Source organism: Chitinophaga sp. Cy-1792 (assembly GCF_011752935.1).
Classification (GTDB): Bacteria; Bacteroidota; Bacteroidia; order Chitinophagales; family Chitinophagaceae; genus Chitinophaga.
This window is the reverse complement of the sequence record NZ_VWWO01000002.1, coordinates 2,652,122-2,709,792: the sequence shown is the minus strand read 5'-3', so window position 1 is coordinate 2,709,792 and position 57,671 is coordinate 2,652,122. Positions and strand designations below refer to the sequence as shown.

The 57,671-nt window shown below is 47.5% G+C and carries 36 protein-coding genes (2 of these 36 running past the window's edge); 14 read left to right on the top strand and 22 right to left on the bottom strand.

The window, feature by feature from the left end:
- From F3J22_RS25010 to F3J22_RS24965, 10 genes are all read right to left on the bottom strand, one after another.
- A protein-coding gene (locus F3J22_RS25010) for an IPT/TIG domain-containing protein (protein WP_167020648.1) crosses the window boundary here: on the bottom strand, positions 1–1,673 show its 5' portion. The gene continues 478 nt to the left of window position 1, outside the view; the window shows 1,673 of its 2,151 coding nt (coding positions 1–1,673); it begins with the start codon at positions 1,671–1,673; the stop codon falls past the left edge of the window.
- 11 nt (positions 1,674–1,684) lie between these two features.
- Positions 1,685–4,924 (bottom strand): carboxypeptidase regulatory-like domain-containing protein, encoded by a 3,240-nt coding sequence (locus tag F3J22_RS25005; protein ID WP_167020647.1) that lies wholly within the window; start codon positions 4,922–4,924, stop codon positions 1,685–1,687.
- A gap of 2 nt (positions 4,925–4,926) precedes the next feature.
- Positions 4,927–5,904 (bottom strand): fasciclin domain-containing protein, encoded by a 978-nt coding sequence (locus F3J22_RS25000; RefSeq protein ID WP_167020646.1) that lies wholly within the window; start codon positions 5,902–5,904, stop codon positions 4,927–4,929.
- 11 nt (positions 5,905–5,915) lie between these two features.
- The gene (locus F3J22_RS24995) at positions 5,916–7,103 is read right to left on the bottom strand and encodes a fasciclin domain-containing protein (RefSeq protein ID WP_167020645.1); all 1,188 of its coding nucleotides are present in this window, start codon (positions 7,101–7,103) and stop codon (positions 5,916–5,918) included.
- Positions 7,104–7,114: 11 nt separating this feature from the next.
- Positions 7,115–8,191: a fasciclin domain-containing protein gene (locus tag F3J22_RS24990; protein WP_167020644.1), complete on the bottom strand. Its 1,077-nt coding sequence runs from the start codon at positions 8,189–8,191 to the stop codon at positions 7,115–7,117.
- Between the two features lie 10 nt (positions 8,192–8,201).
- Positions 8,202–9,380 (bottom strand): hypothetical protein, encoded by a 1,179-nt coding sequence (locus F3J22_RS24985; RefSeq protein WP_167020643.1) that lies wholly within the window; start codon positions 9,378–9,380, stop codon positions 8,202–8,204.
- Between the two features lie 11 nt (positions 9,381–9,391).
- Positions 9,392–11,113, bottom strand: coding sequence for a DUF4397 domain-containing protein (locus F3J22_RS24980; RefSeq protein ID WP_167020642.1), 1,722 nt, complete (start codon positions 11,111–11,113; stop codon positions 9,392–9,394).
- A 4-nt stretch (positions 11,114–11,117) separates the two neighbouring features.
- Positions 11,118–14,570 carry a TonB-dependent receptor domain-containing protein gene (locus tag F3J22_RS24975; RefSeq protein WP_167020641.1) on the bottom strand — a complete coding sequence of 1,151 codons (3,453 nt, stop codon included), beginning with the start codon at positions 14,568–14,570 and terminating at the stop codon, positions 11,118–11,120.
- A 78-nt stretch (positions 14,571–14,648) separates the two neighbouring features.
- Positions 14,649–15,569: a FecR family protein gene (locus F3J22_RS24970; protein ID WP_167020640.1), complete on the bottom strand. Its 921-nt coding sequence runs from the start codon at positions 15,567–15,569 to the stop codon at positions 14,649–14,651.
- Positions 15,570–15,639: 70 nt separating this feature from the next.
- Positions 15,640–16,188, bottom strand: a complete 549-nt coding sequence (locus F3J22_RS24965; protein ID WP_167020639.1) for an RNA polymerase sigma factor — start codon at positions 16,186–16,188, stop codon at positions 15,640–15,642.
- Positions 16,189–16,375: 187 nt separating this feature from the next.
- On the opposite strand from F3J22_RS24965, the gene F3J22_RS24960 reads away from it, so the two are divergent.
- The 5 genes from F3J22_RS24960 to F3J22_RS24940 all read left to right on the top strand — a co-directional run bounded on the left by F3J22_RS24960 (position 16,376) and on the right by F3J22_RS24940 (position 24,225).
- A complete protein-coding gene (locus tag F3J22_RS24960) occupies positions 16,376–17,818 on the top strand; it encodes a hypothetical protein (RefSeq protein ID WP_167020638.1) in 1,443 nt (480 codons plus the stop codon).
- A 163-nt stretch (positions 17,819–17,981) separates the two neighbouring features.
- On the top strand, positions 17,982–19,220 hold the full coding sequence (locus tag F3J22_RS24955) for a VWA-like domain-containing protein (RefSeq protein ID WP_167020637.1): 1,239 nt from the start codon (positions 17,982–17,984) through the stop codon (positions 19,218–19,220).
- A gap of 79 nt (positions 19,221–19,299) precedes the next feature.
- Entirely contained in the window at positions 19,300–20,421 is a 1,122-nt protein-coding gene (locus F3J22_RS24950) for an AAA family ATPase (RefSeq protein WP_167020636.1), read from the top strand.
- 6 nt (positions 20,422–20,427) lie between these two features.
- A complete protein-coding gene (locus F3J22_RS24945) occupies positions 20,428–22,902 on the top strand; it encodes a leucine-rich repeat domain-containing protein (RefSeq protein WP_167020635.1) in 2,475 nt (824 codons plus the stop codon).
- Positions 22,903–23,091: 189 nt separating this feature from the next.
- Positions 23,092–24,225: a TlpA disulfide reductase family protein gene (locus tag F3J22_RS24940; protein ID WP_167020634.1), complete on the top strand. Its 1,134-nt coding sequence runs from the start codon at positions 23,092–23,094 to the stop codon at positions 24,223–24,225.
- Between the two features lie 161 nt (positions 24,226–24,386).
- Here F3J22_RS24940 and F3J22_RS24935 read toward each other — a convergent pair whose 3' ends face one another.
- The 5 genes from F3J22_RS24935 to recD form a co-directional block, all read right to left on the bottom strand.
- Positions 24,387–24,674, bottom strand: coding sequence for a DUF1330 domain-containing protein (locus tag F3J22_RS24935; RefSeq protein WP_167020633.1), 288 nt, complete (start codon positions 24,672–24,674; stop codon positions 24,387–24,389).
- A gap of 63 nt (positions 24,675–24,737) precedes the next feature.
- Positions 24,738–25,589 carry an AraC family transcriptional regulator gene (locus F3J22_RS24930; RefSeq protein WP_167020632.1) on the bottom strand — a complete coding sequence of 284 codons (852 nt, stop codon included), beginning with the start codon at positions 25,587–25,589 and terminating at the stop codon, positions 24,738–24,740.
- Between the two features lie 81 nt (positions 25,590–25,670).
- Entirely contained in the window at positions 25,671–29,090 is a 3,420-nt protein-coding gene (gene recB, locus F3J22_RS24925; protein WP_167020631.1) for an exodeoxyribonuclease V subunit beta, read from the bottom strand.
- 3 nt (positions 29,091–29,093) lie between these two features.
- Positions 29,094–32,291 (bottom strand): exodeoxyribonuclease V subunit gamma, encoded by a 3,198-nt coding sequence (gene recC, locus F3J22_RS24920; protein ID WP_167020630.1) that lies wholly within the window; start codon positions 32,289–32,291, stop codon positions 29,094–29,096.
- 9 nt (positions 32,292–32,300) lie between these two features.
- Entirely contained in the window at positions 32,301–34,106 is a 1,806-nt protein-coding gene (recD, locus tag F3J22_RS24915; RefSeq protein WP_205195553.1) for an exodeoxyribonuclease V subunit alpha, read from the bottom strand.
- Positions 34,107–34,580: 474 nt separating this feature from the next.
- Here recD and F3J22_RS24910 point away from each other — a divergent pair, with 474 nt between their 5' ends.
- Entirely contained in the window at positions 34,581–35,006 is a 426-nt protein-coding gene (locus tag F3J22_RS24910) for a hypothetical protein (RefSeq protein WP_167020629.1), read from the top strand.
- A 38-nt stretch (positions 35,007–35,044) separates the two neighbouring features.
- Here F3J22_RS24910 and F3J22_RS24905 read toward each other — a convergent pair whose 3' ends face one another.
- From F3J22_RS24905 to F3J22_RS24890, 4 genes are all read right to left on the bottom strand, one after another.
- Positions 35,045–35,467 (bottom strand): SRPBCC domain-containing protein, encoded by a 423-nt coding sequence (locus F3J22_RS24905; protein WP_167020628.1) that lies wholly within the window; start codon positions 35,465–35,467, stop codon positions 35,045–35,047.
- A gap of 95 nt (positions 35,468–35,562) precedes the next feature.
- Positions 35,563–36,729 (bottom strand): AGE family epimerase/isomerase, encoded by a 1,167-nt coding sequence (locus tag F3J22_RS24900; RefSeq protein WP_240155168.1) that lies wholly within the window; start codon positions 36,727–36,729, stop codon positions 35,563–35,565.
- The gene (locus F3J22_RS24895) at positions 36,695–38,113 is read right to left on the bottom strand and encodes an MFS transporter (RefSeq protein WP_167020626.1); all 1,419 of its coding nucleotides are present in this window, start codon (positions 38,111–38,113) and stop codon (positions 36,695–36,697) included. The genes F3J22_RS24900 and F3J22_RS24895 overlap by 35 nt, the downstream gene beginning before the upstream one ends.
- Positions 38,114–38,124: 11 nt before the next feature.
- Positions 38,125–39,300, bottom strand: a complete 1,176-nt coding sequence (locus tag F3J22_RS24890) for a glycosidase (RefSeq protein ID WP_167020625.1) — start codon at positions 39,298–39,300, stop codon at positions 38,125–38,127.
- A 286-nt stretch (positions 39,301–39,586) separates the two neighbouring features.
- Here F3J22_RS24890 and F3J22_RS24885 point away from each other — a divergent pair, with 286 nt between their 5' ends.
- Genes F3J22_RS24885 through F3J22_RS24865 form a run of 5 tightly spaced genes read left to right on the top strand, consistent with a single transcriptional unit; the run spans position 39,587 to position 47,083 of the window.
- Positions 39,587–42,658: a TonB-dependent receptor gene (locus F3J22_RS24885; protein ID WP_167020624.1), complete on the top strand. Its 3,072-nt coding sequence runs from the start codon at positions 39,587–39,589 to the stop codon at positions 42,656–42,658.
- An 18-nt stretch (positions 42,659–42,676) separates the two neighbouring features.
- A complete protein-coding gene (locus tag F3J22_RS24880) occupies positions 42,677–44,200 on the top strand; it encodes a RagB/SusD family nutrient uptake outer membrane protein (RefSeq protein ID WP_167020623.1) in 1,524 nt (507 codons plus the stop codon).
- Positions 44,201–44,208: 8 nt separating this feature from the next.
- Positions 44,209–45,129 (top strand): hypothetical protein, encoded by a 921-nt coding sequence (locus F3J22_RS24875; RefSeq protein ID WP_167020622.1) that lies wholly within the window; start codon positions 44,209–44,211, stop codon positions 45,127–45,129.
- Positions 45,130–45,140: 11 nt separating this feature from the next.
- Entirely contained in the window at positions 45,141–46,169 is a 1,029-nt protein-coding gene (locus tag F3J22_RS24870) for a glycoside hydrolase family 26 protein (RefSeq protein WP_167020621.1), read from the top strand.
- The gene (locus tag F3J22_RS24865; RefSeq protein WP_167020620.1) at positions 46,160–47,083 is read left to right on the top strand and encodes a hypothetical protein; all 924 of its coding nucleotides are present in this window, start codon (positions 46,160–46,162) and stop codon (positions 47,081–47,083) included. Before F3J22_RS24870 ends, F3J22_RS24865 begins: the two co-directional genes overlap by 10 nt.
- Positions 47,084–47,135: 52 nt before the next feature.
- Here F3J22_RS24865 and F3J22_RS24860 read toward each other — a convergent pair whose 3' ends face one another.
- The 3 genes from F3J22_RS24860 to F3J22_RS24850 all read right to left on the bottom strand — a co-directional run bounded on the left by F3J22_RS24860 (position 47,136) and on the right by F3J22_RS24850 (position 53,824).
- A complete protein-coding gene (locus F3J22_RS24860; RefSeq protein ID WP_167020619.1) occupies positions 47,136–47,801 on the bottom strand; it encodes a hypothetical protein in 666 nt (221 codons plus the stop codon).
- A gap of 56 nt (positions 47,802–47,857) precedes the next feature.
- Positions 47,858–49,531, bottom strand: a complete 1,674-nt coding sequence (locus F3J22_RS24855) for a DUF5060 domain-containing protein (protein ID WP_167020618.1) — start codon at positions 49,529–49,531, stop codon at positions 47,858–47,860.
- A gap of 66 nt (positions 49,532–49,597) precedes the next feature.
- Entirely contained in the window at positions 49,598–53,824 is a 4,227-nt protein-coding gene (locus tag F3J22_RS24850) for a two-component regulator propeller domain-containing protein (protein WP_167020617.1), read from the bottom strand.
- A 274-nt stretch (positions 53,825–54,098) separates the two neighbouring features.
- On the opposite strand from F3J22_RS24850, the gene F3J22_RS24845 reads away from it, so the two are divergent.
- The 3 genes from F3J22_RS24845 to F3J22_RS24835 form a co-directional block, all read left to right on the top strand.
- Complete coding sequence (locus F3J22_RS24845; protein WP_167020616.1) at positions 54,099–54,992, top strand: AraC family transcriptional regulator; 894 nt, start codon at positions 54,099–54,101, stop codon at positions 54,990–54,992.
- Between the two features lie 349 nt (positions 54,993–55,341).
- Positions 55,342–56,667 carry a patatin-like phospholipase family protein gene (locus F3J22_RS24840; protein ID WP_167020615.1) on the top strand — a complete coding sequence of 442 codons (1,326 nt, stop codon included), beginning with the start codon at positions 55,342–55,344 and terminating at the stop codon, positions 56,665–56,667.
- Between the two features lie 44 nt (positions 56,668–56,711).
- Positions 56,712–57,671, top strand: the 5' end (the start) of a protein-coding gene (locus F3J22_RS24835; protein ID WP_205195551.1) for a hypothetical protein. The gene runs 1,071 nt beyond the window's last position; only the first 960 of its 2,031 coding nucleotides appear in the window; the start codon lies at positions 56,712–56,714; its stop codon lies beyond the right edge, outside the window.

The window sequence follows — 57,671 nt, the reverse complement described above, 5'->3', positions numbered from 1 at the left end:
CCATTGTACTGCGCGCCATACCAGAGCAGCCCGTTTTTATCGATTCCAAGGCCCGTCATCATGGTAGCAATCTTTGCGAAGGTGGTAACCTGTCCGGCAGCGGTAACCTTTCTTATAGCGCGGTTATTGCCGTCGGTAACGTACATATTATCCTGTGCATCGATCACGATGTTGTTGAGGTAGTTAAACGCGGCGCTGGTACCGTTACCTTCCAGGTAACCCGCACTGTTATTCGGTTGTCCGGCAAAAACAGTTACAGTACCGCTGGCAGTTACTTTCTTTATCACGTTTCTGTCCACCACAAAATAGTTGCCTTTGGAATCTGCCACTACGCCCATAGGATCACCAAATATATCCAGCTGTGGGCCGCCGGCAATGGTGATTACGCCTGCACGTCTGAACTCAGGGCCGGTAGCATCCAGCGTGCCGGTAGTTACTTTTACCAGGCCGGTAGTTACACCTGCCGGCGCAATAATGGTCAGGGTAGTGTCGGTAGCCGCGGTAACGGTAGCGTTGAGTGTACCCATGGTCACTGTATTGGCAGCTGCATTGGTATTGAAGCCGGTGCCTTTTATCACGATCACCGTACCTGCAAGGCCGTTATCAGGTAACAGCTGCTTCACGCCTAATGCCTGTTCTTTAAACACAGGTCCATCTGATAGTTGTCCGTTAACGGTTACCACCATTTTACCGGTACCAGCGCCTGCCGGTACTTTGACGGTGATCTTCTTGTCTGCTGTACTTACCAGTGTAGCAGGCTGTCCATTGAAAGTAACAGTTACTTCATCTGCCAGCGTGCTGAAGTTGTCACCGGAGATGTCCACCGTAGCATTGGCAGGGCCGCTCAATGGCGCCACTGCATTGATTTGTGGCTTTGGTATTACGGTAAACTGCTGACCCACGGTTTTTTGTCCGTTGATGATCAGGGCCACGGGGCCACTGGTAACGCCGTCGGGTACACGTACCAGTAACTGGTTTGCCTTGGCACTGAGTATGGTGGCAATTTTACCATTAAAGGTTACGGTATTGCCGTTGCTGGTGGCTTCAAAACCGGTGCCGTTGATCGTCACTTCTGTGCCGGCGCCTCCTTTCAAAGGTTTCATGCTGTTGATCTGCTGATAAGTGAAGTCCGGGCCTTCCACGGTTTTTCCATCTACCATTACTATTACTTTACCGGTACCTGCATCGGCAGGAATGGCTGCTACAAGTACAGTGTCTGCAATACTTGTTACCATAGCCGGTTTACCATTGATAGTAACAGTGGCCGGCTTTTCCAGACTGGAGAATCCTGCGCCGTAGATGGAAATATTGGTGCCGGCAGGGCCGTTCAGTGGCGATACCCGCTGCATACTTAATTGCTGATAGGTATAGTTACCTGCATTGATGGCCTGGTCACCTTCTTTCACTACGATCATTCCTGTGCTGCCACCCACCGGCGACAACACCATGAGTACCGTATCTCTGGCATCTGTTACTTTAGCAGCAACGCCGTTGAAGGTGATGTTCGTATTCTTTCCAAAGCCTTGCCCATGCATGGTAATGATCGTTCCGGGATTGCCGCTGTTGGGCCAGAATGAATCTACCTTTAATGCACGCATCCCGTTATCACGGTCACGCCTGCACGCAGAGAATAGCAATACCAGGAGCGACAAGAGTATTAATCTCGTTTTCATATTAGTTATCGTTAGAATGAATACCTTAAGCCCAGCTGCACCTGTGCTCTTGAGTTCAGAAAATCTATGGAATAAGGAGTGCCGGGATCGGTAAAGTTGTATACCGGATATGCCCCGGAATTCTGTCTGGCAGGGAATACCGGTGTCAGGCCAGCACTGGCGGTGGAGTTGAAGGTGTTGGGAGAGAAGTAGGAAATCCCCCAGTTCTTATTAACCAGATTGGTAAGATTCATCACATCTAAACTGAAAGTGATGTATTGTTTGCCACCAAAATGATACTCCTGTGCAAAGTGAAGATCTGCCTGCACATTCCATGGCGTACGGGCTGCATTCCTTTCTGTGAAGGCGCCCCGGCGACTACGCAGGTATTTGTTGCTCTCTACGTAGGCGTTAAACGCATCTGCCTGTTGCTGTGCGGTGACCTCTTTTGTATCTGCAAAAAACTTCACCGCTTCTGCTGCTGCAGGCACATATAATAAACTTACCTGTTGTGGTAATCCCTGAATGCTGTTGTTTACAACACCATAGGTAAACGGACTGCCTGACTGCGCTGAGGCGAACAGGGTCAGGGTGCTGTTCCAGGTTGCGTTCCAGTTCTTACGGTAACCGATATTTGCTACGATACGATGACGGATGTCGAAGTTGGACCAGGCGAGCCCGGGCTTGTTGGGATTCAGCGCCTGGTTCAGCTGCCAGTTACTCTCCATGGAGTTCCTGATACCATTAGATACATCTTTTGAGCCACCATAGGTATATGCGAGGGATGTCTGCCAGTTGTTCCGGTTATAGTTAACGCTACCTGTAACGCTGTAACGATAACCCTTGTTGGTATTACTCAACAGGTAGACATTCGAGAAACGGCTGTCTACAGTGCCGCTATAAACAGGCTGCTCGCGGTTTTTGTCGTATGCATAATAGGTGGGGTTATCCTGGATATTGATCTGCTGAAATAATACATCTTTAATGGTTTTGGTAAACATGCCTTCCAGCGTATATTTCAGGCCTGATACCGGCGTATAGTCGACACCGACAGATGTACGCCATACCTGCGGCATCACGAAATTATTATCAATTACATCTACCTGCGTTTTTCCGGCGTTGGCATTATTGGTAACGGCACCATTCTGTTGAATGAACTGCGCAATGCCATTGGCACCACCTAACAATGGATCGCTTCCTGGTGTAAAGACTTTACTATCTGCCTTCTGGTCGTAGGAGCCATAGTTCACGCCATTGTTGTAGTAGGCATAAGCCAGCCATGCAAATGGAATACGGCCGGTGAATAAACCGGTACCACCGCGGAATATCAGCTCCTGGTTGCCCATCGCATCATAGCGGAAGCCCAGTCGTGGAGAGAGTTGTACTTTACTAAGATAGCCGTTGTCGATTTTGTTCAGCGGCGTATAGGTGTAGGTGTTACCAAAGTAGTTGTCGGTAAGGGCATCATGTGCTTTGTCGCTTAGTACCGGCTTTTGTGGCAGCCAGGTGTAATCGGCGCGGAGCCCCGGTATCAGCTTCAGTTTGTCGGAGACCTGGATTTCATCCTGCGCATACACGCTATGCATGTTCACATTGAACTTTGCTTCCGGATGCGACAGGATGTAATTTCGGTCGTTGTTGTTGTAGTTATAGCTACCGCGTACGCGATAAGGGTTGTTGTCAAGATAATCTTCTATGCTTAAATAATCCACTCTTCCGTTCCAGCTGTTGACAAAGCCGTAGTTGATATGATACAACTCATTGTGGGTACCTACCAGCATGGTATGTTTACCGCTACGGTAAGTGAGGTTTTCAGTAATTTCCAGGGTGCGTTGCTTCATATCAAAGATGCTGGCTTCCCTGTCGGTACCAAGATAGATGGTAGTACCTGGTGTACGGCCCATGATCTGCACCTGCGGGAGGGAAGGATCGGAGTCTGGATTACGCTTGTCGTTTACTACGCTGTAACCCAGGATAAAGCTGTTAGACCATTGGTTGGAGAAGCGCGACTTCAGTTCCATCACGGTAGAGGTCTGGTTGTTGACCTGCTGGTAAGCCATGCTGCTGAAGCGGAAGTCCTGCTGGTCCCTGTCCATATTGATCGCCTTAGACAAAATGGTGTTATTACGCAGGGAGAGCTGGTGTTTATCAGAGATATTCCAGTCGAGGCGGTTAAAGAACTTCTGTGATCTGGAATAGGCCGTATAGTCGCCAGCGGTACCCGGATCAAATTTATTGCCTGTTCTGGAAAGGGTTGCCTGTCGGATATTATCAGCATCTGCTTCACTCATGATCTGCTTAGTCTCGGGCATGCCTACACGTAGTTGTGCAGGGTCCTGCCTGGAGGTTACTTCTTCGTTGGTGAAGAAGAAGAGTTTATTTTTGATGATAGGGAATCCGATGCGTACGCCAGCCTGACCATCGTGGAAGTCGCTGCCCATTTTTCCGGCAGGACTTTTACCCATGAGGGCGGCATTGCGGCCATAGGCGTATACGGAGCCTGTCACGCTGTTGGTACCGCTGCGGGTAACGGCGTTGATGCTGCCACCGGTGAAGTTCCCGATCTTCACATCAAAAGGAGCGAGGTATACCTGCATATCTTCGATGGCATCCAGCGAAACTGCATTGGTGCGGGTGCTGGAGCCGGGCATGCCGGAAGCGCCGGTGATACCTCCTGCGGAAGGACTGAAGCCGATCGCATCATTGTTGATAGCACCATCGATGGTGACGTTGTTATAACGGAAGTTCGTACCGGCGAAGGAGTTATCGCGGGTAGCCTGCGGAACCATTTTGGTGATGTCCTGGATACTGCGGGATGCTGTGGGCATACTGTTGAGCTGCGTACGGCTTATATTCTGTCCGGCGCCGAAGGTATTGGCAGTAGCCGATTTACGTGCAGCCGTCACTGTTACCCCACTCAGGTTTTTTCCTGCGGCAGTCAGTGTGAAGTTGAAGGTAAGTGGTTCTCCCAGTCTGACGGTGAGTTGTTCCTTCTTTTGTGTTTCCATGCCCATCATGCTGACGGTGATGGTATAAGGTCCGCCGATGCGGAGGCCCGGAAGGTAGTAACTACCATTGGAGCCTGTAACAGCGCCATATTTGGTGCCGGAAGGTTCATGTACCGCTATAACGGTAACACCTGGTTGTGGTTCTTTTTTCTCATCCAGTACCTTACCTGATATTGTTCCGTTAGTTTCCTGCGCATGCAGCCCGGGGAGCTGTGTGAACAGGGTAATAAATAAACAACAGATATATAGAATTCTCTTCATCATGATTATCGATTTTCATTTAATACCTGGTCAATGATATGCACCACGCCGTTGCCTGCCATCACATTAGATTTTACAAGCTGGGCGGCTGTCTTGTTACCTTCGCCTGCCATGGTGATGCCGGTATATTTGATACCTGACTTAACCAGGCTTATCTTCAGGGCATTGCCATTATTCATGGCCTGCGTGGTTTGTGCTGTATTATCCGTGGTCAGGATATAGTCGTAGATAAACTTTCTGCCTGCGAAGAAATGGTATTGCAGGAGTGCTTTGAGTGTCTCCGGGCTGGTACGGGAAATGCTGTCTGCCGAAGGATATCCTGCTTTTATGAACGCGGCATTGGTAGGCGCAAAAAAAGTATATACGTCATCGTTATAGAACTGGTCTCTCAGACCGGACTGCTGTAAAGCCACGTTCAGGAAGGTGAGTGACGTATCTCCCGAAATCACTTCTCCGGTTCTGGCATGTAACATAGGCTGCAGCACATTATTTATTACCTGGATCAAACCGTTGCTGGCCTGTAGGTTACTGGATAATACCGGTGCACCGTTGATGGTGGTCACGGTATCTTTATCTTTTACCCAGCGGGTCACATATAGCTTGCTGCCTGAAATAGCGGTCAGCTCCTGGTTAAACTTAAATGGCAGTTTATTCAGTTCCCAGGTACCGTAAACGATATGATAGGCTACGAGGTTACTGAGCACGCTGCTGCTTTCTTTTAATACGCTCTGGTCGGTGCTGTAACCCGCCGTAATAAAGGCATTATTGTCGGGTATCAATACCGTATAGGGACCATCGTTCAGCAACTGATTTTTATAGTTTGTTCTTCCAAGTGCTGTGCTGAAGGCAGAGAAATTAAATTTATTATCATCGATGATAAAGGTGAGCCTGTTGGTGAAGGTGTTATCAACAGCATCGTCTTTCTTCGTGCAGGCGCTGAGTGCCAGCATAAGCGCCAGACTGGTATATCTTAAGAGTTTCATCGGCCAGTTGATTAATTTGGTAATTTAAAGAGATCATCTACTTCATGCACGACACCATTGATCACGCGATGATCTTTTTTGCTCAGTGGAATATATGCCTGATTCACCCCATGCCTTTTAACCAATGGCTGTCCGTTAACAGCTTTGAAGTCCAGGCTGATATAGACAGGAGGGGTGTTGTAAATCTGGCCATTCATGAGTTTCAGCCAGCTCAGCTGTGATGCGTTATCTGCCAGATCGTTGGAGAAGAACACCAGGCCTCCCTTGGTATTGTTGTATACACCCAATGCCATGGCTACTTCCAGTCCGTTGGCCATCAGCAGACTATCCATCGCTGTTGTTGGCTGCACATAGTAAAGGTTCTCGTCATAATCTGCATAGGGGATCGGATAAGAACGCGTCATGATATAGTCGAGGATATCCTCCGGTGTATGAAAGCCAGCCTTGGCGAAAGCGGCGTTTGTAGGTACGAACAGCGTAAATTGTGCGTAGGCCGGATTGGATTTAATGGCGTCCATTACCCCAAGGCTGATCCAGCTTTCTGTATAGAGGCTGTCGCTGATTGTGAGTGCAGCATGGTACATGCTGTAGTCAGGGTTGCTTTCAATGTACTCCCACATCGTTTGTTGTGGTGCTTCCAGTACGTGCGTGATAGGGAAGATGGTACCATTGGAGGCGGAGATAGCGGCAGACCATTTGTTTTCTGCACGTCCGTTTACCAGCAGGCTATCGCCATGTTTGCCGAGGAACTGCACGTCTGTATAATCCCCTGACCAGTTTCCGTGCCCACCCAGCAGGCGTTTGGATAAAGTAACTGCAGGGATATTGCCTGGTACTGTTTCTATGCTGGTGAGGTCGAGAAATATAGGCATGATATGTACAGAAAGCATGGCTTTCAGTTCGGCAGGTGTAGCCTTGCTGATACGGTCTGCCGTCCAGCCGGCAGCTATAAAGGCGTTGTCGTCCGGTACCAGTAGTGTTGTACTGGCGCTGGCCTGCAACATATCTGTCATCTGTGCACGCTGCAGTGCACTACGGAAAAGGGTATACGAAGAAGTGTTGAGTATTTCCTGCCAGGTTTTATCTGGGCCTTTCTCGCCGGTAACAGGCTTGCCTACAGGCTCCGGTTCGATGTCCTGTTTGGAACAGGCAGCGAGCATCAAAAACGCCGGGATAAGATATTGTAAGAATGATTTCATGAGAATTGATTTTAACGCTTCAGGGGTTCTGGTCGCAGAAACATATCGGTAACGACATGTACCACACCATTTTCACAGAGATGATCAGAGCCGGCCAGGCCATTATAGTAATTAGCACTGGAAACGCCGTCGGGATTGGTAGACCAGAAATTCTGGTCCAGTTTCATGACAGCAACGTTAGCACTGGTGATCTCGGTAAATCCCTGGAAGTTGGGTGATACACCGTATACGGTATCTATTACGGCTACACTGGAACCATAAATATTTGTTTTGCTGACCATCACGCCATCGGTAGAGAAGATGCGCAGCGGACGCATATTCAGTGTATATATGCCAAACAAAGCCGGCTTGTATTCCGCTGGTTTCATGGCTTTGATCTTTTCCAGTGTCAGGTCATTTTTCCGGAAAGCTTCGTTGTTGGGAACAAAGACGGTGAGCAGCGGTTTGCTCTTCAGGTCATTCCACATACCGAATTGCTGCATGGCCGCCTGAAAGAGCGACAGCGAGGTGTCTGCTGCAATGAAATCCTGTACGGTATTGTCAGAGAGCTGGAATGGCTTGCTGATGATGTGAATCACGCCATTAGCCAGGGCAAGATCACGCTTGCTGCCAATGCCTACCAGCGATCCATTTACTGCTATCTGCCGCTCGGCAGGATTAAAAATCACCGGCGTAATATCCATGGATACATATAACGGCTTGTCCGCAAGCGTAGGGTACTTCACGTCCAGCTGCAGCGGCATCATATTGGTGAAGTTGCGGTTGCGAATAATATGATATTTCAGGATCTCCCGCAAACTGTCTGTATTCATGGCGTCTATCTGCGCCGTGGTAGCGATGCCCAGCTGACCGAAGGCTTTATTGTCCGGCGCAAACATCGTAAAGGGACCGTTATTGATGAGCGTATCATACAGGCCTGTTTTCTTAAGAGCTGTACTGAGCAAACTCAGATCATAGTTATTCTCAATAAACACACCCATGGTACGTGGCTGCGTGGTCCTGTCTATTGGTGGCTGAATATTATCCTTGCTGCAGGCTGCCAGTCCACATAGGAAGGTGCCTAGTAAGTATCTTTTTATCTTTAACATAATCATTCACTTATTTGTAAACAGGTGGCTCAAACGTGCGCTGAATAGTGGTGACATAAAACTTGCGGTTGATATATTCTACTGTGTTGACAGAAGAGAAAGACCGCGGATTATCATTGCCGGAATGTATGCTGATGATCATACCTGTGCGCAGATCTCCCTTGATCTTATAAGGATATAATCCGGTAGTACTGTTTTCATCATAATCTCCCATGGTAAGAGCAGAATAAACACCTGCAGGCAGGTCGAGCGGATAGATAAGGTTCTGCGGGTTGAAACCGGCGCGATAAAAACCGAAAGCCTGACTCATATTCCCTGTAAATATTTTATTACTGCTGGTATCCGGAAATAACGGGAAACGCTGATATGGTGTAACCACACCGTCCAGCGAACGGATAACACGCCCCATTGGTATACCATTAAAGCCATTGATAGGGGTGACGAGGCCGTTCTTTTTCCTGCTCAGTGTTCCATACACATACATGGTATCACGTAGTTTCGTGCTGGCCAGCTGCTGGTTGACGATCTCGTTGGGTGCTTTCTCAAAGAAGCCATCGGAGCTCAGGTTATAGAAATTCACATATACCATAGAGTCAACAAAAGGCTGATTGGGGAAGGTTTCGCGGCGCAGGTACATGATGGGATTATTCTTTACATAATCTTCAGTCAGTACATGCATGGTATACACTTCCTTTGGAGAAAGCTCCAGGGTAGTATCTACCAGTGTTACACCTTTTTCTCCCTTGCTCAGCTCAAAGTAAGGTGTATTGCTGAGTGGTCTTGTTCTGAAGATAACACGATGCTTGCCGGAAGGTACCTGTGCCCAGCTCGCCAGATCATAACCATTAAGGATAGGGCCTGCAAGTACTCTCTTGGTACCCGGATATTCTTTTTGCCAGATAACGTTACTGGCAGCATCGGGATATGGTCTTGCCCATGGATCACGATGATCAAGGAAATCGCCGGTGATGGCGGCACTCACCGGAGTACCGTCTGCATCCAGTACCGGATCTATCAGCATGGTCAGGAATGGCTGCGGTACGTCTTTGGTATCCAGCGACGGCGAATATTCAAGGTTGTTGAATACACGCAGGTAGGCAGGACTGTCGATAGCGGCGTATTCTGTTTTACGGCAGCTACCCATCAGCATACCACCCATTATCAAAAAGTATAGAAAGTATCTTTTCATGATGTTAGCAATCATTTGGTATGTTTCACAATTATCATCCTGGCTTTGTCGGCAGTGCCGGCATCTGAAGTGTTGCGGCCTATCAGCGCTACGGTATATACACCAGGCTCACTGCCGGGCAGCGACGTATGTTTGTATAACTCAGGGTGTGCTATAAACTGCTGACTATTCAGGCTGCTGACATTACGCATCCAGTCGCCGGGTAATACCGTTGGTTGAGAGGCATGCACCTGTATGTTGCTGGTGAAATTGACGATCATCCTGGCATAAGGCTCTGTTACAACCGGCTGGGCAAATGGCACGTGCAGGTTGCCGGTAGCATTTGCCTGCACCGGACTAATAAACCCTTGTCCGTTATTACCCATGAACGATACTTCCTTCATATCCGGGCAGAAGTTCATAAAACGTATCCAGAACGGGTAGGCATCTTTCAGCGTGTTATAGGTGCCATCGTCAGCAGCTTTTCCGCTGGTGTATTTTGCGCTGAGGTTGTTGGATACCAGTGTAACTCCGGGCTGGCCGGCGCTATTGGCATAGAGCCATGCGCTGATATTATCGGCAGCATCCAGGAAAAAAGTAGTATCTGCCAGTATTTTTTTATCTGAGGAGATGGCTTGCAGTGTATGCTTTCCCGTTATAAAGATGTTATAATCGCCGGCCTTTCCGAAAGGTAACGCATCACTGAGTACCTTACCATCCACCATCCAGGTGATGGGTTGGCCGGTCATGGCGTTTACGCCCTGCATACGTGCATAGGTATAGTTGAGTGGTTCTGTTACATCATTGATGATACGGAAAACGTTATTGTCTGCCGGTACGGTTTCTCCATTCGGGTTACCGTTGGAAACCCTGGTGTCGTAGTTGGAACTCACCGCGATAGTATATACGCCGCCCGGCTGGAAAGTCTTGACAGGCGCGTAGGTGAGCCAGGTATCTTTATAACCGCCCATACCCGGTGTACCATTGATATCCAGCAAGGTACCGGTATTAGGGTTCAGGGTATTGTACCCGCCGCCGGTAGCCAGCACTTCTTTTCCATCACTGTCGAGTACCTTAAACTGGTAAGTGCCGTATGGTATATCTATATACTCCGAATATGTTCCCGGTTGTACATTTGATAGGCCGGGTACGGTAGTACCATCGGCAAAGGTTACCGTCATCGGGCCTTTGCGGTATATGCCCGGAAGAGAGTTGGCCCCTTCCACAGAAGAGAGATTGAGCAACCGTAACTTAAATGCCGCCGGATTTACAGATGCAGAGATATCGCGTGGAATGCGAAACAGTGAATCCATTTTGCCGTTGGCGTTAGGAAGAAACCAAACGAAATAATAGTCAAAGGTTTTTGCTTCATCTTCCCGGATGCTGAACGGACGTGCATTCGGCGCCGCATTTTTAGGGTTCAGGGTAGAAAACAAAACACTGTCCGCAAGGCCGTTATTAAACACTTCTTTAGGAATGGTATAGGTAGTGCCTAACCTTCCTGATTCAGGAAACCAGCGGGTACCTTTGGTGTTATCTGCACCATAGAACCCTTCTATGGAAGGAAGTAAAAAGCTGGTCAGTGCCTGACCATTTATTTTCAGTTCAGTGGCGCCTGCCAGGTTTACGATCCTGCTGTTGGAGGGCGTATTCGGCAACTGCACCGTTCTGTTGTCGTAGGTGTAATCCAGTTTTTTTGTACAGCCTCCCAGCAGTAAGGCGGCACTGAGCGTATATAGTATCTCTTTTTTCATGTAATTAGTTTGACAGCGTGTAAGTAAGTCCCAGCATATATTCTGTACCGCGATAGAAGCTTCTTCTCACATATTTCTTTCCGTAGAACATTCCACCGGTGCCAGGGTTGGCGTATACTTCCTCTACGGGTCTGTCGAGGAGGTTTTTAGCGAAACCTTTTAATTGCAGGCGCTTGAAAAGCTGTTGGGTAAATACTAAGTCGAGCACGGGTAACGGTCTGGAATACAGGTCAGGCGTGCCATCCAGGTTTACCTGTATCAAACGTTCTCCTACCATGTTGAAAGTAGCGGTGATATCTGTTTTCCAGACAGGCTGATTGAAGTTGAGGAAGATATTCATCGAGTAAGGTGCCTGTTCAAACAGCGGACTGTTGGCAGGAGCGCGGCGGTCGATAGAACGGGATGCTTCCAGTCTTTCTTTTGTCTTTTTAATTTCACTCTGTGCCAGTAGCAAGTTGGCGCCCAGGTTGAAGAAGCGTAGCGGTTGCGCAAACATGCCGAGGTTCTTTACGGCTTCCAGTTCTATACCATACACACGGCCTTTGTTGGGGTCGTTCTGGAACTCTATCGCCGGAAACTCCGGAAATTTAGCCTCCAGTCCGGACGACTGCTGCTTGAATACTTTGGTAAGCTGGTTATCTATCTCTTTATAAAAAACAGAAGCAGAAAGCACTTCACCTGGTTTTACGAACCACTCCCAGCGGAAATCGTAGTTGGTCGTCTGCTGGTTTTTTAACTTCGGATTACCTACTACCAGCGCAAACTGGAATGGATCGAAGTCGAACACATTGGTCAGCTCTCTCAGTTCAGGCCTTGCCAGCGTGGTATTGTAGCCCAGGCGGAAGTTCATGCTCTTATTCAGTGTATAGGTGACATTGGCAGAGTAGTAGGGTTTGTAATCTGTTTTATAGGCGCTGTTGGGCTCCGTATATACGAGGTTCACCTTGTTGCCGCTGGCATCAGTAGTGGTGATATTCGGGTCAAGGAATACGTTGGCGGTATCTACGACAGCCTGTATATCGGTCATTTCAAACCTAACGCCACCGGTTACACGTAATTGTTCTGTCAGGTGCAGGTCGAGCATACCATAGAAAGCGCGTGTTTCGTAATAGCCTTTATAGTTGTTGGGAGATTTCTGTGTGTTGTAGAGAAAACCACCATTTTTTGGCGCACCTTCTTCATTGCTACTGGAGGGAGGGCGTATGCCAATGCGGTTGTAACCAACCAGCTGATCCAGATTGCCGTTTACCTCATACAGTGCAAGGGCTCCGTTGGTGGAGTAGTTGGAACCCGGCAGGTACAGGATGTTTTCGCCGAAGGTCCTTCTGCGGTGCAGGTAGTTGACGCCGGTTTTAAAATCCTGGTGCAAGCCCAATACTTTAAAAGGCAGCGTTACATCGGCTTTATAGTTGTAGTTGTCTTCCGTGAGCTTCCTGTACCTTCTGCCGTTAGGGTCGGCCTGTATGATGCCATAGGGGCCATAACCATTTACATAGCCAGATACCAGTGCATAGAGGTCCTGGGTATATACGTAGTTGGGGATGCCGTTTTGCAGGTTGGAAGGCACGGCATAGGCGGTGCCTTCATTGAGGCGGTAGTCTGCCAGGTTTACAAAACGGTAGTCCGGGTCGTCCTGCGTAGACTTAGACGTAGCCAGGTTATAGCTCAGTTTAGGAGCATATTCGGTTTTTCCGAACTTATGTTCACCTTGCAGGTTGAAGGTATTGAGTACGCGGTAGGTCTGGCGCAGGGAATATACGTTGTTGTATACTTTGCCGGGAAGACCGGTGTATTCGTATTGTCCGTGCAGGTTAGAGGCTTTTGTTTCGGCACCCTTGCTTCCCAGGTACTGCATGCTGATCTCATGCTGTGGATTGAACCGGTAGGTCAGTCCGCCCAGGAAGCCATAGTTGAGTGTCTGGGTGCCTGTATTTTCTTTATAGTTGAGATATTTACCGAGATTGAGTTTGTTGGGTGTGATATAGTTCGGAATAACTCTCGGACTATATAATCCGCTGTTACCTGTGAGTACACCCTGGTAAACGCTGTATTGCGTAAGCGTTCCGTCATAGATATCGTTGGTACGGTTGTAATAGTTGGCCCCTGCAATTAAGCCCAGCTGGTGTTTCTTAAAAACAGTGTAACTGTTGCCATAGGTGATGGAATAGATCTGATTGAGGGGGGCCGACTTATACCTGGTGGTGAGCACAGGGTCGAAGCTGTGCATGATGTTGTTGATACGATTGGCTTCCGCAGCCTTTGCAGGACTGTTGCGGCTGTCAGTGATCAGCTGTTGTATTTCTTTTAATCCTCCGGGATATTGGTTAGAAAGATTTTTAAAATCCTCCGACAGTTGTTTATTTTTCACTTTATCTCCCAGAAACCCCATGTCGCTATTATAAAAGCTGTTGACACCATTGCCTGTCTGTGAGTTTTTACCGCTTTGCACGGTGATGCTGAACAGCTCATGCTCAGGCACCGACTTCGTTTTCAGCTCTACGATACCTGCCGCAGCATCCGCAGGTTTATCTGGTGTAATAGATTTATAGATGGTGATATTATCTAACAGTGACGCAGGTACGAGATCCAGTGGCAGTGCACTTCTGTCGGGGTCTGAAGAGGCCAGGCGCACACCGTTCAGCTGTCCGATAACACTACGGTCGCCGAGGCCGCGGATGGCAATGTACTTATCATCCGTGATGGTAACGCCGGATACACGCTGTAAAGCCTGTGTGGTGGTCACGCTGGCCGTACGTTCCATTTGCTGCGCAGAGATACCATCGGAAATTACAGCGGCATTCTTACGGTCATTGAGCATCATCACCTCTGTGTTGGCGCGGCGGCGTGCTTCTACCGTAACACCGCTGAGGGTTTTGTTATCAGCAGCCAGGCTGATAGTCATTACACTGGCAGCGCCTGCCCGGAGCGTTTTCGTGGTATATCCTGCAAAATATACGACGAGTACATCGGTGGTATCCTTTACTTCTGCCGAGAAATGACCGGTTTCATCTGCGGTAACTACGGTGCCCGTGCTCTGGATCATTACCTCTGCCTTGCCTATGGGCGTATGTTTGGCGGCATCGGTTACCACACCGTTCAGGGTACGTTTCTGCGGTGTACGTGGTGTGCTTTGCCTGGGAATAGCCTTGCGGATCACTACCTTTTTACCATCTACTACTTCATATTCCAGACCGGTATTTTCCAGCAACAGGTGCAGGACATCTGCGATGGACTTATTACTGATATCCGCCGTCACCTTCTTCTCTACTGCTTTTAAGTCGGCAGGATTATAAAAAAAGGTAACACCATTGCGTTGTTGCAGGATGTTCAGGCACCTGACAACCGGTTCATTTTTGAAACTGACGCTGACCTTCTTCTGTTGTACATCCTGTGCATGGGATGGGGTGGAGAAGAGGAGCAGCGACAGCATACATCCGAGTAAAATTTTTTCCTTCATTTGAGCTGAATTTTAGAAATAGCAATCCCGTTGCGGCCGCACTGGTGTGGCCGCTCAGTAGAAATAGAATAAAGCAGGTTATCTGATTACGATGCTGTTGTGGTTTTTAGTCATGTGTAATCTGTAGGATACAGTTAATACTTTCAGCATATCATCCAGCGTATCGCTGGCTTCAAATGCTCCTGTAAAGCGTTGGTGACGGATACTGTCATTATCGCAGCGGATATCGATGTGATAGACATGTTCCAGTGTATTGAATACTTCCTGCAGGGTGTTGTCGTTAAACACCATACTTTTGGTGATCCAGTCTGTATTGATTTCCTGCTGACGAAACAGGTTGAGCTGATTTTGCTGCAGGTTATATACGAGTTCTTCCGAAGCGCCTACCTGTTGTACAATGCTGGCTACTGATACTGCTACCTTACCGGTTTTTACACTCACTTTAGGCTGGCCGTTGTGGAGGCTGTCTGCCAGCACAAAGGAGGTACCGAGTACGGTTACACGAAGATTCGGACTACTGATGACAAAGGGATGTTTGTCGGGTACCACATCGAAATAAGCTTCTCCATTGACTTTCACTGTACGGTTTTTGCCGTGGAAGGTACTGGGGAATTCAATGATAGTACCGCCATTGAGGACGGCAACAGAACTGTCGGGCAGCATTACTTTCTGAACGCGGTATTTGTCTGCATACACCTGTTTTAAAGGTATAGGATGTACCCATTCTTCGATTTCTTCGCTGTAATGCCAGGCAGTACCCGCTGTTACCATCAGGAGGATACTGGCTGCAGCAGCAGATATCCAGCGCAGGTACATACGTGGGCGCATGGCTGTACGAAGATGATCCAATACTTCCAGGCGTTGTACTTCGGTATCTTCCGGTACTTCACGGTTATCCCATGCCTGTTGCAGGTATTGGTCTATCAGCTGCCTTTCTTTGGCAGGAGCCCTGCCAGACAGATAATTATTCAGTATTCTCTTCAGTTGTACAATATTCATCGGAACATTCTTCTACACATATGTTCCGGAAAAGGGGATGCTTGTCCCGAAGAAGTGTGTTACGGAATTGTTAACTCAGTAACTGGGTCATTACAACGGCAACGGCTATATGATGTCGAAGTGCCTTTAACGCAATGTGGAGCTGGTTTCGGACAGTTTTTTCGGATAGATTCAGTTTGCCCGAAATTTCTGTAATGGAGAGCTGGTGTTTTCTGCTTAGTAGAAATATTTCTTTGGTTTTGGGGGGCAGGAGGTCGAGCTGCTGGTCTATTTCTTTAAAAACATCCGCAGTATCCATCTTCTCCCATATATCATTTAATACCGGCAGAATAAATTCCTGTACATGGTCCAGGTTTTCCGGACGGCCCAGCATTTCCTGCAGTTTTTTGAGCGACTGGTATTTCACGGCCTGGTGCAGATAGCCTTCCAGTGAGGTATTGATCTGGAGTTTATCTCTCCTGGCCCATATCGATATAAATACCTGCTGCACCACGTCTTTGGCGTCAGCGGAGTTGCCCAGTGTTTTAAAAGCAAATGCATACAGGGAGGGCCAATGCTGGTTAAAACATTGTTCAAAAGCTTTCTGGTCTCCATTTCGGATGAGCGCTACATCTTGCATACCACTGTAAATTATCAAACGCGGGGCAAAATACTTTTTTTAAACAGACAGCGGTTTTAAGCTTATGTTATGTTTTTATTTTTACCTGGAGATAGTTGGCACTGGCTACAAGATTAGTATAAAGAAGATTATAAAATATCTACAGGCATTTTTTATAATTTAAGGAGATGAAAACCAGCATATAACCATGATAAGAAGATTGTTGTTTACGTTCATCTGCCTCCTGGGCCCGTTCCATGTGTTTGCACAGCAAACTGAAAAGGTAGTTTTCAATGACAAGGATTACTACCTGGCAGTAAAGCCCAATTCGGAAAACATTAACGGCGTGCTGGTTTTACTGCGTAGTTTTGGCCCGCCGGAAGCCATGGTGCCTGAAACAAATCTTGCTGCGGTAGCAGCAGCAAATGATATTCTTACTATCCTGGTATCTACCCGACAAAAAATATATGCAGATAGTTTTACAGTAGATAAGTTGAACCAGGTGATCACCCATGTGATCCAGAAATATAAGGCTGATACAGCAAAGTTTGCAATTGGTGCGTATGACTACGCCGGAACAATTGCTTTGCGGTATGCAGAACTGGCAAAAGCGGGTACACATAAGGTTCCTGTCGTGCCGAAGGCGGTGTTTGTGGCTGATAGTCCGACAGATTTATTCCGGCTCTGGGACCGTTTGGAAGGCACGATCAAAAAAGATTATTACGAAGGGGAGGTCAACGACGCAAAATTTCTGCTTGATAAAATGCGTACAGAAAATGGCGACATTCATACCAATGCTGCCAGGTACCGTGAGCTGAGCCCTTTCATAGTAAGCAGTGCTACACCCGGTAATGAGCAGTTGCTGAAAGATATGGCGGTACGCGTCTATTTCGATACGGATATTAACTGGCAGCTGGTCAACAGAAGAAATAGTTTGTATGATACCAATATTCCTGATGGGAGTGAGTTTATAAAACGCTTGCTGCTGGCGGGTAATGACAAGGCTGCGTTTATTAGTGCCAGGCCGGGTATGCAGCCCACCGGCGTTCGTAACCCTAACTCCTTCTCCATTATTGAGGAGATGGAATGTGTAAAATGGCTGAAGAAATCTATGGGTATCTTCGATCCGCTCAACTGGGAGAAACCTTATCAGCTGAGTGTTCCAAAAAACTGGAGTAAGGAATTATTGTCTTTCCCTCCTGATTTTGCACCCACTATTCCCGGGAAAGGAGTGGAAGAGTTGTCGTTTGCACCTGGTTGGGGCGATAGTAAATCACCGGAATACTGGTCTTACTGCTATAGCTGGTTGCTGGATGGAAAGCTGACACCTGATGAGGCGGAATTGAAAAGTAGTCTCACCACCTATTACGAAGGGCTGGTGAAGCGTAACATCGGACCCAGGAAGATACCCGCAGATAAAGTTTTTCCTACGCAGGTGAAACTAAAGAAAGATAAATCCGGACATGTATTTACCGGCACCATCTATATGCTGGATTATATGGAGCAAAAGCCTGTGACTTTGAATGTGGTGGTCGTTAGAAAAGATGGTGTGTTGCCGGATAAAACAGTATTCTTTATAAATGTTTCGCCGCAGCCAATGGAGCATCGGGTATGGAAGCAGCTGAATGCTATTGAAGCCTCTTTTCGTTAACGGCTCCTGTAAAACTATCAGTGAAGTAAAGTGGAGTGTGCCTGTCTGGCACTTCCACTTTTTTAGTTTTATAAAGTATTTATTATTAAAAAGAGATAGATATAAAGATATTTTTGATACTTTGATTCCTTTATCAATAAAAGTATTAGCGAATAATTCTACTATGAATACCCTGGAAGATCACCGCAGAATATTGGAAGAAGTAACCCGTACCAGCATTGAATTGTTGCTCCAGGAACCATTCTATTCACATTTCTTTGCCACTATCAACAAGGAAATTGTTGCGGCAGACGGCCCTATCGGTACCATGGCGGTAGGTTTGAGAGGTAGAGGCCATACCCTGTATGTCAATCCCGTGTTCTGGGACCAGTTCTTTACGGATAAGCGACACCGTTATGGGGTAGTCAAGCATGAAGTATTGCATATTGTATTGAAGCATACGCTGGTTCATGAGCCGGGAAAGGACAGGCTGCTCGTTAATATTGCGATGGACCTGGTAGTAAACCAGTATATAGATCATGCCCTGTTGCCGCCCGAATCGGTATTCCTGCATAAATTTCCGGAACTACTACTGGAGCAGGGGCAAAGCTGGAAATACTACTACGAAAAGCTGCGTTACCTGCAGGAGAATAAGGAGACCCTGTTTAAGGATAGTGAGAGCCTGGCTACCTTATCTGCGATCACCGAACATTCTCATGGGATGGAACGCCATAAGGCCTGGAAGGAAATATATACGGCTGATAATATTGATAAATCATTAATGGATGCGGACATCGATCATCAGTTGCAACTGGCACGGTCAAGGACCAACGAAAAAAGTTATGGCCGTATGCCGGCGGGGATCAGGCAATACCTGGATGGGTTGCTGATCAAAAATAAACCGCTGGTCGACTGGCGGCGGGTGGTAAAGCTTTTTGGTGCCAGCAGTGCCAGAACGAAGGTGCGCAACACGTTGAAGCGTCCTTCCAGGCGATTTGGTACCAATCCCGGTATTAAAATCTGCCGGCAGCAAAAATTACTGGTAGCCATAGATACATCCGGTAGTATTGCTGCGTCCGAGGTATCCGCATTCTTCAATGAAATACATCACCTGTGGCGGCAAGGCGCCGAAATAATGGTGGTGGAATGTGATGCTAAAGTACAACATGCCTATCCTTATAAAGGCCAGCTGCCTGCTTTCATAAAAGGTGGTGGAGGCACAGATTTCAATCCGCCTATACACTATGGTAATACCATCTTCCAACCTGATGCACTGATCTATTTTACAGATGGCATTGCTCCCTGTCCGCAAACAGTGGCGCGCTTTCCGATACTATGGGTCATCAGCAGTAATGGCATTGCTGCCAGCTCAGCAGCATTCCAGGCATTGCCTGGCAGAAAGGCACGCCTGGCGGCGGATTAATTGGCAGATTGTTCGCTACGCATATCCCTTGCGCAACAAGTTTCTATTTTTGCAACCTATTATATTCTGAGTAACAACTATGTCCAAAAACCAACAGTTTAATTTTAGTACTTACGGTGCCAAAGTGAACGCAGATCATGTACAGCGATTACTGGAGCATGTGACACAACAGCATTTATCCGGTACTGAAACCAGGAGACCAACGCCAGTATGCATCTGGGGGCTTCATGGTATCGGGAAAACAGAATTGGTACGAGACTTTGCACATAACCAGGGCTTCCAGTTTGTATACATCGCCCCTGCCCAGTTTGAGGAAATGGGCGACCTGCTGGGAATGCCCAGAATTGCCCATGCTAACGCCAACGACACTACGCAGTTTGCCGCACCAGACTGGGTGCCTACCACACCGGGCCCCGGTATTTTTCTCATAGATGACGTAAACCGTGCCGATGACCGCATTCTTCGCGGTATTATGCAACTGCTGCAAAACTATGAACTGGTAAGCTGGCGCTTTCCGCCGGGATGGATGATCGTACTCACCGCCAACCCCGATGGGGGCGACTATTCCGTATCGGCAATGGATGATGCCATGCTGACCCGTATGATGCATGTTACAATGGAGTTTGATGTGAAAACATGGGCCAGATGGGCAGAAGGTGCAGGTATCGATCCAAGGGGTATCAACTTTGTACTCACCTATCCGGAAATAGTAAGCGGCAGCAGAACAACACCCCGCTCACTGGTACAGTTCTTTCATGCACTGGCGCCGATAAAAGACCTTCGTGCTAACCTGGACCTGGTGAAGATACTGGGAGACGGATGTCTGGATGAGTCCACCACCGTGGCTTTCATCACCTTCATCAATATGGATATGGATAAACTTATTCCGCCGGAAGAAATATTAAATGCACCTAACTTCCAGGTCATAGAAGGGCAGCTCAAAGAATTGGTAGATGGTACCACTAAGCGCATGGATATCTTGTCAGTGATGATGACACGACTCACCAATCACTTGCTGAACATGAAAGAAGAACTCAAAGCCAAAGCTTTTGAAAACCTGCAGGCATTTATACTGCTGCCTTTTATTCCAAACGACCTGCGATTAGCCATGGCGCAGGAACTGGTAAGCTCCACCAATAAAAGCCTGAAAAAATTGTATGGCATCCCTGCTATTGCAAAATTACTATTAACTAAAATGTAAGTAACGATGAATGCCGATAAGCATATCTCTTTTAATCCCTATAGCCACCACCTGAGTATTTATGATTATAATGGCGTGCTTCCGCCATTGCAGGAGGATTTCTTTCTGCAATACCCCCTGGTGAAAGAACTTACCATTCACATAAAAGGTTGTACCAGTCTGCCGGCTTCTTTTGATACTTTGCTGCACCTGGAAAAACTGGATATCGGCATTAATATAAAAACATTCCCGGAAAGCATCAGCCAGATGCAGTACCTCAGGTCGCTGCGGTTGAATAGTTCCAATATGGACTTCAATAAAGAAGCTTCCCGACTGGCTACTTTGCCGGTATTGGAAGAGCTGATACTGGTTGGTTATCGCGGCAATACCTTTCCGTATAATATCAGCCTGCTTCAATCGCTCACCGACCTGCATCTGCCCGAGAAGAAAAAAAATACCGGCAAAGTACCGGAGATAATCCAGCTGATTAAAAGTTTACCGAAATTAAAAAAGCTGGACATACAAATTGGTGGGAAGGAAGATGCAAACGTATTGCTGGCAATGGAAAATATACCATTGCTGGACCGGCTGGAAAGATTGGATTACCACAATTACGGCGTTTCGCAGCTTACTATCGGGCTAACCAGACATGTTAAAATGGCCAGTGATTATGGAAATATAATCCCCGGGTTCCGCGAGCAAACAGCGAATAAGTCTTTCAGTGATTTTCAGCTACAGGTTTTATTTGGACTTGCTTCACAAAATATAACGGCATTGAATAAACTTTTGCCAAACTCACTGGAAGCGGCTATACGGGAACAACGAAAAGTTACCTTGCGCCTGTTGGAAAAGCTGAAAGGGGAAAGTATGAAGTCTATTAATGAAAAGCTACAGCCGCATGGTATTAAGGCAGATAATAAGGCTGATGGGGAAGGGGTAATTGTCGTAATTGGCAATAGCACTACCGTGGAACAACTCCTTCCATTTTTAGCCGGTAATGTGGAGGTGATCACTGCTGATCAGCTGAAACAGGTGTTGGTAAGTGGGGCGGACCACTGGCTGTTACAGGAAGAGAACGAAAGTTCAAACACACACCTGCTACAGTTGCTGACCAGTAACCAGGCAGAAAATTACGCGCTTGCATTCGAGATAATCGCTACAGGAGGCGCCAATAAAACTATACAGAGCATACTGGCAGCCGTGATGCTGGCACATACTGATCAGGATATCAGTAAAAAGGCCACCTCTTTATATACAAAATTTGGCTCACCATCGTTCCTGCAACACATAAAAGGTTCCCGGCGCTTGTCGCTACGAATGGGGGGCGACACAGATTATAAACTCAATTATATTTTGAGAAACCCGGATATTGATAACATGATATTCCGGTTCATGCACCATACCATCGCTGCTACCATCAGCACGGAAGGTAGGAAAACCTTTAGTATGAAAGGCGTGAAGGGACTTTCCTTACCTCCTGAAACTATTTATTTTACGGATATACAAAACTGGCATTTTGAAGGCTGCGAACAGTTTGATATTGACGCTGCCATTCGGGTATTGCGTGACATGCCAACTTGTAAAGAGCTGTTGCTGAATAAGTGTAATATCGTCATACCTGCGGCAATTGGAGCGCTGACACAGCTTGAGCGGCTGGAGATAGCGTATAATAGTGTGGAAGATGGTAGCATCCTTCAACCGCTGGAGCGATTAACAACCCTGGATGTATCCGGACTAAAACTTAAAAACTGGGAATGGCTGGATGCCTTTAAACAGCTGGAAACACTGTGTTTGGGCTATAATCAGCTGACGCAGGTGCCGGCGGCAGTTTTTAACATGAGCAAGCTGGAAAAGCTGGAGTTGAAATATAATAAACTGACGAAATTGCCGGAAGAGTTGGCGCAGCTGTCGGGGTTGCAGGACCTTGATTTTTCAAATAATCAGATCAGTCAGTTTCCTTATTTTCTAGCTAAATTTAATCTGTCTAAATTACTGCTGCGGTCCAATAAAATTGCGCAGATAGATACTGAATTACTATATGCTGCCAATGGAAATGCTGCCATTTCGTGGGATACCCTGAATCTCTCCCGCAATGGCCTGCAAACATTGTCTTTTAAGGCTGATAAAACCAGTTTTTCACACCTGGATATCTCGCATAATCAGCTTACTGTATTGGATGCAACGCTCTTCACATCCAGACTGCGTGAATTTTATGCCAATGATAATAACATCACAGCATTGCCGGAAGCAGCAGTTGTGAGCTCCTACTATGATTATTTCTGGATTCATAACAACCAGATTACCGAACTGCCGGCGCATTTTGCAAGAACGCGTATTCAAAATTGTGACCTGAGCAATAACGCTATTGCCAGTATTCATCCTGATTTTGCAACGCATGGAGCAGAGCGGTATAACAGGCTGTACTGGAAAATACAAAATAACTATTTAGGAAAGATGACTGAAATGGGAGGTATGTATATTAAAGATCAGAAGAAAGTATAACGCAGGATTTATTTGAGTAGATAAGTATATGCTGATGTAGTACTGTAGCAGGATTTATCAGGCCAATCCAAAGGCTGCTACGCTGCGGATACGTTTTTTGAATTTTTTAACAGATGTGAGGTGGGCATTTTTGTATTTTGGAAACAGGGGCCGCGGGCCTGCATGTTCCATTATTAATCTGCATATTATATGAAAACGATCCGCTTCATTTTGTTGTCTGCATTGTTTATTTGCGCTGGACTGCACGTGGTAAAAGCGCAGTCTTTCTTTAAGTTGGAAGGGAAAATAAATGTAGATACAGGAACGGTGACGATGTTGCCGGCGGGAGATGACGCCTATTATCCCGGAGGCAAGGGCAAATATACCGCTCATATCGAAGGTGGCAGGTTTGTAATTTCGGATACCTGTTCTTATCCCTATCAGTTCAGGTTATATGTTCGGAAAAGCCCGGTTGCAGTTTATGTTTCTGATTACTTCCTTGTAGAGCCCGGCGCACAGCAGGTTACCTGTGATTTTAATGCCAGCGGAAAGATACCTGAACTGGAAAATAAAAATACAATCGAGCGTAAGCAGGAACTGTTGCCGGCATTTGTACAGACAGATAATTATAGGGATAGTATTCGCAATATATTTTTTGCGTTGGGAAAGGAGCATAAGCTGACAGACTCGATTACCGCTAATTATAATCACCAGCATGATAGTATTATCATCAATAGAAAGAAAATTTTGAACAACTATGTTATCAGTCACCCGGACTCTTATGCTGCCCTGTGGGAATTAGTGCTTCGGTTAAAAGATAGCTACGATGAGCTGTACAAACAGGCATTCGATCGTTTATCCCCTGCCGTTAGAGCTTCCTATACAGGTACGGCACTAAAGCGCAGACTGGATCAGGCAGCCATAACTGCGATAGGCGCAAAGTTTCCTTCACTGGCGCTGGCTGATACCAGTAATGCACCTGTAAAACTACTGGGAGGTTCAAAAGAAAAATATACGCTGATAGATTTCTGGTTTAGCCATTGTTCAGCATGTATCAGCGAGTTTGAGGAGTACAGGAAAATATATGCAACATACAACGCCCGGGGCTTTACGATAAAAGGTGTATCCACAGATAATAAGGCAATGATTCCCGCCTGGAAGGAAGCTATTGCCAAATATCAGCTGACATGGCCGCAATATCTCGATCTGGCCGGGGTGAAAGCCGCAGATCTTTCTGTAGAGGCTTTTCCTACCAACTTCCTGCTCGACAGTGAAGGGCGTATCATCAAACGTGATATCTCCACCGCTGAATTAGCACAGTTCCTTAGTGCGAAGCTGAAATAAAAGTAATTAAAACAGAATGTCTCAAAAGTAATTCCATTTTAGATTATGTTTGATGGATTTGCAACCGATCTCTACTCAGTAGAGATCGGTAGTTGATTTCTCTCTACTGCATAGAGACGGTTGGCCACCGCCAGTCAAACAACTTTTGAGACATCCGTTTTTTACAGTCCATGTAACAGCAACATAGTAGTATCGCTGGTAGAATCCCACCTTATTTTCTTATACGGCTGATATGCAGGGTCATTGTAACACTGCAGGGCCGCCGCTTCTGAAGGAAAGCGAATGATGGCGTTCATATGTTTGGGGGCGCCTTCTACACCTATTGCCTGGAGGTCGGCGGCTAATACTTCTGCACCATATTTATGCAGGATTTCTATTACCGGCGGACCGTATTTTGCATACGCTTCTTCGTTGGTAATATTGTAGGCATTCACATAATAAACTGACATAACAGATGTTTTAATGTTTCATAATTTGATACATCAAAAGTAGCCTGTGTCCGAACGATAGATTTAAGGAATCTTGCTGTTTTTGAAGGCGGCCGGGGATTTTCCAAATGCCTTCTTAAACGCAGCAGAGAAGTGCTCCAGGCTGTTGAAGCCTGTTGAAAATGCGATATCAGTTACGGGTAGTGATGTATTGCTAAGCTGGAGGTGTGCATGGTGCAGTCTTAGCTGCAACAGGTAGCCATAGGGCGCTACTGATGTTACCTGTTTGAATAGCCGGCTGAAGTGAAAAGGGCTCATATTGCTCATGGCGGCCAGTTGTGAGAGATTTATATCATCCGTATAATGCTGGTGGAAGAAGTCTTTAACCGTTTCTATTACCGGAAGATAATATCGTTTTTGTTTGTCGTTCAGCAGGGGTAGTTGGTTTGTATTACGCTCCGCGGAGAGTAGCAGCCGGAAAAGGTCTGTCATCAGCTGTTCTGTTCGCAGGGAAGATATTCGTGGTTGTTGCAGCGACAGGAATATCAGCTGGTGCAGCCATTCCATTTCGGGCGTTGCCTGCACCAGGATGGATTGTATGTCGCGATTATGAAAGAACCACGCAAAATCCACGGCCTGTTCCATGAGAGCCGCACTGCTTTCCACAGGGAAAGAAAAAATAGTGCACTGGTCGGGGATATCATGCAGGTGCGCTACCTGGTGTTCATACCCGGGCTTGGTAACCAGGAAAAGGCCACTATAGGCATCTAATTCGTTGCGGTAAATCCTGAAACGGAAATTACCCTTGCGGATATACGCAATACTGAATGTCTCCTGGTATTCTTTAGCTGAAATACTGCATTCCCGGCATTGACAAAGGAAATTATGTACCGTGCAGAACGGTGATTCATAAAGCGTCTGAATGGTTGCATCCATACCTGTCACATTTTTATTGATGGTACAAAGATGTAACCCGGTAATGACAACCCTATGTCAGCAGCAATGATGAAATACTAATTATCTGCGCACAGATATCAACTGCTCCAGCTGTTGAATTTTTTGCAACGGTGGTTTCGTATAGTAGATGCCGTTATCTGAGTGGTTCCTTACACCGCGGATAAACAGGTAGAAAATCCCACCGAAATGCTGTTCGTAATCGAAGTGGGGGAGCCTGGTTTCCAGGTATTTTTTTACTGCCACTGTATAGATCAGGTATTGCAGGTGATAGTTGTTATTGTTCATCTCCGCCTCCAGATTGCTGCGCCGGTAATCGTCCGGCTGGTCGCCGAGGTAGTTCGACTTCCAGTCCAGTACATAGTAGCGGCCGTCGTGCTCGAAGAAGAGATCTATCTTGCCATTCATGATACCTTCCAGCTCCTGGCCGCCAAGCTCTGAAAAGCGTTTAACCCCAACCGTTAGTCCGTTTTCTGAAAGCTCATTTAATTCATTGGCCTGGAAAACAGGTACGGGAAAATCAAACTCAAACTCCGCCATACGTTTATCTTTCGATACCGATGATAGCTGAAAGCTCTTGCTGCCAGTACTGAGCGGTACTTTCACGACATGCTGGATCAGCTGAAGCAGCATCGGCAGATAAGCTTCTTCCTGGCCCGGCAGGAACTTATCGATGGCTACCTGCAGCCAGTGTTCCCATTTATTGTTATCTGAAAAGCTGATATTTTCGAAGATAAAGTGCAGGAGGTTACCGGTTTTAGCACCACGACGCAGCGTATTGAATATAAACTGATCGTAGGTGTCTGTAGCGGTATCGCCACGTGGAATGCGCTTCTGCTCTGCTTTTGCGGCCAGCATGGTGTAACTGAGCTTGCGCCAGTATTCTTCTTTCAGGTGAAAAGAAACTTCTTTTTTTGTGCTGGCGGCACTTTCCTTCAACTTATGCTTCCGGTAGTGATGTTCAGGTTCTGCCGGCAGCGTATTGACGAAATCAATTAATGTCTTATCTCTCCCAACAGTGGTAAGCTCATTGGTAAAGGCAGTAAGGGACGTCGTTTTATAATAATTATTCCGGAAGATATAGCATTTATAGACCGCCCTGGTAATGGCTACATATATCAGGCGCCTGTTTTCCTGTTCCTGCTGTTGCAACCAGGCATGTCGCTGGTCTTCTGTCTGTCTGTCTTCTTCTGTGCTGATATACTCGCCGGTAACAGGATCACGGAAACTAACGAACGACTGGTTATCCCGCAGGTTAAAATCCAGGTAAGGTGCAAATACAATGTTGTAGTCGAGCCCCTTACTTTTATGAATCGTAACGATCTTCACCGCTTCTTCATCACTTTCCATGCGCTGCGTATATTCATCACCTTCAACGGGCATACCGTCTATGCCGCGTTTCAGCCAGGAGATAAGGTCGCGCATGGAGAGGTTACGTCTGCTCTGCACCTGGTGTACGATTTCTGTTACCTGTAAGAGATTAGTGAGGATACGCTCGCCGTTATTATCTTTCATGAGCACATTCCGTACGCCGAAGTCGGAGAGGAAGGCCATCAGTGCCGGATATACGCCATTGCGTTCAGCCTGTTCCCGGTATTTGCCGAAGCATACCAGTACCAGTTCATCATCCAGGTGTAGGATATCATCTACACTAAAACCGGTAAGGGTAGATAATAAGGCTCTGTTAATGGTAGAACGGTCGGGCGTTTCCATGGCTTCGAGCAGGTAATATATTTCGAGGGCCTCAGCGGTATCCAGTACTTTGGATTCATCGATGGAAACCGCAGGAATACCCAGTCTGGCCAGCTTTTGCTTTACTTCTGCGCCTTCTTTTCCTGTTCTTACAAGAATGCCGATATCGGCAGGGTTGATGGCCCGCGATTCGCCGCCTTTAGGCTGGATGCGGTAGTTGGCATCCATCAGCAGATGACCTATCTGGGCAGCCACGGCAGCGGCTATTTCCGGCTTGTTGCTGCCTTCATAGATGGTGACAGGTATTTCAGGCGTTTCTCCGTGATAGATCAGGCCTTTTTTATTGTCTGCCGGACTCCCTACCTGGATATATTGAATGCTGTCCTGCTCGTCGCTGAACTGGAAGGTATCGAAGCCGGGAGAAGGCATGAAGAACTGGTTCATGGCCCTGATCATCGGCTCCGATGAGCGACGGTTGAAGTTCATGCTGTACAGGTGCTGCACGTTGTTACGCGCGCTGAAGTACGTGTATATGTCTGCTTTACGCCAGGCATAAATGCTTTGCTTGGGATCGCCGATATAGAACAGGGTGGTGTTTTCGCCGAAAGCCCTGTTGAAAATTTCATATTGCAAACGATCCGTATCCTGGAACTCATCGATAAAAACGGCTTTGTATTTTTCCTGTAGTCTGGCCACCAGCTCCGGGTTGTCGCGTTTTACCAATGCGTTGTTGAGGTTGGTGATCAGGTCGTCGTAGCCCAGGATATTGTTGCGGGTCATATAGCCATGCACGCTGTTGGTTACCTGGCTGATCGCAAAACAATTCAGGCGATGATGAATGCCCGCTACCAGTTTGCCGATTTCGGCTTCTACTGCTTCCTGCTGTTCGATAAAATCGATGATGTCGGGGAAGAGCTCAAAGATATAGGCAGGCGCTTTAGCCTGATTTTTCTTGACACGTATAGCATCTGCAAAAGCTTCCGGCACCGCGATAAGGTCAGCAAAGGCTTTTTTCGCATTGGCATTCTTACTACAGGTAGTGGTCAGGTCAGGTGTATGTTTGCAGATGTAATCATGTAGCTGGGTGGAAATATCGGTGAGCCGGACCGCAAGAACTTCATATTCCGCCAGCCATTCTGTTTGTTTGGTGGTGCCGATATGATAATTATAGCCCTCTTCGAAACCGAGATACTTTTTACCTTTCATATGCTCTTCCAGTATTTCCTGCATACGTGGCCGCATATCTTCTTCCCAGATCAGCTGTAATAGCTCAGGACGCAGGGTGGTAATGTGTTTGCGCCAGAATTTATTCAGCTCTCTTTCTACGATCGGGCTGATATCAGGTACCATTTCTGCACCGAAAAGCTGATCGGTTTCAAATGCATATTCATTCAGTATCTGCTGGCAGAAACTGTGGATGGTAAGTACAGAAATCTCGTCCAGCAATAACCTGGCATCGTTGAGGAGATCGAGTACGGGCAGGTGACCATGCACCCCAATGGCATCCAGTACCAGGTTTTCAATGGTCTCATCGCCGGTTTCGTAACCCTGACTAACCAGGTGTGCGATGCGCACAAATTTACGGACACGTTCCTTTAACTCTGCTACAGCCGCTTTGGTAAAGGTTACCATGAGGATCTCCTTCACCGGAATTCTTTTTTCCAGGATCAGTCGCAGCACCAGGATACCGATGGAATAGGTTTTTCCTGTGCCGGCACTGGCTTCTATCAGGTTACTTCCTTCCATGGGCACCGTGGTGACCTCAAAATTCTTATATCGATCTGTAGTCATGTCCTATTTATAATATTCCGGAAAAATCTCCGCCAGCGGCTTGATCAGCTGCTCGCAGAGCTGCTTGTAAACTTCCGAAATGCCTTCTTTATTAAAATACCCGTTTTCATATTCACTCATCACGTAACGGTCGCTGTTGCTGCGTTTAGACGGGTCGAGGTTGTCGTGTACCAGTTTGGCAAAACCTTTGGGGTCGATCTTTTCGACTTTCTTAGGTTCCATATTGAAATCAGGATAGAAGGGCAGTATTTCTTCCATACCCTGCTGGTAAATACGTATCAGCTCACGTAAACGTATAAACGCTGTTTCCCTGGAAACAGGTTTCGCCGCAAATACATTTTCCTTTGCTGTTCCTGAAACGAACATCATGCCATGTAATTCGCCGGCAGCAACGCCTGCGAGGTAGGTGATATAAGCATCCAGCAAATGTTTCGCTTCATTTTTCGACCACGATACCTTGATCAGATGCCCGTCATATACTTCATCTATACTGCATTTCATCAGCACGTCGTCTACCAGCAGGTCGAAGTCGAGGCGAACGGGATCTTTTCCGGCGGTGCAGCGTTCGTGTAGTGTACGCACCGGGTGTACGGTATCTTCCACCTGCTTGATGGCCACAAAAGCCATGTTGCTGAGTGGTAGTCTGCCCTTTTTTACCAAGGTGGCACGGGTGGCGGCGTCAACGCCGGAAATAGGCAGCAGCGTGTTTTTAAGTCCCCATTGCTGTAGTTTATCCAGGCTGAAAATTTCCGTTTCGTTGATCAGGATAGGATTATCGTTAAAGTAGATGCCCAACACCCTGTTGTAGTATGCTTTAAAGGGATTTTTGAAGAAGCTGGTGAGCATATCCAGTGTGAAGTCCTCCATCATCGGCATTTCCACCGTTTTGTGCGGATTGATGAATGGCAGACTCGCTGCAGCATTATTATTGAGGTAGCTGTACAGCCCCGAGGAAGGCAGGTTGTATTTCCTGCTGAACTCCTGCAATGGCTGGAAATGTACCATGGCCTTGCGGATAGTGCGGGTGGTATCTTCCGCACCTGATTCGATATAGTCGAGCAGTTCATCTACCATGGCTGATGGCGGGATGGTGGTATTATCTTTCACACTCCGGCCTACATAGCTGATATAAAGATATTCCTGTGCCGATATGATTGTTTCCAGGAAGAGGTGCTTGTCATTTTCCCGGATGTTACGGTCGCCGCGCTGCGGCTGTTTCGACATGATATCGAAACCTGATTTGTTTTCCTTTCTCGGGAATTTATCGTGGTTCAACCCCAGGAGGGCCACCACTTTAAAGGGAATGGAACGCATCGGGATGAGCGAGCAGAAGGTGATACCGCCGTTGGCAAACAGGCTGGTACGGGTAGTACCGCTGATGACGTTGAGCAGGCTATGCACAAAAACATTGTATGGCACCGTGTCAGCGATGTATTCATGCAGGATATTGAAATCCGTCAGTTGTTTGATCAGATCGGCATAGTCTTCATCTGTTTCGTCCTGTTGTTCGAAGATGAGGCTATGTAATAATTGTTCTGTGTAAGATACCCAATCGGTAATAGAACGTGCCTGGCGGCGGCTTTCGATGAATGATATCAGCACGCGTGCGAAGTGGCAGAAACGGATAATATCGTAGGCATCACGGCCTTCTACGAGGTCTAATGGGAAGAAGCTGTCGGCATCCTGCCCATATTCGGTTTCGCCGCTCATGCAGATGCCGAACATGATACGTTGTATGCCGTACTTCCAGCTGACATAATGCGTTTGTTCGTTGGTGCTGCCATCTATGCCGAATCGGATATTGGCCGCCTCTATGATCGGGCGGATGGAAACCGGGTTCTGCAGGTTAAAACGCTGGCGTATATACGAAAAGTCCAGCAGCTGCATCACGGTTTCTGCGGTGAAGTTTTCTTCATCCAGCTGCAGGATGGCCTGCAGGGCGTTGAAGATATTGTCGTTATCGGTATAGCTTTCATCCGCGATGGTATACCTGAACTTATGTGGTGCGTTGTTGAATACTGCTTTGATATAGGGTGCGTAGGCATCTATATCTGATACCATCACTACTATTTCCCGGGGGGAAAGGAGTTCCTTCCGCTGGTCGGAAAGGTATACCAGGTAGTTGTAGAGTGCCTCTACTTCACGTACCGGTGTATAGCAGCAGTTGATGGTGAGGGAGCCGTCCTGCACATCTTTCAGCGACAGTGGATGGCGGTTGCGGGTAGCGCCGGAGAAAATATCATGCTGGATCTTATGCAGCAGGGTATTTGCTTTGGGGGCTACTACGCCGGTTTCTTCATAGGCATTGATAAAATTATCATAGGAGAAAAACAGGCGAAAGCTGTTTTGAATCACCTTGCCCCACCCGGTGAGGAGGGCATTACCTACGGTGGCTTGTTCTTCCAGGTCTTTCAACCCTTTTGCGCGCCATCGTGCCAGCTGCTTTTCATTTCTTTCTTCAAACCAGAATACGCCGGGCGCCGGGTTGAGGATATGGAAATGCACGTCTATGACGGCAGATAGCTCATGTAAAATTTTGATGTGGTAGGCGGTGAGGATAGAGAGACCAAATACATGCACAGCAGGGATTTTAGCCTTCAGTACCTCATTTTTTGCTTTACCCGCGAGTGCATCCAGGATATAGTTACCGATCAGCGTTTTGTCGGGGAGCGCATCGCCGGAGAGTTGCTTTACCCTTGCCCACAGCCATTCCTGCCATTCTTCTGTTTCGAGGGTGGCGGGATCGGCCTGGCTCCAGGTCTGGATCATTTCCGGGCGGTATACCTGGTACTGATCGAGCAAATCCGCTACTTTTTCTGCCAGCACCATTTTTTTCAGGTTGCTTTCATCGCCGTGGTTGAGGTAGTAGTCGGCCACCTCCGGATATTTATCAATAAATTCCCGTTCTCCCAGCAGCTTAAATATCAGCCAGCTGAGGTTCTGGGAGCTCATCACGTTGATGCTGGGGCCTCCCAGCCACATGTAAAGATGAAAGAGCAGGTCGTTGGGCTTCAGGAAACGGGAGTTGGCCGCAATGCCCTGGCGATAGGCCTGTTGCAGTTTCAGCCAGTTGTTCATCCCTTCCGTCTGCGTAACAATATAGTGAGGTTCAAATACGCCGTTGCCTGCATGGTGCAGGTCATCGATCAGGCCTTTTGCCAGACTGTTCAACGCATTAGAAACCTTCAGATATAATGACATAATAATTTTTTAGATGTTGCCGGTCTCCGTAGCAATACGTGTATTGATACCGGAGCCTCTGTCCACGAATTTCTGTGCTGCCAGCAGCAGGGTGTCTGTACTTCCCTGCACGTATACCTTGTTTCTGGCGCGACTCACCGCCGTGTATACCAATTCACGCGTCAGCAGTGGTACTTCGGTGGCAGGAAGTACGACCAGCACTTTGCCGAACTCAGATCCCTGGCTTTTATGGATCGTCATGGCAAAAGCTGTTTCGGCCAGCGTGAGGTATCCCGGGAATACGCTGATCAGCTGTCCGTCGCTATCTTCAAACCAGGCCATCAGCACGCCGTTTTCATCCGGGCGTATAATGCCGGTATCTCCATTGAAAAGCCCGTGTTCGTAGTAGTTCCTGGTCAGCATCAATGGCCTGTTTTCATAAAATGCAGACGTCAGATGAATATACTTTTTATCTGAGAGATATTTTTCTATACGCCTGTTGATGTTGGCCAGTCCCTGGGAGCCATCGCGGATAGCCACGAGCACACGCAGTTCATTCATTTTACGTAGTGCCGTCAGGGTATCTTTCTCCTGGATAAAGGAGGTGTATCCGGTGATAAATTCCTCAAATAATTTTTCTGAATAGTCGGTATCTATTACGACCTGTTCATCGGCGCCGGGTTCCATCATTTCCCTGATGACGGCCGCATTGTTGCGGATCAGTGCCTTGCTGAATTTGCCGATGCCGGTATTGCCGGTAAACCTGCGGCTGCGGCGTAATTCCACCACATGCTCAAACAGCGGGTGTTGGGAGTGGCTGGAGATATTGTTGATCTGTCCCTGCGGACTTGCAAATTGATTGATCAGTGCTGCCAGCGGCGGCGAAAATACGTTCAGTTCGGGCTGTGCCTGGCATAGGTCGCCAAACAGGCTACCTGCTTCCACAGACGCCAGCTGGTCTTTATCTCCCAGCAGGATAATCCTGGTAGACGGGCGGATGGCTGCCAGCAATTTGGTGAACAGCGCCAGGTCTATCATGGAACACTCATCTACGATGATTACGTCGTAGTTGAGCGGGTTGTCCTGGTTGTGGCGGAAGTAGGGAGAACCTTTTACCGGCTTCAGTAAGCGGTGAATCGTGGATGGTGTCAGGTCCTGGAACTTAGCCGCAATGTGCGGGTCCCTGGGGATGGCCGCATTGCGCAGACTCTCCGCCATCCTGGCGGCGGCTTTACCGGTAGGAGCGGCCAGCGCCACTTTCTGCGAAGGGTCTATGGTATAGAGGAGGGCCAGAATTTTGGCAACGGTGGTTGTTTTACCGGTTCCGGGACCTCCCGTGATGATGGTGAAATTATTCAATATCCCCGTGATGGCGGCTGCCAGCTGCCAGTCTACCGGATCATCAGTGGCCGTACCGCTGTTATCCGGCGGAAATAGTTGCTGAACCAGCTGGCTGTGCTGCAATAGGGCAGCAGCCCTGTCTTTGCGGAGGAATGCCTCTTCGCTTAATATATTGCGGATATATTGCAGCAGCGTGGTTTCGTACATGTAATAACGTTGCATGTAGAGCTTCTGCCGGTGGAGGATAAACGGTTTGTTGAGTACTTCGGCAGATCCTACCAGCAGTTGATTTGCCAGCAGGGAAAGGCTGTTGTCGCGAAAACTATAATACTCCGGCAACTGTTCCTGTTCTGCCTGCAGGTGGTTAAGGTCCAGACAAATATGGCCTTCACTGAGCTTTTTCGACAACAGGTACAAAAATGGTTTTAAGTCCGGATTATCAAAATAGTCAGCAAATTGCTGATGAACATCATTAATGGTGATTATATTTCGCATACTTTTTTTCCTGGGAATCAGGTCCCGCCTTTATCAGTCGTAACAACCGGAATGTTGCATTCTCATGCCTGCATCACCTGCAAGTTTAATTTTTTAACAGGAAGTAAAAAAATTTAGATTGAATGTGCCCTGTGCTTTGGGTGCTGGCCCGCTGACCTCTTCGTTTTCGGAGGGGTATCGTTTGCTCCGCTCTTTCGGGAATATCCCGCTGCCAGCGTCGTCAGACAAAGATATCCGTTGTAGTGGCATCGTTGTGTTGCTCTCTTTCGGGAATAGCCCGCCGCCGGAGGCGGCGGGCTATTCCCGAAATTCCCCGGGTGCCGAAGGCGCCCGGGGAATTCCGGCCAACTATAACCAAATAAAAAATGAATCTATATTTATTAATATTTTATCATATATTTGCAGCCGTTTTTAACCCGGCAGCGCAGCACCAACAATTTTCTATACCTAACAATTAACCCAACAATCAACAAAATGAACCCAAAAGTTTTTATCTGTGGCAATGGCAATCTATCATTTCCCGACTATATCAAATATTATCAGGGCTATATCAGCAAGCTGCTACAGGCAGGCAATCCGCATTTTATTTTAGGTGATTTCAGAGGCGTGGATACGCTGACAATGGAAATGCTGAAATGCGCCACCCCGAATGTAACGTTACTGCATATGGGCAAATTCCCGCGATATATGCCGGATAAATTCAGAACGATGGCAGACCAGTGGGAGATCATCGGCGGATTTCAGTCGAACTACGACAGAGATATGGCAGCGATAGATTTATGTACGCATTTTCTGGCGATAGATTTTAATACAGACCATAAAAGGAAAAGTGGCACACTGATCAATATTGAAACCTGTCGTTCGAAGAACAAAATGGATGTTACAAAAATGACATGGTAAAAAAAAGACTACCCGTATCAGGGTAGTCTTTTTTTTATTTATTCGCTTTCTGCCAGTTGCTTAAGCGCCTGGAGGACCGGACTTTCTTCTCCTTGTTCGGGCTCCTGAACAGCTCCGGGTCTTGAATCTTCCATACGGATTTCCAGTTTCGTTTGTCCGTTTGCTGCTGCAAGTATATACTTCATGACGAAGTAATTCTCAGGTTTGTTTTCGAGTCCGGGCCGTGGTGCAAACAGGCTGTAAGCCAGTTGGTGCGGCGGATCAAAAGCCAATACTTTGCCCCATTGTTTAAATACCTGATCTTCCCATTTAGAGACAAATTCGATCGTACTACCTACCTGCCAGTCTGTATGGAGGTCACTGTTGTATTGCCATTGCTTCACCAGCGCCGGCTGGGTGAGCACGTTCCAGACCCTTTGCGGATCTGCATTGATCGTTATTTTTGAAATATTTGTAATCATAGGAAAGCCGGATTTTCTGCGCTGAAAGTTAGCGAAAGTTGGCTTAACACTTCATAAAAAACTAAGGTGGCCGCTAGCGGCCACCTTACAGCATATTATAATCGCTTTATGAGCTCCATACATGATCTGGCATTGTGATAAGGGCATTTCCAAAGCCCGACCTTATCTTCATCCAGCGGATGATGGAATGCATCTACTCCCCAATGCCACTCGCCGTGTTTTTTATCCAGGAGGTAGTCGCGGATAAAGTCCCATGAACCGGTAGCATGTTCGAAGTAGCGGAGGTCGCTGCTGAGCTGCCACGCATTGATGAAACCCACCATCGCTTCTGCCTGCGGCCACCAGTGTTTTTCTTTTACCAGGTGATGTGCAGATGGCAGGAGTTCGTACCACAGGCCCCCATCGGCATCGAGACCTTCGAGTGAGGCCTGCGACAGCTGCATCGCTATTTTCTTAAATGCGGAGATATAGGTATTGTCTTTTATTGCTTCCGCCGCTTCGAGCAGAAGCCACGCTGCTTCAATATCATGCCCGTAGGAAATGGCGTCGCCTTTCACCGTCCAGTCTTCCTGAAAAAATAACAGAAGGTGGTGGTGGACCGGGTGGATGATTCTTCTTGAGAATATATCCAGCAATACCTGGATATCTGTTTTCAGATTGGCATCCGGCCAGATGGTGTATAGGTTTGTCCAGGCTTCCAGCACATGCAGGTGTGTGTTCATGGACTTCTTTTCATTGGCATCTTTCAGACTGAGGCGCTGGTCGGGAAGTTCAGACCAGTCGGCAGCGAATGCTTCAAAGTAACCCCCATACTGCGGGTCAAAAGCCTGCTGCATAATGGTCTGATAGAGGCTGATGGCTGTATCCCTGGCGCTGTCATCGCCACTGGCTTTATAGTATTCACTACAGGCATATACGCCAAAGGCAATGGCATAGACCTGCTTTTTAGTATCTACCGGCTGGCCGTTGTAATCAACAGACCAGTACAGTCCGCCATTGGTTTTATCCAGGAAATATTGTTCGACGTATAGCCATGCACGTTGGGCGAGGTCCAGCCATTGTTGTTCCTGCAATAAGTTATAGGCAGCCGAGAATGTCCACAGGATGCGGGTATTCAGGACCGCTCCCCTGACTGCATAAGGGTCTGCCATGTTATTGCCGGAGATACGGCCGATGAAGCCGCCATTGCTGCTATCAACGGTATGGGTCTCCCAGTATTGCAGGATGTTATATAACTCCTCCTGCAGTTGTGTTTTCAGCAACTGCGCCGGTGGAAAGATTTTTTCTTCTTTTTTCGAGATCACGGGTGATATCATTCATTTTAGATTCAGATAATGGATAGGCAGCGATGAACAGTACACTCAGCAGCGCACCGGCAGCAGGTATGGAGCTGAGCATATGAATAATGCCTGTTTGTGCGGCTACGGCCTGTATGCTATTGGCCTGAAATCCGAAGGCTCCCAGCAGCCAGCCCGTGAGGGCGCCGCCAATGGTCCATCCAAATTTCTGCGACATGGACGAGGAGGAAAATATGAGGCCGGTGGCTCTTCTGCCGGTTTTCCATTCTGAATAATCGGCAATATCTGCATACATACTCCAGAGTAACGGGAAGATGATACCCGCACAGGTACTTATCAATACCTGCAAGCCGAAAATCAGTGCCAGCTGTTCTTTTCCCGGAAAATAGAAAATGATGCTGAAGAGCGTGGCCAGGAACATCGCACCGAAGTAGGTCCGTTTTTTTCCAAACCGGTTAGCCACCGGCGTTGCGAGTATTACCCCGAGGATGTTAGCTGCCTGTCCTGCCAGCAGGTAAAGCGTGGTATAGGTAAATGAAATACCAGCCATACTAAATGCCGCCGACTCCGTGATATAATACTTGAAATAATACACAGTGGCGCCATCACGCACAGCGTTGAAGATAAGGGCGCTAATGCCTGCACCTAAAAGTATCCACCATGGCCTGTTGCCACACAGGTCACTAATATCTTCTTTCAGTTGCGCATTGTTTTCCTGTATAGGCTGTACTCTTTCCTTTACCCATGCAAAGCATAACAGGAATAATACCAGGCAAATCAGCGCGATGACAGCGACGGCGTATGTCCAGCTAAGTTGCAGGCCTGCAGGGGAGAAGGCCGCTATCATTGGTTCGAGGAGCCCCAAAGCAATGAAGCTGCCGGCAAAGGCAAACGACATCCGGAAAGAGGCAAGGCTATTACGCTCCCGGCCATCGGTTGTCATTACACCCAATAAAGACGCATAAGGGACATTGATCAGGGAGTAGATCATCATCATGGCAGAATAGGTGATATAGGCATATATCAGCTTTCCTCCTGCGCCGGTAGCCGGCGTATAGAAGGTGAGGATACCTGTTATCGAAAACGGAACGGCGGTGTACAACAGCCAGGGCCGGAATTTGCCCCATTTGCTGCTGGTCCTGTCGGTGAGTGCGCCTACAACAGGATCGAAGAGCGTATCCCAGATTCTTGTTACCAGGAACATGGTGCCTACCGCACCGGCGGCAATTCCCATGACATCTGTATAGTAGAATAACAGGTACATGCCAAACAGCTTCCAGAACATGGAAGAAGCCATGTCACCAAAACCATATCCTATCTTTTCTTTTAGTGCAATGCGGGCAGACATAGGCAAAGATTTTAAGCATGTTGTAAGGCGGCATTACCAGCGATAATACCGCGAAGTGTGGCAACAGAAGTGGCGGAGCGTAAACCGTCAGGGGCAGTATGCATACAGTAGTCGGTCAGCTGTGCTGTGCTGCTAACGGCAACGTGTAAACGTGTATCGCTGCTGGCATAGTAGATATATACTTTTCCATCTTCATCAGCGATCCAGCCATTGCAGAACAGTACATTGGAAACATCGCCGGTACGTTCTGCTGCTTCCGGCGCCATAAAGTAACCGGCAGGCTTATACGTAATTTCTTCGGGATTGTCCAGGGAAGTCATGAACATGTAGAGCGTATAACGTAAGCCTGCTGCGGTGTTGCGCACGCCATGTGCCAGGTGCAGCCAGCCGTGAGGGGTTTTGATAGGCGCTGGTCCCTGGCCGTTTTTGGCTTCTGCGATGGTATGATATTGTTTGTTGTCAATTACTTTTTCTGTAGAGATGACCGCATGTTCCATGCTATCACAATAGCCTATGCCAATACCACCGCCTTTACCGGCTTCTATGAAGCTGTCCTGCGGGCGGGTATACAGCATATATTTCCCGTTCACAAATTCAGGGTGCAATACCACATTGCGTTGCTGCGGTGATTGTGTGATGAGGTCTGGTAGCCGCTCCCAGTGCTGAAGGTCTTTGGTACGAACGATGCCGCATTGTGCCACAGCGGCAGACTGGTCGCCGGCTGGTGCTGCAGGGTCGCGGCGTTCGGTGCAGAACAGGCCGTATACATAACCATCTTCATGTAATACTACCCGCATATCATATACATTGGTATCAGGAACTTCGGTTTCCGGAATGACGATAGGGTAACGCAGCCTGAAGTTATCCAGGCCATTATCGCTGTCGGCCAGGGCAAAGAAGGATTTTCTGTCCCAGCCTTCCATACGTGCTATCACTACATATTTATCCTTCCATTTAATAGCGCCGGCATTAAAAACAGCGTTGATTCCGAAGCGTGTCATCAGGAATGGATTGGTGGCCTTGTTCAGGTCGTAGCACCATTCCAGTGGAGTATGTGCAGCGGTGAGCACCGGGTATTTATAACGCTGGAAGATGCCGTTACCTGGCGTTTCCGGTTCATTTTTTATCGCCAGTAATGTCTGTTGTGCCGCACGCAGCGCTGCTAGTCTGTTCTCAAAATTTGACATATCAGAATTGTTATCGTGTCTGTAAGATTCGTGTGGCCACAAAGCTATCCATGCGATGATGTTTCTATTAATGCTCAAATGACGAATTCATATGCTGAAACAACAGCAGCACCTGGATAGGGTGAAAGATTGTATTGCCGGGCCTTTGCCGGCAGGTGATCATTTAGATAGATGATCAGGGAGATATCGTTTAAGGATCATAGTATGACAGAATAGCACCAAAAACGCCTTGTTAACCCGGTTATTTTTGTTGCATTATTTCTACGTTTTAAAAACTGAATGCGTTATGAAAAATTTCATTGCATGCTGTAGTGTCCTTCTGTTCCTATGCCTGCCAACTATCGTTGTAAATGCGCAACAGAAAAAAATTACAGGAAGAGTGCTCGACGACCAGGCAAAACCGCTCCCCGGAGCTACCGTGGTTGTAAAAGAAACCAAGACAGCAACCGTCAGCGACGGTGATGGAAAGTTTACGCTGAATGTTCCTGCCGGTGGGAAAACCATTATGGTCACCTATATCGGTATGCAAACAAAGGAGCTCCCCGTGACCTCACAGAACAATGTGGTGGTGAACATGCAATACGCACCCGGTAACCTCAGTAACGTGGTGGTAGTAGGCTATGGCGCCGTAAAGAAAAGTGATGTTACCGGTGCAGTGGCCACGCTGAAAGGTAGTGACCTCAACAAAACGCCTGCTTCCTCCGTAGACCAGCTGTTGCAGGGAAAAATCGCCGGTGTGCAGGTGACCACTGGCGGCGGTGCTCCCGGTGCAGGTGCTACCATCCGTATCCGCGGCGCCAGCTCCCTGAATGGTTCCAAAGACCCGCTGCTGGTAGTAGATGGCTATCCATGGGGAGATGCCGGTAACCTCAAACAGATTAACCCGGAAGATATTGAATCCATTGAAGTACTGAAAGATGCCTCCAGCGCCGCAATCTACGGTTCCAGAGGTGCCAATGGTGTGATCGTTATCACAACAAGAAAAGGAAAACAGGGCCAGAACCGTATCTCTTTCAATACCCTGCAAACGATGTCGTTCCTCGCCAATAAACCGGATGTATGGCGCGATCCGGTGGAGGATGCCACTTATTCCAATGAGGCAGCCATCAATGGTGGCGCTATTCCTTCTGATGTGCCCTATATTGGCATTTACAGGCCTGTAGGCAATGGGATGGTCTATTTTCCTTCCATCGCCGAATTACGCGGCCTGGACCCCAATAAACCAAAATGGGCCGTTAATACGGACTGGGTAAACCTGGTGTACCGTAAGCCTTACTCCCAAAACTACACCCTTACCGCTGATGGTGGTAACGAAAAAACAAAATATGCTATCTCCGGAAACTACTATAACGAACAGGGAATGGTCATCAAAAATGACTATAGTAAATACACCTCCCGCCTCAACCTGGAAGAAAAACTGACCAATGCAGTTACCGCCGGTACCAATATCATTCTCGCCTATACGAAAAATTCAGGCCAGCAACTGGGCGTAGGAAGATCACGTATCTGGCCGGTATATGATTCTACCGGTAATTATTTCCATACCAGCAATACAGACTTCGGTAACCCGATCGCACTGGCAAATCAATTGCTGAATACCGGTAAAACCACCGACTTCATGGGGAACCTGTATGTGAACTTTAAAATCACCAGCTGGTTACAGTTCCGCTCTTCCATCAATGCGAAATCAGGTAATAGTATCCAGGACCAGTACGATCCTAAAAATAGTACACAACGCGCACTGGATAATAAAGGCAGCTATGGCAGCATCGCCAACGGCAACTATTTTGACCTCCTGAACGAAAACTATTTTACCGCCACCAAAGACTTCGGCCTTCGCCATAAAGCCACCGTGGTAGCTGGTTATTCTTTCCAGAAAACAGAAAACAGGTTCAGCACCCTCACCGGACAGAACTTTGTAAATGATGTGATGCAAAACGAAAACCTGTCTACCGCAGGAACTATGCTGATCTCCAATGATCTGCAGCGCTATAGCCTGGCATCCTGGTATGGCCGTGGTAACTATTCGTATATGGACCGTTACCTGCTCACCCTCACTGCCAGGGCCGACGGATCAACGAAATTCGGCTCCAACAATAAATGGGCTTTCTTCCCTTCTGCCGCACTGGCCTGGAAAGCAGGAGAGGAACATTTTATCAAAGACATGAACCTCTTCTCAGAATTGAAATTCAGAGGTAGTTATGGCCTTACCGGTAACCAGGGTATCAGTCCCTATCAGACGCTGGACCGCTTCGGCTCCTATAAATATTTTACCGGCTCCGTATTTGAAACCGGCTTCGGGCCCGGGCTCGCAGGCGCCAACGATGAACAGGGCCGCACCATCGTTGCCGGCTTAGGCAACAACAGCCTGAAATGGGAAACGACCCGCTCCCTCGATCTGGGTGTAGACATAGGCTTCTTTGATCAACGCTTTACTTTAAGCGCAGATTATTATATCAAACGTACCAGCGACCTGCTCCGCCTCAAAACCATCGCACCGTCAGCGGGATACGACCGCCAGTGGATCAATGATGGCGAAGTCGAAAACCGTGGTATCGAACTGGGACTGAATGCCAACATCATCAACCGCGGCGACCTCACCTGGAACGTGGGTGGTATGTTTACCAAAAATACCAATAAGGTAGTGGCCATGGGAGAAAGCAACCAGGTATTTATCGGTTCGCTGTATGAATCTGTACGCCAGCAAATCAGCACCTATACCGTAGGCCAGCCGATGTATGCTTTTTATGGTTATAAGTCGGCAGGGATTATTCAAAGTCTGGATGAAGGCATTAAAGCCGGCCTTACCGGCGTAGATGCACAGCCGGGAGAGATCAAATACCTGGATATTTCCGGCCCGGACGGCAAACCGGATGGTATCGTGGATTCCTATGACCGTACTATCATCGGTAACCCTAACCCAGACTTTATCTACAGCATCAATACGAATGTAAAATACAAACAGTTCGACTTATCCCTGCAGCTCTATGGCGTGCATGGCGGTGATGTATGGGACTTCCAGAAAATGACACCCAGCAGATGGCTGCAACGCTGGACACCAGACAATCCCAGCAATGAATATCCACGCGCCAATGCTACCCGCGGCTGGAGAGCATCCGATTTCTACCTGACAGATGGCTCCTTCCTGCGCCTGCAAAACGTGACGGTTGGTTATAACCTGAAAACAGATGCCATGAAATATGTGAAGAGCATGCGTGTATACCTCTCCGGTAACAACCTGTATACCTTCACCAAATTCAATAAAGGCTTTGACCCTGAGGTAGGTGAGGCCGGTATTAATACAGGTGCATATCCAAGGCCACGCGCCGTTTCGCTGGGAGCCAACGTAGTTTTCTAATTCGTAAAAATCATCTACATGAAAAAACAAACATTCAAATATATACTGCCCGCATTATTCGGCATGACGGTATTGGGAAGTTGTGCCAAAATGCAGGAACAGCCATATGGCATGATCAACTCACAAACCTATTATAAAACGCCGGACGATGCCAGATCAGCTATTATCTACGCTTATGCTATTCTGCCGGAGGTGGGTTACTATTCCAGGGGATATTATATCACCACAGAATTACCTACGGAAAACCTTACCCAGAAAGGCGATGCGGGTGTAGGTAATTTTGAGCTGGATGAACTGCGAACTACATCTACCAATCCTGATCTGGATGATATCTGGACATACATGTACCGTGGTATTGCCCGTGCCAATGCGGTAATTGCCAATGTGCCCAAGATACCAGGTATGACAGATGCAGAACGCAATCAGATTACCGGCGAAGGATATTTCCTGCGCGCACTCCATTTCTTCAACCTCGTACGTATGTTTGGTGAAGTACCTTTACGTACGGCTACTATTGAAGATGCTTCGCAGATTCCTATTGCCAAATCAGGTTTGAAAGATATTTATAGCCTCGTTATCAGCGATCTGAAAGCTGCTGACTCACTGATCACCAGCAACCGTATCAGCGAAGGCCGCGCCAACAGGCCTGCTGCAGAAGGTTTGCTGGCAAAGGTTTACCTGCACCTGGCGTCTTCTAAAGCCTATGGCTCTCCGGGCTACGACTTCGTCACCAATGCAGACGATATGTATGCACAGGCAAAACTGTATGCAGATAAAGTAGTGAATGGCCAGACTACCTTTGGTTTTACCGGTAATCTGCCAGATATCTTCAATATAGATATTTATAAAAAAGCTGCTGTTACGGAACATATCTTTGATGCAGCAGTGGATCGCAGCGGCGACAGGGAAGGTAGCTTCTCCAAGTTGCCAAATATGTTCCTGCCGGCAGACAGGCCTATGACCATCCCTTACAACCAGTTGAAGCCAGACAGTGCCACCATTGATATTGGCCAGGGATGGGGACACTTCCGCACCGAATCTAACCTGTATTTCAGCTATGCCAATAACGACCGCAGAAAAACACAGCTGATCGTTTCACAATATACCAATGGCGGACAAACCTACCAGCTGGACATCAACAGCAGCTCACGTCCGTTTTCACGTAAATTTATTGATCCTGCACGCATAGGAGATGCTACCAGCGCCAATTCACCCATTATTCGCTATTCAGATATCCTGTTGATTTATGCAGAAGCCTGTGGGCCTACGGCAGAAGGATATGCCGCCGTGAATAAGATCAGGAGCCGTGCCGATATCGGCGACCTGCGCCCGGGGCTGGATGCAGCCGCATTCCGTAATGCTGTGATACAGGAACGTGCATGGGAGCTGGCCTTCGAAGGAAACAGGCTTTTCGACCTGCGAAGGACCAACAGTATGGAGAAAGTGCTGGTACAGCAATATGGTAAAACCATTACCAGTGGCGCTTATTTCTTCCCGATTCCTCAACGTGAACTGGATACTAATCCGCTAATGAAAAAATAAACTGATTCATGAAACATATCACATATTATTTTTGTCTGCTGGCCATACTGCTGTCGTCCTGTACCAAAGACCCTTTTGCAGGCGTTACCAGCAATGAGCGCTCTATTGAAGCCATCACATTAGGCGGCGGCCTGGTACAGGTAGGGCCGGCTAATATAGACCGCACTGCTGCAAAAGCTACCGTGAAAGTGCTGGTACAATCCGGTACAGACCTCAGCAAGGTAGTGGCGCAGATTCAGACCAGCTATAAGTCACAGATATCTCCTGCAAATGGCCAGGCGATTGATTTTACAAAGAATAACAATACCAGTAAATTCACCATCACTTCAGAGGCAGGCACTACCCGCGAGTGGACAGTAGAGATCGTACCGTTTGAAGAAACACTGCTGGGTACCTACGCCGTACAGGCGTTGGTGTTATACGGCGGTACCGGCCCCGAATATGGCGGCGGTGCAGTGATAAACCTCAAAGATAAGCCATGGGTATGGGCAGGAACAGATACGCCTGATAAGGAACTCGATAACACGATTACCTTTACTTTCAGTGGCGTTACCGCAGATGGAAAAACAACCGGTAAAGTAACCAATGCTGCCGGTGCCGACGGGGCCTATGCCAATTTCCTGTTTGCCAACCCGGCTACAGACCTTAACAGCGTATACCGCGTCATCCCCAAAGGAGAAAGTACCTGGGAACGTGACTACGTAAACAATGTGGTGACCTTTATCGATAAAGACGGAAAACGCACCAGCGGCGCTTTCCAGGGAGCCAAAACCATTGACCTGGGCAACGGCCTGAGTAAAACCATCACCGATAATTCCTTTGACTTTAACTTAAATGGTACGGACGACTGGGGTAATATCTATTCTGACCTGGACAAATTTGTAAAAAGACCACGCAGATTCTGGATAGATGTAAAAAGAAACCAGTAACCATTACCGTTATGAAAAAGATGACTTTAAATATTCTGATATTAGCCACTGCACTGGGATTTGGTGCATGCAGTAAAAGCAATCCCGGCGCCGCCACCAGCGGTGCCGGCGATACCGCGAAGGTGTCCCCGTTCCAGACAATCAACTATCTCAACAGCATCAGCGGCAAAAAAACAATCGCGGGTATCCATAACCGTGAGCCTAATGCCACGCCTGCCCGCTGGACCAACGAGATCAACGCCACCACAGGAAAGTATCCTGCATTATGGAGCGGCGACTTCCTCTTTCAACAGGATAATATCAACAACCGTCAGCTGATGATTGATGAGGCCCTGCGTGAATGGAAGAAAGGAGCCGTGATCAATATCATGTGGCATGCCTGCAACCCTGCCTATGGCGCGCCCTGCGGCTGGGACGACGGACAGGGCGTACTCAGCAGCCTGACCGACGCCCAGTGGACAGAACTCTGCACCGACGGTAGTCCGCTGAATACAAAATATAAAAACATGGTGGACGAAATCGCTACCTATCTCCAACAGCTGAAAGCGCAAGGGGTAGAAGTACTCTGGCGCCCCATGCATGAAATGAACCAGGGGAAATTCTGGTGGGGAGGCAGGCCTGGTGCCAATGGTACCGTAAAACTATACCAGTGGCTGCATAACTACCTGACCAATACCAAAGGACTCACCAACCTGATATGGGTATGGGATATCCAGGATTTCGGTTCTCTCTCCGCTGATGCGGTCAACTATAACCCGGGTGCGGCTTATTATGATATCGCGGCACTGGATGTATATGACGGTAGCGGCTATACGCAAACGAAGTACGAAACTATGTTACGCGCCGCCAAAGGCAAGCTTATCGCGATAGGGGAGTGCGACCGGCTGCCAACTGCTGCTGAGTTGAAGACACAAAGCAGCTGGGTGTTTTTTATGAGCTGGTCTGAACTGACTTTCGATAAAAATACCAATGGTGAAATACAGCAGTTATATAATGCAGATAATATCATCACCCTGGAAAAAATGCCTGGATGGAAATAGAAAAAAGGTTCCTTACATACCTGGTGGCCTGTTGCGCTACTTGCAGTATTACTACTGCAAGGGCACAGCAGGCTACTGCTTTACGGCCATATGTTATACAGGCGGAAGTTACGGGAACGGCTACACTTGGCAGTAACTCGTGGTCGGTCGCCGGCAACAGCGAAGGCGCCAACCCTAACGTGCTATCGGAGCTGAAATGGAAGCAGCAGGCGGGCATAGGCGCCGGCATGAACGTAATGGCATATCCGCTGCGCCATTGGTTGCTGTATGTCAGCTACCTGCGAACAGGCACTGTCAGCGGCACCGCTACCGATAACGACTATGCCGGTGATAACAGAACACGTATTACCTATAGCGGCCATTTCGCCGCTAATCACGGTTATATGGATGAGGTGTATACCGGTATTGGTTATACGTTTTTACTGAAGAAATTAGTGCTGACTGCTACGGGCGGCTATACCGCCACTGCGCAACTCAATTACCTGCTGCCTGCGGATGCCGCTACTCCTGCGGATTTATCTTCTACCTATAAAAATACCTGGAAAGGTGTTGCTGTGGGTGTTTTTGCCAATATCTCCCTGGAGAAAAAATTACAGCTGATACCTGGTATAGCGTATTACCAGCAGCGATATTATGCTGCCGGTAACTGGAATCTTATTTCTGCATTCAGCCACCCGCTTAGTTTTGCGCATAACGCTAACGGATATGGTATACGCTTTCAGCTCCAGGGCCGATATGCCTGTAATCATATGTTTGGTGTGCTGGCAGGTGCTACCTGGCATTATGCCGCTACGGGTCATGGTGCTGAAACCCTGTACCTGAAAGAAGGCGGCACTGCGGGTACCCGCATGAATGCTGCCTATACGGAAGCACTTAATTTGCGTGCAGGCATTTATGTTAGCTGCGGAAAATAAAAAGGGTGCACCGCAATGGATGCACCCTCCGGGCCCTAAGATACGTGATTGATTAAAAAGTTGTCATGCTGTACATTTCAATCTGCTGGCCGGTATTGCTGGAACCACCGTACCAGTGATTGGTACCAACAAAGTAATACCAGTTGTTATAGTAGGTACCGCTGTTGTTGGTTAATGTAAATTTGTAAGTGCCATCGACATAAAAATCTACCTGGTGTACATTGCTGCTCTTTGCCTGGCATTTAAAGGTATGGTAACCATTGTCGTTGGTAGAGATCGTCTGATAGATATATGCGCCGCCCCCTTGCAGATAGCCTTTCAGCGTATTGTCGTTAAGGGTTTTTACAAATCCCATCTCATTACCATTCCATTGTGATACGTTGTCGCAAAGGAATACAGCCTGCTCGCTGGCGCTGCTGCTGGCATTGCTGCCACCTTTGAAACAACCATAGAATTGAAGTCCGGTGGCATTCTGGCCACCATTCTGCTGTGCGGCGTCGATGTCGCTGCTGCAATTGCCAACAGGAACACAGATACCATCACTGCCTGAAATCAGGTAAGGCTTGCCATTACAGGTGCCCCACAGACTGAAAGCACTTTGAGGGACTGCTGCACGTGGCATCGTTTTGTTGTTGCCACTGTCTGCGGCAACATCTTTTTTACAGCTCATGGTAGCTAACAATAAAAACGCTGCTACGGCGGAGAGGATTCTTTTCATAACTGGTAGTGTTTTGTGGAATAATGAAAAATTATAGGATAGAAGAGGGCCCGTTGTTATTTTTTGGGTGAAAAAATATAGATCATTGCTTCGTGAGACGCTACCACCGCGCTATTCAGCCGTATGTTTTCCCCTTCCTGCACAAAAGGCTGCTGCTGCCACTGACTGCTGGCAGGTGAAAACGCTTTCAGACTGTACCCGGATGGTAAGGACAAACTAAAGGTTGCCTGCTGTTGTGTAGCTGTATTATTCAACGCATATACGAAATAAGTCTGCCCGCACTTTAATGCATACGTTTCCAGGAGTGGCGAGTGTATACGAAGCTTTTCAAAATTTCCTTTGCCGGCCTGCAACATCTGCTGGTTGATCATACTTACATTTTTCAGATAAGGGGTTAGGTGCAGGTCGTCGAAGAGCTCCCACCACCACGACATAGGCAATACCGGCGTAGGACTGAATAGCCCGTACCAGAGTCCGCGTTTATAGTCATAGCTTGCTGCTGTGGCGTATTTTGGGTCCTGGTCTTCCCACCGGTATCCGAATTCGCCCACCACATATGGCTTTCCATAGGTCGCTATATAATCAGGGTAGATGTCGGGTATTTTTTCCGTGTGTTTGTAAATATGTTTCTGGTTGAAATCGATATACGGGATACTATTCAGTCCCACAATATCACGGTGTGAAATACTCGTACTTACCAGGTGTTTGTATGGGTCTATGTCTTTCAGGTAGCGGCTCATTTCCAAATGCCATTGGGTAATGGTAGCCGGTGGTATCAGCAAACTATCCTGCTGGGTGAAGGCGGCATTATCTACTTCATTAAAAAATTCCCATACAGCTATATTGGTGCTGTACCCCCACCTGGCAACGATATAGCGCAGTTTATTTTTGTATTGCTCCTGTGCCTGCATGCTGGTGAAATATTCCGCCGGTGTTGCTGCAGGCCCCCCGTTGGCCTTGTTGTAAGCACTATGCTTCCAGCCGCCATGTTCCATCAGATGACCATGCCAGTCGAGGGTAAGCATGAAATACAAATGCAGCGAATCGCAAAGGTTCACCAGTTCGTCCATGCGTTGTATGGCTGCCGGATTAAAATATTCAGTGGAGGCGGTATATCGTTTTGTATTGCGTGGCTGTTTCCATTCCAGGGGCAGGTTCCAGTAGCACATCCAGGTGCGGAAGAAGTTGGCGCCGTTCCTTGCCAGCGTTGGCAACAGGTAATCATAACTCCATTTGTCGTCTTCAAAATTCCTGGATTCCCAGGCAACGTTTTCACCCAATCCCCTGAATAGTTCGCCATTATCGAAACGAAATGTCCATAAGTCGTTTTTATGCAGAAATCCTTTACGGTGACTATCTGCCGCAACAAAGGAAGCCTCGCCGCTGCTGACGGTATCTGTGCTGGTTAACAGTTCAAAATGGTAGGTATACTGTCCTTTTTCCTGGGGTGTAAACCTCGCCTTCCACTGTTTGCTGGCAACATCGTAGTAGGCCGGCAATACAATAGGCTTGCCTGACGGGGAGCTGAGCAGCAGGTCCAGCTTTACCTGTCGCTGATCGTAAGGATTGTTGTAGGTGGCGGTAAGGTCAATATTCCACTCCGTCTTTTCGTATAGTCGTGGGGTACTGGTAGTAAGCAATACCCTGTTAATCTTCGTTGAGTCGTGGCCGTAAGCCATGGATACCAATGGCAACAGCAAACAAAGGATGGCAGTAATCGATTTTTTCATCTTACCAAAGGTAGCCGGGAGGCGGCTCTCTGGTTAATGCTCAAATGATGAATTATAATGCTTATTCTATGTCCTGACTTTCTTTTTCCTGTTGAGATATTCTTTAGGGCCCACACCATATTGCCTGATAAAACATTTGTCGAAGTAGGAATGGCTGTTAAAGCCTACTTCGAAGGCTATCTGGTTAATCGTCATATTTTCTTCCAGCAGTAACTGCAAGCCTTTACGGAGGCGGATGGCCTTAATAAACTCATGTACTGTTTGCCCGGTCAGGTTTTTTACTTTGTTATAGAGCAGGCTTCTGCTCACAAACAAGCCTTTGGCAATCGTTTTGGCATCCAGTTCCTGGTTGCCCAGCTGATCTTCGATCATCAGGATCAGCTGCTGTAAAAAGTCCTGGTCTGTTTCCGACAACTGCTGCATATCCGGAGATAACGGCATATCGCTGAAGATCTGCTCACGTAAACGCCTGTACGTACTGTCCTGCTTCTGTAGCTGCGCCATCAGTACCTGTGCCAGCACGGCTGCGTTGAGGGGTTTGGTAAGGTAGGCATCGGCGCCTGCTTCGTAGCCGCTGGCCTGCATTTCGCCGGTATCCTGGCTGGTAAGTATGATAACGGGGATATGGCTGGTAGCGGTAGTTGTTTTGATCTCCTTACAGAATTGAATACCGTTGATGCCCGGCATCAGCAGATCGGTGATAATGGCGGCAGGCAGTACCTGCTGTGCCAGCGCAATGCCACTGCTGCCATCGGCGGCTTCAAATATTTCGAATACCTCAGATAGTAGCAGGCGCAGGTAATCGCGCATATCTTTGTTGTCTTCCACCACCAGGATCTTTCTGCCGCGGAATTGTATAAACCTGTCCGTATTCAACTGCTGCCAGGTGTCTGCTGGTGTGGCTGTTGCCTGGGCAATGCTGATGTCAGCAGTGGCAGGTGCCGCTGCTGTAGGGATACACAGCGAAAATGCCGTTCCTTTCCCCGGTGCGCTGGATACCTGTATCGTGCCATGGTTGGCCTCCAGGAAGTCTTTCACGATGACCAGTCCAAGCCCGGTACCTTTCTCTCCGGCAGTACCTCTGCTCACCATATTTTTATCTACATCAAATAAATGTGCCAGCATATGTTCATTCATACCGATGCCGGTATCGATGATGTCCAGGTAGATGTAATCCGCTTCCTGCCTGCTTTTAACAGTTACGCTGCCGCCATAGTCCGTGAATTTGATACTGTTGGAAAGCAGGTTTCTGATAATAACATCCATCATCTGCCTGTCTGCAAATATCCAATGGTCCTGTGTCTGGTCTACCAGGTGTATATGTTTGTTGGTAGAATGATTTTCCAGGAGCGCGGCATTATTATGAATGATGGTAGCCAGGTTGCAGGCTTCAGGATGTAATTGCCGTTGTTTCGACTGCGACATGGACCAGCTCAGCAGATTTACAAGCAGCTCAAATACATGTGCAGATGAGGCGTGCATGTTTTTCAGGTACTGACGTAGGTCAGGACCTTCAATGGAAGGCATATGATTGTACAAATAACCCGACAGCTCTTTTAGCGCCGCCACAGGGTTTTTCAGGTCATGGGCCAGAATGGAAAAGAAGTAGTCTTTGGATTTATTTAATTTCTCCAGCTGGGAAACAGCAATTTCCAGGTCTTTATTCTGATCAGAAATCTGTAATTGCTGTTCCAGAATTTTATCTGTCTGTCTTACAATTTCTTCATAGGAGATTTCCAGCTTTTCTTTTTGCGAGGATATTTTATCATGCTGTTCCAGCAGGGAAGTATGACTTTCCAGTAACTTTTGGGTTTGTCTTTTAACCTCTTCCTTCAACAGGCGGTTTCTCTTTTTTACATTGGCAACGCGCCAGTAAAATATACTGATGATAGCAATGACCACTAACAGGAACGACAATACGTAAAACCACCAGGTCTGCCACCAGTAAGGAAGAATATGTATGACAAGCGGTTTCGCCGGAGGCAGCCAGTTGCCATATATATCTGTATACCGTACCTGCAGGTGGTAATGGCCGGGGGGAAGATGTGCAAAGGATATCTTGCGTTCATCTACTACGTCTATCCAGTCGTTAAAATAGCCTTCCAGTTTATAGCTGTATTTTATTTTTTCCGGCGCATAGAGGTTGATGGCTGCAAAGGCAATGGTAAAGAAGGATTGCTTTTGCGTTAGTGTAATCGTGTCCGTTAGGAACAGGCTGCGGCTTAAAGCGCTGTTGGTACGGCCGGGGCGTTGCTGCTCACCGAAAATAGACAGGTCCTTGAAATAGAAGTAGGCTGGCGCCGGCGTAGCGGCAATGCTACCTGGGCGAAAGGTGCTGAACCCTTTAGGGCCGCCGAAGTATAACTGCCCGTTACTGGCTTTCAGCGCGGCTTTCTGGAAGAAGGTCTGCTGCGGTAATCCGTCATTTTTATCATAACGGATAATTTTCCCGGTGGCCGGCTGTAAGCAAATCAGCCCTTCATTAGTGCCCATCCAGAGGTTTTGCTGGTCGTCGCAGGCGATAGATTTCATGGAAACGGGTAGGGGATACCTGGCGTTGTAATGGACGAAGTGCCCGGTGGTTTCTTCGTACCTGTCCAGCCCCTGCTCCGTAACAATCCAGATGTTTCCCTGCTGATCGCTGGTAACCATATTGACAGAATTGCTGTTGATGCTGTTGCTGTCGTTGTTATGCTGAAATTGATGGAATGTTTTCCTGTCGTAGCAGAAAATACCGCTGTAGGTACTGATCCAGATGCGTTGCCTGGCGTCTTTATACAGGTGGTTGACCCATGCGGGTAATTGCATATTGAAGGGGTACCTGTTGTTATTTTTATAATGGGTAAATATTTTGTTTTGCAGATTTAATACGCAGATGCCTTCACCATGTGTGCCGATCCAGAGCAGACTATCGTCGGCCAGAATGGTTTTTACATCGTTGTTGATCAGCGACTGGTTATTGGCGGGGTCGTGGAGGTATTTTGTTTTTTTGCCGGTGGCCGGATCGTATTGGATCAGGCCATCCGCCCAGGTAGCTACCCAGAGGTTGCCGGAGGCATCTTCCTGGATATCATTGACAGCGAGGTTTCCATAAAGCGGGGAGGGGGCAATGGCGCCGGCCTTATCAGGGTCGTAGCTGAGGAGGCCATTGCCGGCAGTGCCGATCCAGATTTTATGGCGCCTGTCTTCATGAAGCGCGGTGACCACGGTGGTGTTGAGTCCTGGCAATGCGGCCGTATGTCCGAGGGCGTTAGTAAATATGTTTTTATTGTTGTTGGTGCTGAAGATGCCGTTGCCGGCAGATGCAAACCAGGTGTTGCCGAAATTGTCTTCGGTGACAGCCGTAATGGTATTGAGTTCCGGTTGCCCGTTATTTTGTGATTTGCCGTTAAAAGTCCGTGGCTGAAGGGTTCCCGCTGCCACGGTGGCTATTTGCTTTCTTCCTATACCAATCCAGATCGTGCCGGCTTTATCTTCATACAGGCAACGGATATTGCTATGGCCTGCATCCTGGCCCCCGGGGATATTGTCGAAGCTGGCCAGTTGTTTTCCTGCCCCGTCCAAAACGGTGATGCCTCTGTCTTCCGTGCCCACCCATATACGTTGCTGCCTGTCCGACAGTATACACTGAATTTTATTACTTGCCAGCAGGTGTGGTTGCTGTGCTGTATTTCTGAAGTATTGAAAATCGCGGTTGCGGGTATTGAACCGTATCACGCCTTTATTGAATGTGCCAGCCCAGATGGTATGCTCCTGGCCTTTTGTCAGGCAGAAGATGATGTTTTCGGGGCCCTGTCCTGGCAGCCAGTCCGCCTGCATGGTGGCCGTATTGAAATGGCACAGACCATTGGAAGTACCCAGCCATAGCTGCTGCATGTCATCTTCCAAAATGGCGTTGACAGGGATTTTATCATTGCTTTTGTTGAGCGGGATACGCCGGAAAACATCCAGGGCAGGATCGTATACATGCAGTCCGTCTATGGTGCCCACCCAAAGATGGTGCTGGCTGTCTTCATAGATGGAATGCACAATGTTGTTGTTCAGGGTCAGACTATCCTGCTCGTTGTGGAGGTATTTGGTGATCGTATAGCCGTCCCATCTGAACAGGCCATCAAAAGATGCCAGCCATAAAAAACCGCGGGAATCATAATAGATCTTCTGATAGTCGTTGGTAGGAAGACCATTATCAGTAGAGATATTATAGAAGTTATAGTTGGCCGACTGCGGTACTGCTACCTGGTAACTGGTCAGTAACAGCAGCAGGAGTATTTTAATTCTTACATATGCTGGCATACAGGCACGGATTCGTATTATTTCACGACGTGGAACAACATTGGTTGATAAAAAATTACTGCCGGATAAATCTTTCCAAATATATCTATGACAGGGATCTCATTAAAATATATTTTTAATATATATGTATTTAGATGATTGATATGTGATTTTTTATTTGTCTTTTAAAATCTGGACTATATTTCAAGAACCCTGCACTGTAAATCAAAGGGAAAGCGGCTGCACTTAATAATATTGAAACGGTACAACAAACAAGCTACAAAAAATGAATTCCATGTTTAACGATCGTTTCCTGTTTAAGAAAGTAATGAGGGAGATAACACCATTAGGGGCACATGATTGTTTCTCTATTTTTTCGCGTCGTAAGCGTTCTTTTTCTTTTCCCCTGCATTCGCATGAGGAAATGGAGTTGAACCTGATCATTGGCGGAAAGGGGATTCAGCGGATTGTAGGCGACCATATCGGGCATATAGCAGATGTGGAGTTGGTGCTGATCGGGCCGAACCTGCCCCATGGCTGGTTTACGGAAAGGGACCATGACGAAGACGTGCTGGAGGTAACTGTACAGTTTCATAAGGATTTGTTTTCCCAGAATTTCCTGGAGAAGGACCAGCTGCGCTCCATCCGGAAATTGCTGGAGCTGGCAGGACGCGGCCTTGCCTTTGCACCACAGGTGGCCACGCAGGTAAAGCAGCGGATCATAGACCTGGAAAAACTGAGTGGCTTTGATTCGTTCATACAGCTGTTATCCCTGTTGCACGATTTATCTACTGCCAGGAACAATACCCTGCTCTCTGACGCTACTTTCAGCCGTGGTACCGTTACACACGAAAGCCAGCGGCTGGAGAAGGCTTTCGAATTTATGACACGCCGGTACGGCAGCCAGATAGGCTTATCAGAAATAGCACGGATTGTAAACATGTCTGAAGCCTCATTCAGCCGCTTTATAAAAGCACAGACCGGCTTCACCTTTACAGAAAACCTCATGGAAATCAGGCTGGGTAACGTAACCCGTATGCTGATCTCCACACAGCTAACCATTGCAGAAATTGCCTACCATTGCGGGTTTAATAATATGGCGAATTTTAATAAACTGTTTAAGCGCAGGAAAGGTTGTACACCGAAAGAATTTAAGATGAATTATAACAGGCAGCTGGTGCTGGTATAGATAGTTATAGTTATGCAGGTAACCGCTGTATGGCCTTGTGTTCATACAGCGGTTACTATTATTGTACCTGGTATCAGGCCAGGTTGGATATTACCCGGTAAGTTGTATTTGCATTTCCATTTTTTTTAATAATTTAGGCTTCAATTAATAGCGACCAAGGATCATGGTGTGAAACTGTAACCTGATTTTATACTGTAGAAATATTCCGCGATGTTGAAATAATGCAGCATGAGCCCCGACAATCAAAGATTCAGTGTGTTGTGTTGATCCCCGGATAATAGTGTTATTATCTTCTTTGTGATGCCAACGATATTTCAAATCTTGTTTTTGTCCTATAAATAGATCTGCTATGCCTAAAAAACTTGGATTATCCCTTTCCGGTGGTGGTTACCGCGCCGCAGCATTTCATCTTGGTACCCTTAAAAAGCTGGATGAGATGCAAATTCTCAATAGGGTAGAGGTGTTGTCTACCATTTCAGGTGGTTCTATCACGGGTGCTGCCTGGTGCCTGCATAAGGGGGATTTCCCATCTTTTCACGAGGAGATGAAGGAAAAGCTTCGCACAAAATGTGTGATCGGCCATATCCTGCAGTCGTTTATTTTTATTCGTACATTATTATTCCTGGTACTATTTATCGGGGGGAGTTTTTGTCTGACGCTTACCGCTTATTCCTGGTTATGCTTCCCGGTACTGGCGCTGTTTTTTATACTGCTTTATTTTTTCCAGTATCTTATATTCCCGGTAAGTCAGGCTGTTGAAAAGGCGTACGATGCCTTTTTTTATCATGGCCAGACGCTGAAAGATATACTGCCAGGTAAGCCAATAATTGCTATCGGCTCGTCGAACCTACATACCGGGCGTCCTTTTACTTTTTCCCAGTATAAGATGTCTGACTCGGCCTATGAATTTGAGAAGGATTTTAAACCGCCGGTGTATTTCAAACATGAAATGTTCCCGGTATCAAGGGCTGTTACGGCCTCCAGCTGTGTGCCTTTTGCCTTCTCACCTGTATTTATTGATACTGCTTTTTTTAAAAATCCGGAAGATAGTAAACGGGTACGCCCGGCGTTGGTAGATGGCGGCGTATACGATAATCAGGGTATTCATAAACTGACCCAGAACAAAAGCAGTTATGAATGCGAGACAATTATTACGTCAGATGCCGGTGGTAATTTTAAGGCAGATAAAAAATATCCGAATGTGTTGTCATTACTCCTGCGTACTGTCGACCTGTTTATGTACCGTATCAAAGCTTCCCAGATGCAGCAGAATATCTACAGGAATGTGGGTGGGGCAGCAAAACCTATTGCCTACTATTCTTTAGGCTGGAAGCTGGATGAAATTATTCCCGGTTTTGTAAATAACCTGATAGCAGGTAATATACTGCCTGCAGTGGTCGATGCACATGACTTAGATCCGGCGTGGCTGACTGATCCTACAACTTATGCCAACGAAATCCGCAGCAGTCTGGAACAAAAAACAAACTATGCGCTGATAAAAGAACGAGACTTATCAGCCGAAGAATGGCAACTGGCAAGAAGTGTAGGTACTAATCTTACTGCCTTGTCTGCCAGAAAAATTGATTGTCTGATCAGGCAGGCAGAAAACCTCACGGAGTTACAAATAAAATTATACTGTCCGGCGCTGATCAGTTATTCTTATAGCATGAGTTAAATAATTCTTTACCTGTACTGTATTGTAAGCGTAAAATAATGATGATGAATATTCCCCGACCCCCATACCGTAAATTACGTGGATATGCGTTTGATCCTGCCTTTTCACAACAGGCAGATACAGCAGATTTTAATGAAATAGTTTATAAAATACCCTGGGAGAACTTATCTGCTAAGCCCGGGAATAAGGCTGATGCGGGAAGTGCGCAGGGCCCCGGACCAGTTGGAGAGTACATAGAAGTTGTTGACTTCGATCCTACCACTAAACAATTCTATCAGCCGGTAGATTTAAATGATCCGTATTTGCTGGCGCAGGATGGATTGCCGCCAAGTGAGAGTAATCCGCAGTTTCATCAGCAGATGGTGTATGCAGTTGCAATGACGACGATCAGGAATTTTGAACGTGCACTTGGCCGGAAAGTCATCTGGGCGCCCAGAAGAAAAAATGGGTTGCAGGACATGGAATATGTACAGCGACTGAGAATATATCCACATGCACTGCGGGCTGCTAATGCCTATTATAGCCCGGTTAAGAAAGCATTGCTTTTTGGTTATTTCTCTGCAATGCCGGCGGATAACTCGTTACAGATGCCGGGATCCCTGGTGTTTACCTGCCTTAGCCATGATATTATTGCACATGAAACCACACATGCTATCCTGGATGGGATGCACCGGCAATACAACCTGCCTACCAATCCTGACGTGCTGGCCTTTCATGAAGCCTTTGCAGATATCGTAGCGCTGTTCCAGCATTTTAGTTTTCCGGAGGTATTAAAAAAACAACTGGCAGATACCAAAGGAGACCTGGCAGCACAGAATTCATTAGGCAAGCTCGCCCAGCAATTCGGTATGGCCGTTGGAAATTATGGAAGCTTGCGTGATGCCATCGGTTATACAGATGAAGCAGGCGTATGGCATCCCAAAAAGCCGGAGGTTGATGAGTACCGCACCATAATGGAACCCCATGCCCGCGGCAGCATACTGGTGGCAGCAATATTTGAAGCA

Excerpts from the sequence above, each read along its gene's own strand:
- F3J22_RS25005 (WP_167020647.1), bottom strand. The coding sequence starts at position 4,924 with ATGATGAAGAGAATTCTATATATCTGTTGTTTATTTATTACCCTGTTC.
- F3J22_RS25000 (WP_167020646.1), bottom strand. The coding sequence starts at position 5,904 with ATGAAACTCTTAAGATATACCAGTCTGGCGCTTATGCTGGCACTCAGC.
- F3J22_RS24995 (WP_167020645.1), bottom strand. The coding sequence starts at position 7,103 with ATGAAATCATTCTTACAATATCTTATCCCGGCGTTTTTGATGCTCGCT.
- F3J22_RS24990 (WP_167020644.1), bottom strand. The coding sequence starts at position 8,191 with ATGTTAAAGATAAAAAGATACTTACTAGGCACCTTCCTATGTGGACTG.
- F3J22_RS24985 (WP_167020643.1), bottom strand. The coding sequence starts at position 9,380 with ATGAAAAGATACTTTCTATACTTTTTGATAATGGGTGGTATGCTGATG.
- F3J22_RS24980 (WP_167020642.1), bottom strand. The coding sequence starts at position 11,113 with ATGAAAAAAGAGATACTATATACGCTCAGTGCCGCCTTACTGCTGGGA.
- F3J22_RS24975 (WP_167020641.1), bottom strand. The coding sequence starts at position 14,570 with ATGAAGGAAAAAATTTTACTCGGATGTATGCTGTCGCTGCTCCTCTTC.
- F3J22_RS24970 (WP_167020640.1), bottom strand. The coding sequence starts at position 15,569 with ATGAATATTGTACAACTGAAGAGAATACTGAATAATTATCTGTCTGGC.
- F3J22_RS24965 (WP_167020639.1), bottom strand. The coding sequence starts at position 16,188 with ATGCAAGATGTAGCGCTCATCCGAAATGGAGACCAGAAAGCTTTTGAA.
- F3J22_RS24960 (WP_167020638.1), top strand. The coding sequence starts at position 16,376 with ATGATAAGAAGATTGTTGTTTACGTTCATCTGCCTCCTGGGCCCGTTC.
- F3J22_RS24955 (WP_167020637.1), top strand. The coding sequence starts at position 17,982 with ATGAATACCCTGGAAGATCACCGCAGAATATTGGAAGAAGTAACCCGT.
- F3J22_RS24950 (WP_167020636.1), top strand. The coding sequence starts at position 19,300 with ATGTCCAAAAACCAACAGTTTAATTTTAGTACTTACGGTGCCAAAGTG.
- F3J22_RS24945 (WP_167020635.1), top strand. The coding sequence starts at position 20,428 with ATGAATGCCGATAAGCATATCTCTTTTAATCCCTATAGCCACCACCTG.
- F3J22_RS24940 (WP_167020634.1), top strand. The coding sequence starts at position 23,092 with ATGAAAACGATCCGCTTCATTTTGTTGTCTGCATTGTTTATTTGCGCT.
- F3J22_RS24935 (WP_167020633.1), bottom strand. The coding sequence starts at position 24,674 with ATGTCAGTTTATTATGTGAATGCCTACAATATTACCAACGAAGAAGCG.
- F3J22_RS24930 (WP_167020632.1), bottom strand. The coding sequence starts at position 25,589 with ATGGATGCAACCATTCAGACGCTTTATGAATCACCGTTCTGCACGGTA.
- recB (WP_167020631.1), bottom strand. The coding sequence starts at position 29,090 with ATGACTACAGATCGATATAAGAATTTTGAGGTCACCACGGTGCCCATG.
- recC (WP_167020630.1), bottom strand. The coding sequence starts at position 32,291 with ATGTCATTATATCTGAAGGTTTCTAATGCGTTGAACAGTCTGGCAAAA.
- recD (WP_205195553.1), bottom strand. The coding sequence starts at position 34,106 with ATGCGAAATATAATCACCATTAATGATGTTCATCAGCAATTTGCTGAC.
- F3J22_RS24910 (WP_167020629.1), top strand. The coding sequence starts at position 34,581 with ATGAACCCAAAAGTTTTTATCTGTGGCAATGGCAATCTATCATTTCCC.
- F3J22_RS24905 (WP_167020628.1), bottom strand. The coding sequence starts at position 35,467 with ATGATTACAAATATTTCAAAAATAACGATCAATGCAGATCCGCAAAGG.
- F3J22_RS24895 (WP_167020626.1), bottom strand. The coding sequence starts at position 38,113 with ATGTCTGCCCGCATTGCACTAAAAGAAAAGATAGGATATGGTTTTGGT.
- F3J22_RS24890 (WP_167020625.1), bottom strand. The coding sequence starts at position 39,300 with ATGTCAAATTTTGAGAACAGACTAGCAGCGCTGCGTGCGGCACAACAG.
- F3J22_RS24885 (WP_167020624.1), top strand. The coding sequence starts at position 39,587 with ATGAAAAATTTCATTGCATGCTGTAGTGTCCTTCTGTTCCTATGCCTG.
- F3J22_RS24880 (WP_167020623.1), top strand. The coding sequence starts at position 42,677 with ATGAAAAAACAAACATTCAAATATATACTGCCCGCATTATTCGGCATG.
- F3J22_RS24875 (WP_167020622.1), top strand. The coding sequence starts at position 44,209 with ATGAAACATATCACATATTATTTTTGTCTGCTGGCCATACTGCTGTCG.
- F3J22_RS24870 (WP_167020621.1), top strand. The coding sequence starts at position 45,141 with ATGAAAAAGATGACTTTAAATATTCTGATATTAGCCACTGCACTGGGA.
- F3J22_RS24865 (WP_167020620.1), top strand. The coding sequence starts at position 46,160 with ATGGAAATAGAAAAAAGGTTCCTTACATACCTGGTGGCCTGTTGCGCT.
- F3J22_RS24860 (WP_167020619.1), bottom strand. The coding sequence starts at position 47,801 with ATGAAAAGAATCCTCTCCGCCGTAGCAGCGTTTTTATTGTTAGCTACC.
- F3J22_RS24855 (WP_167020618.1), bottom strand. The coding sequence starts at position 49,531 with ATGAAAAAATCGATTACTGCCATCCTTTGTTTGCTGTTGCCATTGGTA.
- F3J22_RS24850 (WP_167020617.1), bottom strand. The coding sequence starts at position 53,824 with ATGCCAGCATATGTAAGAATTAAAATACTCCTGCTGCTGTTACTGACC.
- F3J22_RS24845 (WP_167020616.1), top strand. The coding sequence starts at position 54,099 with ATGTTTAACGATCGTTTCCTGTTTAAGAAAGTAATGAGGGAGATAACA.
- F3J22_RS24840 (WP_167020615.1), top strand. The coding sequence starts at position 55,342 with ATGCCTAAAAAACTTGGATTATCCCTTTCCGGTGGTGGTTACCGCGCC.